The sequence below is a fragment of the Salinispora vitiensis genome, assembly GCF_000378825.1.
GTDB lineage: Bacteria > Actinomycetota > Actinomycetes > Mycobacteriales > Micromonosporaceae > Micromonospora > Micromonospora vitiensis.
Genome location: NZ_KB900388.1, coordinates 3453091 through 3507767, shown reverse-complemented (window position 1 = coordinate 3507767; position 54677 = coordinate 3453091). Strand labels below are relative to the sequence as shown.

At 70.7% G+C, this 54677-nt stretch carries 58 protein-coding genes (2 of these 58 only partly in view); 27 read left to right on the top strand and 31 right to left on the bottom strand.

The window, feature by feature from the left end; all coding sequences use genetic code 11:
• On the top strand, positions 1-364 hold the 3' portion of the coding sequence (locus SALPAC2_RS0116595) for a hypothetical protein (RefSeq protein ID WP_018217762.1). It extends 41 nt beyond the left edge of the window; only the last 364 of its 405 coding nucleotides appear in the window; the start codon falls outside the window, past its left edge; its stop codon occupies positions 362-364.
• Between the two features lie 26 nt (positions 365-390).
• Here SALPAC2_RS0116595 and SALPAC2_RS0116590 read toward each other — a convergent pair whose 3' ends face one another.
• Positions 391-1011, bottom strand: a complete 621-nt coding sequence (locus SALPAC2_RS0116590; RefSeq protein WP_018217761.1) for a TetR/AcrR family transcriptional regulator — start codon at positions 1009-1011, stop codon at positions 391-393.
• A 135-nt stretch (positions 1012-1146) separates the two neighbouring features.
• On the opposite strand from SALPAC2_RS0116590, the gene SALPAC2_RS0116585 reads away from it, so the two are divergent.
• The 3 genes from SALPAC2_RS0116585 (at position 1147) to SALPAC2_RS0116575 (ending at position 3621) form a co-directional block, all read left to right on the top strand.
• A complete protein-coding gene (locus tag SALPAC2_RS0116585) occupies positions 1147-1980 on the top strand; it encodes an alpha/beta fold hydrolase (RefSeq protein ID WP_018217760.1) in 834 nt (277 codons plus the stop codon).
• A gap of 50 nt (positions 1981-2030) precedes the next feature.
• The gene (locus tag SALPAC2_RS0116580; protein WP_018217759.1) at positions 2031-3044 is read left to right on the top strand and encodes an alpha/beta fold hydrolase; all 1014 of its coding nucleotides are present in this window, start codon (positions 2031-2033) and stop codon (positions 3042-3044) included.
• A gap of 88 nt (positions 3045-3132) precedes the next feature.
• On the top strand, positions 3133-3621 hold the full coding sequence (locus SALPAC2_RS0116575) for a methylated-DNA--[protein]-cysteine S-methyltransferase (protein ID WP_018217758.1): 489 nt from the start codon (positions 3133-3135) through the stop codon (positions 3619-3621).
• On the opposite strand, the gene SALPAC2_RS0116570 is transcribed toward SALPAC2_RS0116575, so the two are convergent.
• Together SALPAC2_RS0116570 and SALPAC2_RS0116565 are read right to left on the bottom strand one after the other, a co-directional pair.
• A complete protein-coding gene (locus SALPAC2_RS0116570) occupies positions 3618-3851 on the bottom strand; it encodes a DUF397 domain-containing protein (protein WP_026184804.1) in 234 nt (77 codons plus the stop codon). The two genes, SALPAC2_RS0116575 and SALPAC2_RS0116570, sit on opposite strands and share 4 nt — an antisense overlap.
• A gap of 75 nt (positions 3852-3926) precedes the next feature.
• Positions 3927-5627 (bottom strand): RCC1 domain-containing protein, encoded by a 1701-nt coding sequence (locus tag SALPAC2_RS0116565; RefSeq protein WP_018217756.1) that lies wholly within the window; start codon positions 5625-5627, stop codon positions 3927-3929.
• A 489-nt stretch (positions 5628-6116) separates the two neighbouring features.
• On the opposite strand from SALPAC2_RS0116565, the gene SALPAC2_RS0116560 reads away from it, so the two are divergent.
• On the top strand, positions 6117-6743 hold the full coding sequence (locus SALPAC2_RS0116560; protein WP_018217755.1) for a hypothetical protein: 627 nt from the start codon (positions 6117-6119) through the stop codon (positions 6741-6743).
• A gap of 129 nt (positions 6744-6872) precedes the next feature.
• Here the strand turns inward: SALPAC2_RS0116560 and SALPAC2_RS0116555 are convergent, their stop codons facing one another.
• Together SALPAC2_RS0116555 and SALPAC2_RS0116550 are read right to left on the bottom strand one after the other, a co-directional pair.
• Positions 6873-7952, bottom strand: coding sequence for an inositol-3-phosphate synthase (locus SALPAC2_RS0116555; RefSeq protein WP_018217754.1), 1080 nt, complete (start codon positions 7950-7952; stop codon positions 6873-6875).
• A 23-nt stretch (positions 7953-7975) separates the two neighbouring features.
• The gene (locus SALPAC2_RS0116550; RefSeq protein WP_018217753.1) at positions 7976-8611 is read right to left on the bottom strand and encodes a PadR family transcriptional regulator; all 636 of its coding nucleotides are present in this window, start codon (positions 8609-8611) and stop codon (positions 7976-7978) included.
• A gap of 169 nt (positions 8612-8780) precedes the next feature.
• Here SALPAC2_RS0116550 and SALPAC2_RS0116545 point away from each other — a divergent pair, with 169 nt between their 5' ends.
• Positions 8781-9236 (top strand): DUF5318 domain-containing protein, encoded by a 456-nt coding sequence (locus SALPAC2_RS0116545; RefSeq protein WP_018217752.1) that lies wholly within the window; start codon positions 8781-8783, stop codon positions 9234-9236.
• A 139-nt stretch (positions 9237-9375) separates the two neighbouring features.
• Here SALPAC2_RS0116545 and SALPAC2_RS28000 read toward each other — a convergent pair whose 3' ends face one another.
• Positions 9376-10095, bottom strand: coding sequence for a hypothetical protein (locus SALPAC2_RS28000; protein WP_026184803.1), 720 nt, complete (start codon positions 10093-10095; stop codon positions 9376-9378).
• Here SALPAC2_RS28000 and SALPAC2_RS0116535 point away from each other — a divergent pair.
• Positions 10064-12331, top strand: a complete 2268-nt coding sequence (locus SALPAC2_RS0116535) for a transglycosylase domain-containing protein (protein WP_018217751.1) — start codon at positions 10064-10066, stop codon at positions 12329-12331. The two genes, SALPAC2_RS28000 and SALPAC2_RS0116535, sit on opposite strands and share 32 nt — an antisense overlap.
• A gap of 69 nt (positions 12332-12400) precedes the next feature.
• Complete coding sequence (locus tag SALPAC2_RS0116530) at positions 12401-13876, top strand: glycosyltransferase family 87 protein (RefSeq protein ID WP_018217750.1); 1476 nt, start codon at positions 12401-12403, stop codon at positions 13874-13876.
• A 16-nt stretch (positions 13877-13892) separates the two neighbouring features.
• Here the strand turns inward: SALPAC2_RS0116530 and SALPAC2_RS0116525 are convergent, their stop codons facing one another.
• Positions 13893-16082: a hypothetical protein gene (locus SALPAC2_RS0116525; protein WP_018217749.1), complete on the bottom strand. Its 2190-nt coding sequence runs from the start codon at positions 16080-16082 to the stop codon at positions 13893-13895.
• Entirely contained in the window at positions 16079-16870 is a 792-nt protein-coding gene (locus SALPAC2_RS0116520) for a deoxyribonuclease IV (RefSeq protein WP_018217748.1), read from the bottom strand. The genes SALPAC2_RS0116525 and SALPAC2_RS0116520 overlap by 4 nt, the downstream gene beginning before the upstream one ends.
• Positions 16871-17407: 537 nt before the next feature.
• Here SALPAC2_RS0116520 and rpsF point away from each other — a divergent pair.
• The 5 genes from rpsF to dnaB all read left to right on the top strand — a co-directional run bounded on the left by rpsF (position 17408) and on the right by dnaB (position 20955).
• Positions 17408-17698 (top strand): 30S ribosomal protein S6, encoded by a 291-nt coding sequence (gene rpsF, locus SALPAC2_RS0116515; protein ID WP_025618049.1) that lies wholly within the window; start codon positions 17408-17410, stop codon positions 17696-17698.
• Between the two features lie 90 nt (positions 17699-17788).
• A complete protein-coding gene (locus SALPAC2_RS0116510; RefSeq protein ID WP_018733076.1) occupies positions 17789-18316 on the top strand; it encodes a single-stranded DNA-binding protein in 528 nt (175 codons plus the stop codon).
• Between the two features lie 41 nt (positions 18317-18357).
• The gene (gene rpsR / locus SALPAC2_RS0116505; RefSeq protein ID WP_007073789.1) at positions 18358-18597 is read left to right on the top strand and encodes a 30S ribosomal protein S18; all 240 of its coding nucleotides are present in this window, start codon (positions 18358-18360) and stop codon (positions 18595-18597) included.
• 14 nt (positions 18598-18611) lie between these two features.
• On the top strand, positions 18612-19058 hold the full coding sequence (gene rplI, locus SALPAC2_RS0116500) for a 50S ribosomal protein L9 (protein WP_018217745.1): 447 nt from the start codon (positions 18612-18614) through the stop codon (positions 19056-19058).
• Between the two features lie 490 nt (positions 19059-19548).
• Positions 19549-20955, top strand: coding sequence for a replicative DNA helicase (gene dnaB / locus SALPAC2_RS0116490; RefSeq protein WP_018217744.1), 1407 nt, complete (start codon positions 19549-19551; stop codon positions 20953-20955).
• 167 nt (positions 20956-21122) lie between these two features.
• On the opposite strand, the gene SALPAC2_RS0116485 is transcribed toward dnaB, so the two are convergent.
• The 3 genes from SALPAC2_RS0116485 to SALPAC2_RS0116475 are packed head-to-tail and all read right to left on the bottom strand — an operon-like array spanning position 21123 to position 23464.
• Positions 21123-21500 (bottom strand): TFIIB-type zinc ribbon-containing protein, encoded by a 378-nt coding sequence (locus SALPAC2_RS0116485; RefSeq protein WP_026184801.1) that lies wholly within the window; start codon positions 21498-21500, stop codon positions 21123-21125.
• A gap of 22 nt (positions 21501-21522) precedes the next feature.
• The gene (locus SALPAC2_RS0116480) at positions 21523-22155 is read right to left on the bottom strand and encodes a phosphoribosyltransferase (protein WP_018217742.1); all 633 of its coding nucleotides are present in this window, start codon (positions 22153-22155) and stop codon (positions 21523-21525) included.
• Positions 22139-23464 (bottom strand): glycosyltransferase 87 family protein, encoded by a 1326-nt coding sequence (locus SALPAC2_RS0116475; protein WP_018217741.1) that lies wholly within the window; start codon positions 23462-23464, stop codon positions 22139-22141. The genes SALPAC2_RS0116480 and SALPAC2_RS0116475 overlap by 17 nt, the downstream gene beginning before the upstream one ends.
• A gap of 133 nt (positions 23465-23597) precedes the next feature.
• On the opposite strand from SALPAC2_RS0116475, the gene SALPAC2_RS0116470 reads away from it, so the two are divergent.
• The 6 genes from SALPAC2_RS0116470 to SALPAC2_RS0116445 all read left to right on the top strand — a co-directional run bounded on the left by SALPAC2_RS0116470 (position 23598) and on the right by SALPAC2_RS0116445 (position 27839).
• Positions 23598-23951 (top strand): PadR family transcriptional regulator, encoded by a 354-nt coding sequence (locus SALPAC2_RS0116470; RefSeq protein WP_018217740.1) that lies wholly within the window; start codon positions 23598-23600, stop codon positions 23949-23951.
• Positions 23948-25006, top strand: coding sequence for a hypothetical protein (locus tag SALPAC2_RS0116465; RefSeq protein WP_018217739.1), 1059 nt, complete (start codon positions 23948-23950; stop codon positions 25004-25006). The genes SALPAC2_RS0116470 and SALPAC2_RS0116465 overlap by 4 nt, the downstream gene beginning before the upstream one ends.
• Positions 25007-25144: 138 nt before the next feature.
• Complete coding sequence (gene moaC / locus SALPAC2_RS0116460) at positions 25145-25636, top strand: cyclic pyranopterin monophosphate synthase MoaC (protein ID WP_018217738.1); 492 nt, start codon at positions 25145-25147, stop codon at positions 25634-25636.
• Positions 25633-26106 carry a MogA/MoaB family molybdenum cofactor biosynthesis protein gene (locus SALPAC2_RS0116455; protein ID WP_018727676.1) on the top strand — a complete coding sequence of 158 codons (474 nt, stop codon included), beginning with the start codon at positions 25633-25635 and terminating at the stop codon, positions 26104-26106. Before moaC ends, SALPAC2_RS0116455 begins: the two co-directional genes overlap by 4 nt.
• Before the next feature lie 54 nt (positions 26107-26160).
• Positions 26161-27414, top strand: a complete 1254-nt coding sequence (locus SALPAC2_RS0116450) for a molybdopterin molybdotransferase MoeA (protein WP_026184800.1) — start codon at positions 26161-26163, stop codon at positions 27412-27414.
• Complete coding sequence (locus SALPAC2_RS0116445; protein WP_018217735.1) at positions 27411-27839, top strand: molybdenum cofactor biosynthesis protein MoaE; 429 nt, start codon at positions 27411-27413, stop codon at positions 27837-27839. The genes SALPAC2_RS0116450 and SALPAC2_RS0116445 overlap by 4 nt, the downstream gene beginning before the upstream one ends.
• A gap of 31 nt (positions 27840-27870) precedes the next feature.
• On the opposite strand, the gene SALPAC2_RS0116440 is transcribed toward SALPAC2_RS0116445, so the two are convergent.
• Both SALPAC2_RS0116440 and SALPAC2_RS0116435 read right to left on the bottom strand, forming a co-directional pair.
• Entirely contained in the window at positions 27871-29307 is a 1437-nt protein-coding gene (locus SALPAC2_RS0116440; RefSeq protein ID WP_018217734.1) for a glycosyltransferase 87 family protein, read from the bottom strand.
• Positions 29308-29520: 213 nt separating this feature from the next.
• Complete coding sequence (locus tag SALPAC2_RS0116435; RefSeq protein ID WP_026184799.1) at positions 29521-30066, bottom strand: DoxX family protein; 546 nt, start codon at positions 30064-30066, stop codon at positions 29521-29523.
• A 141-nt stretch (positions 30067-30207) separates the two neighbouring features.
• On the opposite strand from SALPAC2_RS0116435, the gene SALPAC2_RS0116430 reads away from it, so the two are divergent.
• Complete coding sequence (locus SALPAC2_RS0116430) at positions 30208-30744, top strand: GNAT family N-acetyltransferase (protein ID WP_033661841.1); 537 nt, start codon at positions 30208-30210, stop codon at positions 30742-30744.
• A 55-nt stretch (positions 30745-30799) separates the two neighbouring features.
• On the opposite strand, the gene SALPAC2_RS0116425 is transcribed toward SALPAC2_RS0116430, so the two are convergent.
• The 7 genes from SALPAC2_RS0116425 to SALPAC2_RS0116395 form a co-directional block, all read right to left on the bottom strand.
• On the bottom strand, positions 30800-32038 hold the full coding sequence (locus SALPAC2_RS0116425) for an ATP-binding protein (protein WP_018217731.1): 1239 nt from the start codon (positions 32036-32038) through the stop codon (positions 30800-30802).
• Positions 32039-32225: 187 nt separating this feature from the next.
• Positions 32226-32726 carry an LppU/SCO3897 family protein gene (locus SALPAC2_RS0116420; RefSeq protein WP_018217730.1) on the bottom strand — a complete coding sequence of 167 codons (501 nt, stop codon included), beginning with the start codon at positions 32724-32726 and terminating at the stop codon, positions 32226-32228.
• Between the two features lie 83 nt (positions 32727-32809).
• Positions 32810-35998, bottom strand: a complete 3189-nt coding sequence (locus SALPAC2_RS0116415) for a UvrD-helicase domain-containing protein (protein ID WP_018217729.1) — start codon at positions 35996-35998, stop codon at positions 32810-32812.
• Positions 35999-36059: 61 nt separating this feature from the next.
• Positions 36060-37310 carry a metallophosphoesterase gene (locus tag SALPAC2_RS0116410; RefSeq protein ID WP_018217728.1) on the bottom strand — a complete coding sequence of 417 codons (1251 nt, stop codon included), beginning with the start codon at positions 37308-37310 and terminating at the stop codon, positions 36060-36062.
• A gap of 13 nt (positions 37311-37323) precedes the next feature.
• Complete coding sequence (locus SALPAC2_RS0116405; RefSeq protein WP_018217727.1) at positions 37324-37620, bottom strand: MoaD/ThiS family protein; 297 nt, start codon at positions 37618-37620, stop codon at positions 37324-37326.
• 1 nt (position 37621) lies between these two features.
• Positions 37622-38635, bottom strand: coding sequence for a GTP 3',8-cyclase MoaA (gene moaA, locus SALPAC2_RS0116400; protein ID WP_018217726.1), 1014 nt, complete (start codon positions 38633-38635; stop codon positions 37622-37624).
• Position 38636: 1 nt separating this feature from the next.
• The gene (locus tag SALPAC2_RS0116395) at positions 38637-39545 is read right to left on the bottom strand and encodes a fructosamine kinase family protein (RefSeq protein WP_018217725.1); all 909 of its coding nucleotides are present in this window, start codon (positions 39543-39545) and stop codon (positions 38637-38639) included.
• A 151-nt stretch (positions 39546-39696) separates the two neighbouring features.
• On the opposite strand from SALPAC2_RS0116395, the gene SALPAC2_RS0116390 reads away from it, so the two are divergent.
• Genes SALPAC2_RS0116390 through SALPAC2_RS0116380 form a run of 3 tightly spaced genes read left to right on the top strand, consistent with a single transcriptional unit; the run spans position 39697 to position 41821 of the window.
• The gene (locus SALPAC2_RS0116390) at positions 39697-40842 is read left to right on the top strand and encodes a DUF4192 domain-containing protein (protein ID WP_018217724.1); all 1146 of its coding nucleotides are present in this window, start codon (positions 39697-39699) and stop codon (positions 40840-40842) included.
• Positions 40773-41555: a molybdenum cofactor guanylyltransferase gene (gene mobA, locus SALPAC2_RS24980; protein ID WP_018217723.1), complete on the top strand. Its 783-nt coding sequence runs from the start codon at positions 40773-40775 to the stop codon at positions 41553-41555. The genes SALPAC2_RS0116390 and mobA overlap by 70 nt, the downstream gene beginning before the upstream one ends.
• Positions 41552-41821 (top strand): DUF6457 domain-containing protein, encoded by a 270-nt coding sequence (locus SALPAC2_RS0116380; protein WP_018217722.1) that lies wholly within the window; start codon positions 41552-41554, stop codon positions 41819-41821. The genes mobA and SALPAC2_RS0116380 overlap by 4 nt, the downstream gene beginning before the upstream one ends.
• A 78-nt stretch (positions 41822-41899) precedes the next feature.
• Here the strand turns inward: SALPAC2_RS0116380 and SALPAC2_RS0116375 are convergent, their stop codons facing one another.
• Together SALPAC2_RS0116375 and SALPAC2_RS0116370 are read right to left on the bottom strand one after the other, a co-directional pair.
• Positions 41900-43843 carry a beta-propeller domain-containing protein gene (locus SALPAC2_RS0116375; protein WP_018217721.1) on the bottom strand — a complete coding sequence of 648 codons (1944 nt, stop codon included), beginning with the start codon at positions 43841-43843 and terminating at the stop codon, positions 41900-41902.
• A 64-nt stretch (positions 43844-43907) separates the two neighbouring features.
• Entirely contained in the window at positions 43908-44366 is a 459-nt protein-coding gene (locus tag SALPAC2_RS0116370; protein WP_018217720.1) for an Lrp/AsnC family transcriptional regulator, read from the bottom strand.
• Between the two features lie 106 nt (positions 44367-44472).
• On the opposite strand from SALPAC2_RS0116370, the gene ddaH reads away from it, so the two are divergent.
• Positions 44473-45258 (top strand): dimethylargininase, encoded by a 786-nt coding sequence (ddaH, locus tag SALPAC2_RS0116365; protein ID WP_018217719.1) that lies wholly within the window; start codon positions 44473-44475, stop codon positions 45256-45258.
• A gap of 108 nt (positions 45259-45366) precedes the next feature.
• On the opposite strand, the gene SALPAC2_RS0116360 is transcribed toward ddaH, so the two are convergent.
• Together SALPAC2_RS0116360 and SALPAC2_RS0116355 are read right to left on the bottom strand one after the other, a co-directional pair.
• Positions 45367-46560: an ABC transporter substrate-binding protein gene (locus SALPAC2_RS0116360; RefSeq protein ID WP_018217718.1), complete on the bottom strand. Its 1194-nt coding sequence runs from the start codon at positions 46558-46560 to the stop codon at positions 45367-45369.
• 76 nt (positions 46561-46636) lie between these two features.
• A complete protein-coding gene (locus SALPAC2_RS0116355; RefSeq protein WP_018217717.1) occupies positions 46637-47437 on the bottom strand; it encodes an alpha/beta hydrolase family protein in 801 nt (266 codons plus the stop codon).
• 79 nt (positions 47438-47516) lie between these two features.
• On the opposite strand from SALPAC2_RS0116355, the gene SALPAC2_RS0116350 reads away from it, so the two are divergent.
• Positions 47517-48134: a bacterial proteasome activator family protein gene (locus tag SALPAC2_RS0116350; RefSeq protein ID WP_018217716.1), complete on the top strand. Its 618-nt coding sequence runs from the start codon at positions 47517-47519 to the stop codon at positions 48132-48134.
• Positions 48135-48155: 21 nt separating this feature from the next.
• On the opposite strand, the gene SALPAC2_RS0116345 is transcribed toward SALPAC2_RS0116350, so the two are convergent.
• The gene (locus SALPAC2_RS0116345) at positions 48156-48977 is read right to left on the bottom strand and encodes an HAD family hydrolase (protein WP_018217715.1); all 822 of its coding nucleotides are present in this window, start codon (positions 48975-48977) and stop codon (positions 48156-48158) included.
• A 213-nt stretch (positions 48978-49190) separates the two neighbouring features.
• Positions 49191-49949: a hypothetical protein gene (locus SALPAC2_RS0116340; RefSeq protein WP_018217714.1), complete on the bottom strand. Its 759-nt coding sequence runs from the start codon at positions 49947-49949 to the stop codon at positions 49191-49193.
• Positions 49950-50150: 201 nt separating this feature from the next.
• Here SALPAC2_RS0116340 and SALPAC2_RS0116335 point away from each other — a divergent pair, with 201 nt between their 5' ends.
• The gene (locus SALPAC2_RS0116335) at positions 50151-50495 is read left to right on the top strand and encodes a metallopeptidase family protein (protein ID WP_018221955.1); all 345 of its coding nucleotides are present in this window, start codon (positions 50151-50153) and stop codon (positions 50493-50495) included.
• A gap of 76 nt (positions 50496-50571) precedes the next feature.
• Here the strand turns inward: SALPAC2_RS0116335 and pheA are convergent, their stop codons facing one another.
• The 5 genes from pheA to SALPAC2_RS0116310 form a co-directional block, all read right to left on the bottom strand.
• Positions 50572-51522: a prephenate dehydratase gene (gene pheA / locus SALPAC2_RS0116330; RefSeq protein ID WP_018217712.1), complete on the bottom strand. Its 951-nt coding sequence runs from the start codon at positions 51520-51522 to the stop codon at positions 50572-50574.
• Positions 51523-51531: 9 nt separating this feature from the next.
• The gene (locus SALPAC2_RS0116325; RefSeq protein WP_018217711.1) at positions 51532-52017 is read right to left on the bottom strand and encodes a hypothetical protein; all 486 of its coding nucleotides are present in this window, start codon (positions 52015-52017) and stop codon (positions 51532-51534) included.
• A 228-nt stretch (positions 52018-52245) separates the two neighbouring features.
• The gene (locus SALPAC2_RS0116320; protein ID WP_018217710.1) at positions 52246-52629 is read right to left on the bottom strand and encodes an ACT domain-containing protein; all 384 of its coding nucleotides are present in this window, start codon (positions 52627-52629) and stop codon (positions 52246-52248) included.
• Between the two features lie 75 nt (positions 52630-52704).
• Complete coding sequence (locus SALPAC2_RS0116315) at positions 52705-53163, bottom strand: hypothetical protein (protein ID WP_018217709.1); 459 nt, start codon at positions 53161-53163, stop codon at positions 52705-52707.
• 141 nt (positions 53164-53304) lie between these two features.
• Positions 53305-54015, bottom strand: coding sequence for a hypothetical protein (locus SALPAC2_RS0116310; protein ID WP_026184797.1), 711 nt, complete (start codon positions 54013-54015; stop codon positions 53305-53307).
• Between the two features lie 160 nt (positions 54016-54175).
• Here SALPAC2_RS0116310 and SALPAC2_RS24975 point away from each other — a divergent pair, with 160 nt between their 5' ends.
• Positions 54176-54677, top strand: partial view of an arginine deiminase gene (locus SALPAC2_RS24975; RefSeq protein ID WP_018217707.1) — the start only. Its footprint extends 719 nt past the window's final position; 502 of the gene's 1221 nt are visible here — the first part of the coding sequence; its start codon is at positions 54176-54178; the stop codon falls past the right edge of the window.

Below are 54677 nucleotides of genomic sequence, written 5' to 3'. Positions count from 1 at the left end.
CACCGTCGCGACGATCGCGTTCGGCGGACTGGCCCTGCTCCAGCACCTCGCCGGGCGCGTAGCCGGTTACCTGGACAACCCGGTCCGCCGGGGCCTCTGGACCGCCGGGCACGCGCATGCCGGGGTGCTGGTCCTCTTCGCCCTCGTGGCCCTCCCCTACATCGAACAGGCCGACGCGGGCAGCGGCACCCGTACGCTGATCCGGCTGCTCTTCGTCGCCGCCCCGATCCTGATGCCGCTCGGCTTCTTCCTCTCGGTGGTCCGGCCCCGGGACACCAAGCCCAACAAACTCATCTGGCTCACCGTCGCTGGCGGTGCCAGCCTCACCGCCGGCACCCTGCTGCTCGGGGTGAACCTCCTCTGAGCCCGATCAGCGCGCCTCCTGGAAGTTCATCGCGTTGTGGTGGGTTTTGACCGGCTCGCGGCTAGGGCGGTGTCGATGAGGGTGGTGGCGGCGGCGCGGGCGTGGTGGGCGGCGTCGTTGGTGCCGGCGATGGCGGCGGTGGTCTGGGCTCCTTCGGCGAGGATGGCGAGTTGGTGGGCGAGTGCGGCGGGGGCGCCGGTTTCTGTAACCAGTTCGGCCAGGCGCGCCTGGAAACTCGCCTTGTGTTCGCGGATGAGCGCGGCGATGTGGGGTGCGGTGCCGCCGAGCTCGCCGAAGGTGTTGATGAAGACGCAGCCGCGGAAGTCGTCCTCGTCAAACCAGCGGGCCAGCATGTCGTAGACGGCGAGTAGTTGGTCCCGGGGTGTGCCGCTGCCGGTGGCGATGGCGGTTTCGATGAGGCTGTTCCAGATATCGCGCCGGCGGTGCAGGACGGCCTCGACGAGGTTCTCCTTGGAGGGGAACAGCTGGTAGAGGCGTTTCAGAGAGACGCCGGACTCGTTGCGTAGAGCGTCCATGCCTACGGCGTTTATGCCGCGGCTGTAGTAGAGCCGATCGGCGGTGATCAGGATGTGTTCGCGGATCTGCTCGGTCTGGGGGGTGGTCCGGTTTCGGGTGGCGGGGGGCATGGCTTCCTCTTGTCTCGGGTCAGGTGTGGTGACGGTCACGCTGCCCCGAGTGGCGCAGGGGAACGATCGTTCTCTAACGTACTACCCAACGCGAGCGAGAACGAACGTTCTCACCTTCGGTCTGGGAGGCCCGTCATGCCGTACATCACTGTGGGAACCGAGAACCGCACCAACATCGACCTGTACTACGAGGACCACGGTCAGGGACAGCCGGTGGTCCTCATCCACGGCTACCCCCTGGACGGGCACTCGTGGGAGAAGCAGTCCGCGGCCCTACTCAAGGCCGGCTACCGGGTGATCACCTATGACCGGCGGGGCTTCGGTCAGTCCAGCCAGCCCACCGTCGGCTACGACTACGACACCTTCGCCGCCGACCTGAACACCGTGCTGGAGACCCTCGACCTCACCGACGTGGTCCTGGTCGGGTTCTCGATGGGCAGCGGTGAGGTGGCCCGCTACCTGTCGCGCTACGGCTCGGCGCGGGTTGCCAAGGCCGCGTTCCTGGCCTCGCTGCAACCGTTCCTGCTGCAGACCGACGACAACCCCACCGGCGTACCGCAGGAGGTGTTCGACGGCATCCTCGCCGCGGTCACCGCGGACCGCTACGCCTACTTCACCGACTTCTACCGCAACTTCTACAACACCGACGACACCCTCGGCACCCGGCTGTCCGAGGAGGCGCTGCGCAACAGCTGGAACATCGCCGCCGGCGCATCCTGGTACGCCTCCAGCGCCGCCGTGCCGACCTGGGTCACCGACTTCCGCGCCGACCTCCCAAAGATCGACGTACCCAGTCTGATCCTGCACGGCACCGCCGACAACATCCTGCCCATCGACGCCACCGCCCGCGAGTTCCGCAAGCAGCTGCCCGAGGCCGACTACGTCGAGATCGACGGCGCACCCCACGGCCTGCTCTGGACCCACGCCGACGACGTCAACCAGGCCCTCCTGGCCTTCCTCGCCAAGTAAGGCCAACCCAACATCCCGGCCCAAAACAAACTCAGACAAGGAGACCCGACATGGACACCCTCGACACTTCCAGCCGCGCTACCAGCCCCCGCCGTCGCCCCGGGTGGGCCGCGCTCCTGGCCGGTGTGGCCGTGCTCAGTATCGCCGCCGGCGGCACCGCCATCGCCACCAACAGCGGCGGCGAGGCCCAAGCCGACCCCGCCGCCGCCGGCAAACACGCCGAGCGCAACGAAGGATTCGTCACCACCCGCGACGGCGTCGACATCTTCTACCAGGACTGGGGCCCCCGCGACGGACGACCCGTCATCTTCAGCCACGGCTGGCCACTGAACTCCGACAGCTGGGAATCCCAGATGATGCACCTGGCCGACAACGGCTACCGCGTCATCGCCCACGACCGCCGAGGCCACGGCCGCTCCTCCCAAACCTGGGAGGGCAACGACATGAACCACTACGCCGACGACCTCGCCACCGTGATCAAAAAGCTCAAGCTCAAAGACGTCACCCTCGTCGGGTTCTCCACCGGCGGCGGTGAAGTCGCCCGCTACGTCGGCCGACACGGCACCGACCGCGTCGCGCAGGTCGCCCTCGTCGGCGCGGTCACCCCACTGATGCTCCAGACCCCCGACAACCCCAACGGCGTACCCATCGAGGTCTTCGACGGCCTGCGCGAAGGCTCCCTCGCCGACCGCTCCCAGCTCTACCGCGACCTCGCCGAAGGGCCCTTCTTCGGCGCCAACCGCCCCGACGCCGAGGTGTCACAGGGCATGAAGGACAGCTTCTGGCTGCAGAGCATGCAGGCCGGCCACAAGGCCGCCTACGACTCGATCAAAGCCTTCTCCGAAACCGACCTGACCGAGGACCTCAAGCGCTTCGACGTACCCACCCTGATCATCCACGGCGGCGACGACCAGGTCGTACCGATCGAGAACTCCGCCGAGGAAGCCCACGAAATCGTCGCCAACTCCACCCTCAAGGTCTACCCCGGCGGCCCCCACGGCATCACCGACACCCACAAGCAGCAGCTCAACAACGACCTACTCACCTTCGTCAACAGCCGCTAACCCACCGCACCACCCCAACCGGGGGTGGGCCGACCGAACCGGGCCGGCCCACCCCCGGGTTGTCGTACCGGCGAAGGAGAATAGGCGGATGCGCTGGACCGTGCTCGACTCGCCGATCGGCGAGTTCTCCCTGGCCACCGACGGTGAGGCCGTGTGCGGAGCGCACTTCGCGCGGGTCACCGAGGCCGCCGACGAACCCGCCGACGACCTCTCGGCCCGCGCCGTCGCCGAGCTGCGGGCCTACTTCGCCGGGGAGCTGACCGCCTTCACCGTGCCAGTGCGAATCCCCCGGGGCTCGGAGTTCGAGCGGGCGGTGTGGCGGGAGATGACCGCCATTCCCTACGGGGAGACGCTCACCTACGGCGAGGTGGCCCGGCGGCTCGGCGACGCCTCGGCGGCGCGGGCGGTCGGCGTGGCATGCAACCGGAACCCGGTGCCGGTGATCGTGCCCTGCCACCGGATCGTCGGCTCCGGCGGCAAACTGGTCGGCTTCGGTGGCGGGCTCGACCGGAAGGTGAAGCTGTTGGAGTTGGAGGCCGGTGTGGCCCTTCGGCGAAGCTGGTCGGCGGCGGGCTAGCCGGTCAGGGTGCCGGACCGTAGGCCGGTGAGGAAGTCGGTCCAGCTGGTGGCGGAGAAGCCGAGGACCGGGCCGGAGCGGTCCTTGCTGTCGCGTACGGCGACCCGCCTGCTCCCATCGAGCACCGGCCCCGCCTCGACACAGTCGCCACCGCCACCGCCACTGCGGGTGCTGACGTGCCAGGCGACCCTGCTCGGCTCGATCGAGTGGACCCAGGTCTTCGCCGCCATGCTCACTCCAGACGTGCTTCCAGATCAACGAGGAACCGCTGCACGGTAAGGGCTGAGGTACCGACCACGGCTCGCTCAGCGCGGGTGGTGTGTTGGTCGGCGTCTGCGGTCGAGGTGGATCAGGGCGGTGCCGATGAGTAGGAGCAGGGCGGCGGCGCCGACGGTGGTGGGCAGGCTTGGGCCGGTGATGGGGAGGCCGGGGTCGTCGGGCGTGTCGGGGCTGGGGCTGGCGGGCGTGTCGATGGTGATGGTGGTGGCCTCCGACTGACCGCTGGGGCAGGTGTTGGTGCTGGTGTAGTGGGCGGTGAGGGTGTGAGTGCCGGCCGGGAGCCTGGTGGTGTGGGCGGCGGTGTTGGTGCCATCCAGGGGCACGGCGTGGAGGTCACTGCTGCCGTTGCGGAAGGTGATGGTTCCGGTGGGGACGTCGGTGGTGCAGGTGACGGTGGCGGTGAGCGTGACGTCCTGATCCGGTTCCGGGTTCCGCGGTGCGACCTCCAGCGTGGTGGTGGAACTCGGTGGTTCGATGAGGGCCATGCCGTGGTCGTTGCCGGCGGTGATGGTGGCGATGGCGGTGCCGGTCGGCAGGTTGACGTTCACTGGGGTGTTGCTCTGATTGGTGGTGCCGTCGCCCAGCTGGCCGGAGTAATTGCCGCCCCAGGCGAGTGCGGTGCCGGTGGAGGTCATCGCCAGGCTGTGGCCGCCGCCGGCGGTGATAGTGGTGAGCGTGGTGCCGGTCGGCAGGTTGACGTTCACGGGGGTGTTGCTGTTGTCGGTGGTGCCGTCGCCCAGCTGACCGTAGTAGTTGTAGCCCCAGGCGAGGGCGGTGCCGGCGGAGGTCATCGCCAGGCTGTGGATGGCGCTGGCGGTGATGGTGGTGACCGTGGTGTTCGCGGGGAGACTGACGGCAACTGGCACAGTGCGGTCGGTGTTGGTGCCATCGCCGAGCTCGCCGTAGGTGTTACTGCCCCAGGCGAAGGCGGTGCCGGCGGAGGTTGCCGCCAGGCTGTGGACGCCGCCGGCGGCGATGGAGGTGATGCTGGTGCCGGTCGGCAGGTCCACCTCCACCGGGGTGTTCCTGTCGTCGGTGGTGCCGTCGCCCAGCTGGCCGGAGTAGTTACCGCCCCAGGCGAGGGCGGTGCCGGCCGTGGTTATCGCCAGGCTGTGGACGGCGCCGGCGGAGATGGCGGTGATGGTGGTGCCGGTCGGTAGGTCCACCTCCACCGGGGTGTTGCGGTTGGTGGTGGTGCCGTCGCCCAGCTGGCCGAAGAAGTTGTAGCCCCAGGCGAGGGCGGTGCCGGTGGAGGTCAACGCGAGGCTGTGGTTGTGGCCGGCGGCGATGGCGGTGACCGTGGTGTTCGGGGGGAGGTTGACCTCCACCGGGGTGTTGCGGTTGGTGTTGGTGCCGTCGCCCAGCTCGCCGGAGAGGTTTTCGCCCCAGGCGAGGACGGCACCGTCGGAGGTCAACGCGAGGCTGTGACCGTTGCCGGCGGCGATGGCGGTGATCGTGGTGTTGGCCGGTAACTCCGCTTCCACGGGGACGGAGCTGTCGGTGGTGGTGCCGTCGCCGAGCTCGCCCTGGCCGTTTCCTCCCCAGGCGAGCACGGTCTCCGACATCGCGCTGGACGCGGCGGGTTGCTGCTGCGCGAGGGCGGGCCACCCGCCGGTCACCTGCGTCACGGTCACCGCCAGCGCGAGGAAGAGCCAGCCGGCCACGGTGCGTCCCGCTCGGCGCGCGTCGGTGTCCCGGACTACCCACCGGCGAATTTCCGGCATCATTCCTACCTCCGAGCGGACAGTGCTGCGCAAACCAAGCGAACATATCATCGATTACCGATCTCCTGGACCGGTTGAGAAACGCCCAAAAACGCCAGAATCAGACAAATCTCCCGGCCCGAGCGCCGACCGATGGGGGCATGCCGAGAAGGCCGCAACTGAGGTCGGTATCCGGAACTCGGGAAGCGATATGTCCAGTCCATGCCTATTTGGGACGTGACCAAGTCATGGTGGGGGCGGAATCGTGGCGGGCGCCGGGGCGTTACACCATGCGTACGACCGAGGAAGTGCCCCGCCGTAAGCGGGGACGGCCGCCGGGAATGGTGGTGGTCGGCCGGTCGTTATATCTGGACCCGGCGCCGTGCGTGTCCCGACGAGACCCGCGGTCGCCGACCTATCCCTTGGTTCTTTGAGCGCCGGACGGTGCTTGCACCCCGCTCCCGACCCCCTTCGGGTGCGTGTGGGTGTCGACCCCCGAATGGAGCAACACTCATGAACACGATCATGTTGCGTAGTGCACTTGGTATCGCTGGTCTGGCCTTCGGCGTCGGTGTGGTCGCTGGCCCTCAGACCTTCGACACCACCACCGCTTCCACCCCCACCCCGAGCACGTCGGACTCGGCCACCTCGGCGGACCCGGCCACCTCGGCGGCTGCGGTGCCGGCGGAGAAGCCGGACAAGGGCACGCTGATCCCGCACGGTACGCAGGGTGAGCAGTCGCGCATCGACCTGGGTGGCGAGCAGACCGACAACGTGAAGGCCATCATCGGGGCCACGAAGAAGGCCGACATGGACGAGCGGGCCGCCGTGGTGGCGATCGCCACCAGCCTGCAGGAGTCGAAGCTGGAGAACCTGGGACACCTGGGTGCTCGGAACGACCACGACTCGCAGGGCCTGTTCCAGCAGCGCCCGTCCAGCGGTTGGGGCACGGTGGAGCAGATCACCGACCCTGAGTACTCCACCACCGCCTTCCTCAAGGGTTTGAAGCAGGTCGAGGGCTGGCAGGAGCTGCCGTTGACCGAGGCCGCGCAGAAGGTGCAGGTGTCCGCGTACCCGTTCCACTACGCCCAGTGGGAGACCCAGGCCGCTGACCTGGTGGCCGAGCACTGGAGCAGCTGACCCAAACCTATAGACCCAACCCACAAGGGGAAAAGAAACTGTTGGCCGGCACCCGGTTCGGGTGCCGGCCAACAGTTGTCACTGGGGTGGGGCCCAGCCGGTCCCACCCCAGTGCGGTAAGTCAGAACGTCAGCGCGCGATCTCGCCGGCGATGAACTCCTCGACGGCGGCGTGCGCGTCGGAGTCGGCGTACTGCACCGGCGGGGACTTCATGAAGTACGACGACGCCGACAGGATCGGGCCGCCGATCTTCCGGTCCAGGGCGATCTTCGCGGCCCGGACCGCGTCGATGATGACGCCGGCGGAGTTCGGCGAGTCCCACACCTCGAGCTTCAGCTCCGCGTTGAGCGGGGTGTCGCCGAAGGAGCGGCCCTCCAGGCGGATGTAGGCCCACTTGCGGTCGTCCAGCCACGGCACGTGGTCCGACGGGCCGATGTGCACGTCGCTCTTGGCCATCTCGTGCGGCACCTGGGAGGTCACCGACTGGGTCTTCGAGATCTTCTTGGAGACCAGGCGGTTGCGCTCCAGCATGTTCATGAAGTCCATGTTGCCGCCGAAGTTGAGCTGGTACGTGCGCAGCAGCTCAACGCCGCGGTCCTCGAACAGCTTCGCGAGGGCGCGGTGCACGATGGTGGCGCCGACCTGGCTCTTGATGTCGTCGCCGACGATCGGCAGGCCCGCGTCCTCGAACTTCTTCGCCCAGACCGGGTCGGAGGCGATGAAGACGGGCAGGGCGTTGACGAAGGCGCAGCCGGCCTCGATCGCGGCCTGGGCGTAGAACTTGCCGGCCTCCTCGGAGCCCACCGGCAGGTAGGCCACGACCACGTCAACCTTGGCCGCGCGCAGCGTCTCGGCCACGTCCACCGGCTGGATGTCCGACTCCTCGATGATCTCGCGGTAGTACTGGCCGAGACCGTCGAACGTCGGGCCGCGCTGCACGGTCACGCCGGTCGGGGGCACGTCGCACAGCTTGATGGTGTTGTTCTCGCTGGCGACGATCGCCTCGGCGAGGTCCATGCCCACCTTCTTGGCGTCCACATCGAACGCCGCGACGAACTCCACGTCCGAGACGTGGTAGTCGCCGAAGGTGACGTGCATGAGACCCGGGACGCGGTCGTTCGGGTCGGCGTTCCGGTAGTACTCCACGCCCTGTACGAGGGACGAGGCGCAGTTACCCACACCGACGATGGCGACGCGGACGGAGCCCATAGCGTCTGCCTCCTTCTCCTTCATCACGGCCGCTCTTCCCTGGACGCTCCAGGCGGAGGCGGGCTGTTGTCTTCTGGTTGGCCGCCGGCGGCCCCGGTGATCGGGGCGGTCGGGGCACGGCCGGAGCGCTCGTTGGCGATGAGCTCCTCCAGCCAGCGAACCTCACGCTCACAGGCGTCCAGGCCGTGGCGTTGCAGTTCCAGGGTGTACGCGTCGAGCCGTTCGGCAGCGCGACCCAGCACGTCGCGGAGCCCTTCGCGGCGCTCCTCGATCTTGCGGCGGCGACCCTCCAGGATGCGCAGTCGGGTTGCCTGGTCGGTTCGGGCGAAGAACGCGAAGTGCACGCCGAAACCGGTGTCGTCATACGTCTCGGGCCCGGCATGGGCGATGAGTTGGGCGAACCGCTCCTTGCCCTCCGCGGTGATTTTGTAAACCACGCGGCCTCGTCGGCTGGTCAGCGCGGGAACGTCCGAGACGTCGGGTGTCTCGTTGGCCTCGGTGATCCAGCCTGCCGCCTGTAGGCGGCGCAGGGTTGGGTAGAGGCTTCCGTAGCTGATGGCCGCCCGGATGGCACCGAGTTTCGCGGTGAGCTCCTTGCGCAGCTCGTAGCCGTGCATCGGAGCCTCTTGCAGGAGGCCGAGGATGGCTAGTTCGAGCACTGTCATCCTCCTTACCCTGCTCACCTGAGCACTAACCGTGCGATGTATCGGTCCGATACATCGCCACGCTAGCGGATCGCCCTGGGTGGGGCAAACCCGCACCGCCGTGTCCCGATTACCGGCAGTCACTCTGTCGCCGGGTGCGGCGGCACCGCGTACTCTCGTGCTCATGCGTACGCAGCGTCAGGTGGTCGACTACTCGCTCCGGAAGCGGGCGGCGCTGCGGGAGTTCCTGACCAACCGGGTCGGCCCGGATGACCTCTGCGACGCCTCGCCCTACCTGAAGAACGCGGCCCGGTTCCACGGTGAGCCGACCGACGAGCGGTGCCCGATCTGTCGGAGTGAGAACCTGACGCGGGTGCACTACATTTACGGCGACGAGCTCCGGCAGTCCGCCGGTCAGGCCCGGAGGCTGGCGGAGCTGCCCGCGCTGGCGATGACACTGCGTGAGTTTCAGGTCTTCGTGGTAGAAGTGTGCCTTGGCTGTGCCTGGAACCACCTCATCGAGCAGTATTTGCTCGGCCGGGACGGGCTGGTGGAGAACGGGCCGGAGCAGGTCGTAGTGGGCGGGGTGCTCACCACGGACGCTCCCGGCGGGCAACGGAGGCGAGAGGCGCAACGGTGACGTCAGCACGATCGGTCACTTCGGCCCGACGGGCCGCCGCCCAGCTCGATCGACCCGCTGATAGTCCGATTAGCCCGCTTGATTGGCAAATAGGCACCCTTGCGCGACGGGACCGCGTCGTGTCACTGGGTGCCGCAACTCACGGCAAACCGGTGGTGGCGCGGCAGCGCTCCACCGCGACCGGCAGGGTGTGAAGAATGAACTCGTACGGCGACCCCAGCTCCTCGCGTGGGCGGGCCCAGATACCGGGCCAGCACGGCGTCCCCGGGCGGGCCGACGACGCGTACCGCGCCCCCGGTGGTGCGGCGCGCGGCCAGTCGGCCGGACCGGAGGGAACAGCGGGCCGCGCCTCGGTGACACCCCGGGGTGGCGCTTCCAGCGGCCGGGCTTCGGTTGGTGGCTCGGCTTCCGTCCCCACCCAGGGTGCCGCCGGCTCGGCCTCAGTTGGCCGGGCAGGTCGCGCTTCGGTGCCGACCCCGGCGGGACCGGGCCGTGCTGCGGTGCCGAGCCCGGCCGGACCGGGCCGTGCCTCGGTGCCGGCCGCGCCGGGCCGCGCCTCCGTGCCGGTATCCCCCGCGCCGGGTGGCTCCGCCGGGCGCGCGAGCGTCGGTGCCGCGAGCGGGTCGGCCTCCGTCGGGTCGGCCTCCGCGGGGCGGGCCCGAGCCGGTGCCGCGGTGGCCGGAGGCCGGGCCTCGGTGGCGCGGGCCGGCGTCGCGTCGGCCGCCGGTGGTCCCGGCGGCCCGGGCGGCCCCGGTGGATCGGGCCGATCCCGCAATGGTGGCCGTGACCCGAACGCCGCGCGGGCGAAGAAGCGGAAGCGGACCAACATGTTGATCGCCTCGTTCGCGGTCTTCATCATGTTCGCCGGGCTGGGCGTCGTCGGCTTCACCTACTTCTCCACCAACGTCGTCCTGCCCGACCAGATTCCCCTTCCGCAGTCGACAACGGTCTACACGAGTGACGGCAAGGGCCTGGTCGCGAAGCTCGGTAACGAGAACCGGACGCTGATCACCGTCAGCCAGATGCCGAAGCACGTGCGGGACGCGGTCGCCGCGGCCGAGGACCGGAACTTCTACCGGCACTCGGGCGTCGACTACAAGGGCATTGCCCGGGCCGCCTGGAACAACTTCACCGGCGGTAGCCGGCAGGGCGCGTCCACGATCACGCAGCAGTACGCGCGTAACGCCTACGCGAGCCTTGAGGACGACACCTACGCCCGCAAGGTTCGGGAAGCGATCTTCGCCTCCAAGCTGAACGACGATTTCAGCAAGGACGAGATCATGGAGAACTATCTCAACGTGATCTACTTCGGCCGCGGCGCGTACGGGGTCGAGGCCGCGGCGCAGACCTTCTTCGGCAAGCCCGCCAGCGAGTTGACCGTCGGCGAGGGCGCGGTGCTGGCCGGGCTCATCAAGCAGCCGGAGAAGACCGCCACCCACAACGGGTACGACCCGGCGGTCAGCCCGGAGGACGCGAAGGCGCGCTGGGACTACGTCCTCGACGGGATGGTGGCCGAGGGGTGGCTCAACGCGGCGGAGCGTCCGACCGAGCTTCCGGAGGTGAAGCCGGTGGCCGAGGGGGGCAACGGCTTCGGTGTGGGCACCCCCCGCGGCAACGTCATCAACTACGTGCGGGCGGAGATGGAGCAGTGGGGACTCTGCACCAACACGGGGGCGGGGGACGAGGGCACGCCCACCTGTATGGATGCGCTGCGCGAGGGCGGTTACAAGATCACCACAACGATCGACGACGAGATGCAGACCGCGATGGAGAACGCGGCCCGGGCGGAGGCGAAGGACTCGCCCCTCAACGGCGAGCCAGATAACCTGCAGGCCGCCGGAGTCGCCGTGGAACCCGAGACCGGCCGGGTGCTCGCCTACTACGGTGGGGAGAGTGGCGCCGATATCGACTGGGCCGGCAAGAACACCAGCAAGGACGGCACGCTCTATGGCGGCCATCCGCCCGCCTCGTCCTTCAAGATCTACACCCTAGCGGCCGCCATCGAGGCCGGCATCTCCGTCAACTCACGGTGGGACGCCGAGCCCTTCACCCCCGAGGGCTACGACAATGAGATCGGGAACGCGGGTCGAACCGTCGACTGTGAGAACAATTCCTGCACTCTCGACTATTCGACGGTCGAGTCGTACAACGTTCCGTTCTTCCACGTGGCGGAGCAGATCGGCTCGGACAAGGTGATCAGCATGGCCCGGCAGGCGGGTGTCACCACCATGTGGGACAACGGCGACCCGGCCAAGCCGTACAACCTGCTGGCGGAGAAGCCGGAGGACCTGGCGCCAGACTATTTCGACCGGGTGGTGGGCTTTGGCCAGTACCCGATCACCGTCCTCGACCACGCCAACGGTCTCGCGACGCTGGCGAACGACGGCATCTTCCACCAGGCGCACTTCGTGCTCAAGGTCGAGCAGAAGGACAAGGACACCGGCGAGTGGAAGGTCGTCCGCGGGACCGGCGAGAAGCTGGACGGGCAGCAACGGATCCGCAAAGAGGTCACCGATGAGGTGACCGCTGTCCTGAAGCAAATCCCGGTGAGGAACAAGGACGCCCTCTCCGGAGGGCGGGAGGCGGCCGGGAAGACCGGCACCTGGGAATTGGACGGGACCGACTACAACTCGAACGCCTGGATGGTCGGCTACGACGACAACCTGGCGACCGCGATCTGGATCGGTAGCAACAAATCCGCCAGTAGTACGGTCAAGTACAACATTGGTGCGATCAAAAACAAGAATGGCAGTAACATCGGCGGCAGCACCATGCCGGCGGATGTGTGGAAAAAATTCATGAACGAGGCGCTGAAAGACGAGCCCAAGTCGGACCTGCCGAATATCACCGGAGTCGGGGACGACCAGGCCGGTAACGGTGCGTTGCCGCCCCCGCCGGAGCCGGACTGTGGGCCGTTTGGCCTGTTCTGCAACGACAACGACAACGGCGACGACGACAACAACGGCGGTGGCGACAACAACGGCGGTGGCGACAACAACGGCGGTGGCGACAACAACGGCGGTGGTGACAACGGCGGGGATATCGGATTCCCGCCGCCGCCGAACGGAGGCCCCGAACGACCTGGGCGGGACTAGCTGGGCTGGCCAGCGTCAAGGCCATCCAGGTGCACGACGGCAACACCGATCTAGTGCAGGATGCACGTCATGAAGACGCAGACGACGGGTGGTATGGACAACGCCGCCGCACCAGACCACCCGTCCCGCTCCGACGGCTTCGTTCGTGGCGTCTCCGGCCTGATCGGTGGCCCGTTGGGCGACCACGCCACCGCCTTGGACCGGCCGGTCGGCGGGGAGCGTCGGTTCTGGACCGCGGTCCGGATCGTCCTGGCCCTGGTCTGCCTGACGATGGCCCTGCACTGGGTGCAGAAGTCGCCCTGCCAGGACGGCGCCTGGGCGAACAACGTCCAGTACACCCGCTTCTGCTACACCGACGTGCTCGCCCTCTACTACGCCGAAGGGCTCAACGAGGGCAAGGTCCCCTACCTGGACCACCCGGTGGAGTATCCGGTGCTCACTGGGTACTTCATGGGTGCCCTCGGCCTGCCGGTGCACGCGCTCGGCAGCACGGACCCCGGCCTGAACCAGGCCATGTGGTTCTACAACCTGAACGCGCTGGTGCTCGGGGCACTGGCGGTGGCCACCGTCGCGGTGATCCTGGCGCTACGGCGTCGACGACCCTGGGACGCGGCACTCTTCGCGCTCGCCCCCGCGCTGCTGCTCACCGCCACCGTCAACTGGGACTTTCTCGCCATCGGACTGGCCGCCTTCGGCCTCTTCGCCTGGGCACGCCGCAATCCCGCGTTGGCCGGCCTGCTACTCGGCCTAGGCGGGGCCGCGAAGCTCTGGCCGCTCTTCCTCTTCTGGCCGATCCTGCTGCTGGCCATCCGGAGTAGCCGGCTGCGGGCCGCGCTCACCGCGATCGTCACGGGCGCGGTGGCGCTGGTCCTGGTGAACCTCCCCGCCGCGCTGGCCAACCCCACCAACTGGGGACGTTTTCTGGAGCTCAACACGGAGCGGCCGATCGACTGGGGCACCCTCTGGTACATCGGCCGCTACCTCGACGGCAGGATCGGCGAGCCCGGCGCCGGCCCCTTCGAGTGGCTGAGCAACAACATTCCGGTGCTGAACAACCTGGCGTACGCGCTGTTCTTCCTGGCCTGCATCGGCATCGCCGTGCTGGCCCTGCGGGCCCCGCGCCGCCCGCGCCTCGCCCAGCTCGCCTTCCTCGTGGTCGCCGCCTTCCTGATTTTCAGCAAGGTCTGGTCGCAGCAGTTCGTGCTCTGGCTGCTGCCCCTCGTTGTGCTCGCCCGCCCCAAGTGGGGTGCCTTCCTGGCCTGGCAGCTCGCCGAGGTTGGCTACTTCTTGGCCTTCTACGGCGAGCTGCTGGGCACCTCCACCGGCACGCCGGTCTTTCCCGAGGGCGTCTTCGTGCTGGCCGCCGCGTTCCGGCTGACCACCGTCGCCGTGCTCTGCGTGCTGGTCATCCAGGAGATTCTCCGGCCGGAGCAGGACGCGGTACGGGCCAGCTACCCCGACGACCCGGACGGCGGGGTCATCGACGGCGCACCGGACGCCCCCTGGGTGGCCAGACAGCGAGCGCCCGCGCCGGTGGCGATCTGACCGGCGCGGGATCCGGTCACAGGCGGTAGACGACCACGTCGCCGATCTCCTCCCGGGTGATGCCGAGCAGGTCAACCGGCGCGTCGATGGTGAATTCCCAGGGCGTGCCGGCCACCTGATCCCGAGGGATCAGGACGTTGCGAACGCCCAGGGTGCGCAGGTAGTCGACGCTGGCCTGGTCGGGGAACGTGATCGTCGCCTGACGCACCTCCTCGACCAGGGTCGGTGAGAAGCCACTCCCCCCGTTGACGATGTCCTGGAAGTGGGTGGTTGACCAGAGCATGATCGGCTGGTCCCGATTCTGGTCGCTCGGCAGCACCAACAGCGGGCCGTCCACCGTGCGCATCGCCGCGGGCTGCGCCGGGACGACCGGGTGCGGGGTAAGGTTCAGCCCCTCGACGGTCACCAACAGCAGTGGCAGCAGCGTGGCCAACCGCAGCCACGGGCTCGGCCAGGACGGGATCCGCGCGGCGGAGATCTTCCGGACCCGGCCGGCGAAGGCGCTTACCGCGCCCGCCGCGAGGAGCCCGAGTAGCAGGGTCGTCCAGAGCATCAGCCGACCCGGCGTACGGAGGCCGTTCCACCCGGGTAGGTACTCGAAGAGCGGCACGTAGGTGTACTGCCCGTCGAACAGTTCGGTGCCCATCGCCAGCACCATGCTGACCACGACCCCCGCCAGCAGTAGGAGCCGGTGCCGGACCCGCCACACCGAGAAGAAGAGGCCGCCCAGGGCGAGCGCGTAGAGCACGTACCCGGGCAGCAGGGTCATCTCCGGTTGCCAGGGCAGCGTCGACCGAGCCCCCTCGTGCAGGTCACCCCAGATTCGTGACTCGGCCGGTGCGGTGAGGAAACCTGTCGCGGGTGGGGAGAACCAGGCGAGGTCGGCGACGGTCCGCTCCGCCTGCGGATGCAGCTCGACGACGGTGAAGTAGGGGAGGGCGAGCAACGCGCCAACCGCAGCGAAGATCAGCCCGCCGACCACGTTGGCGGCGAACAGCCGTCGACCGAAGGGGCGTCGCACCGGGCGGACGACCCAGCGTCGCAGGAACCAGGTCACCGCGGCGACCAGCCCGGTCCCGGCGAGGACGTACGCGAACGGCAGCCCGATGCCGAAGCCGAGGCTGAGCTGCCAGGCGGCGACCAGCCAGCCGGCGTACACCCAGCCGACCCGTCGCTTCTCCGGTCGGTAGCCGTGCCGCAGCGACCAGCCGTGCCCCCGAGCGAGCATCGCCAGCGCCAGCGGGATACCACCGTTGGAGATCACGTTCAGGTGCCCGGCGTGGGCCAGCAACCACGGCGCGTACGTGTAGGTCACTCCGGCGACCGCGGCGCCGATCCGGCCGGACCCCAGCTGCCGGGCCAGCACGTACGCCCCGAACGTGGCGAGGGCGTGGGCCAGCACGAACATGATGTTGTATCGGAGCAGGGCGGCTTCGGGGCCAGTGCCGATCATCCCGGCGGGGGCGTACCCGAGCAGGGTGTCGGAGAAGACGAAGCTCCACCGTTCCGGGAAGAACGCGTTGGAGTGCAACAGCCGGCCCGGGTCGGTCAACAGCGCGTGCCCGGACCAGGCCATCTGCCATGCCTGCAGGCTCGGGTCCCAGTAGTCCTGGGGCAGGGTGTAGCGCGGGTAGCGCAGTGTCGGCCAGGTCATCGCGACGGCTAGGGCCAGCGAGCCGAGCGCTGCGAGCATCCACTCGTGGGTCAGGAACCGGCCAACGGCGCGGGTTGCCCGGCCGATGCGGGTTGGAACCGGTGTCGGAGCGGGGCCGAAGGACGCGAACGGGTCCCGTTTCTCCTGGTCGTCCTTGTCGCCCTTGGCATCCTCTTTTGCCGTGCTCTCGGCGGTGCCGTCAGCAGGAGTCGCGGTGCCCTCCGAAGAGGACGTGTCGCTGCGCCCGTCGGCGCTGCCGCCAGCAGTGGTGTCCGCGGTGGTGCTCTTGGTGGCGGTGGCGGTGGCGGTGTCACCCGCGGTGGTGCTCTTGGTGGCGGTGGCGGTGGCGGTGTCACCCGCGGTGGTGCTCTCGGCGGTGGCGGTGCCGGTGGTCTTGGCGGTGGCGGCGGTCGTGGAGCCGTCCTTGGGTGATCCGGCGTTACCCGGGCCGGTTTCGAGCTTGTCCATGATGGTCTTGGGCTTTCGATCACCGGCGGTGCTGGCCGCCTTGGGATTCGGTGGCGGTGTGCCGCCGGAGCGTCCGATGGTCATCCGGTCGACCCCGGCACGCCGAGCTGCTCCCGGAGGAAGGCGATGTCGGCCGCCTGGCCATCCGCCCCGCCGGGTGTCTCGACCACCACCGGGGCGCCCGCCGCCCGGATCACCGCCACCACCTGTTCCGGGTCGATCGTGCCGCCGGTCAGGTTGTCGTGTCGGTCCTGGCCCGAGTTGAAGGCGCCCTTGGAGTTGTTGGCGTGGATCAGGTCGATCCGGCCGGTGATCGCCTTGATCCGGTCGACCAGCCCGAGTAACTCCTCACCCCCCGCGTACGCGTGGCAGGTGTCCAGGCAGAAGCCCACCTCGTGATCGCCGATCGTGTCCCAGAGCCGGGCGAGCTCGTCCAGCCGGCGGGCGCAGGCGTTTGTCCCGCCAGCGGTGTTCTCGATCAGCACCGGCACGCCGAAGCCGCCGGATTCCGCCGCGTACGCGAAGGCCTTGCGCCAGTTGTCGAAACCGGTGGTGAGGTCGTCGCCGGCGTTGACGTGGCCCCCGTGCACGATCAGGCCACGGGCTCCGACAGCGGCGGCGGCTCGGGCGTGCGCGAGCAGGAGTTTCCGGCTGGGGATCCGGATCCGGTTGTTCAACGTGGCCAGGTTGATCACGTACGGCGCGTGCACGTAGAGGTCCACCTCGGCGCTGCGTAGCCGGTCGGCGTCTGCCCGCGGCTTCGGCGTTTTCCAACCCTGCGGGTCGGAGAGGAAGAACTGCGCGGTGTCGGCGGCTCGTGCGCTCGCCTCCGCCAGTGGGTCGGACGAATCGACGTGGGCTCCGATACGCATGCTGGGGAGCCTACGTCGAGTTGACCGACCGACGGCGACCGCAGTGCGGCGAGGCGCGTAAGCGGCGTGGTCAGAGGTGCGTCACCGCAGTGATCAGCGATCGTTGAACGAGGTGGGATGGACGGTTCTGTCAGCTTGGACTAGTAGATTGTCTGAGATTTACCGAATTCTCCGACAAGTCCCGCACATTAGGGGCTATGGTCGGGAAACAACATGATGAAGCCCCGCGGGGTGTCGCCGGTCCAACCTCATCGGTGTGGTCGTTCCTCCCCAGGTCCCACCCAAGGAATGCGGACACGGCACCCCGCGGTCCCTGGTTCACGGGGGGCTCGCCTCGACATCGACGTCCTGGTCGGGCCCCCCGTGAACCATGTTCGGGGGCACTTACACCACCCCGGGCATGATCGTCCGGGCCGGGTATCCTGGTTCGGTTGTCCACGTCCGGCCGGGTCCCCCCGGGTCCGGGTGGGCCACGACGCACGACCTCCTGCCACGGAAGGACCGTGGCCGTCCTAGCCCATAGGAGGTGAGCACGTCTTGCGTCATTACGAGATCATGGTGATCCTCGACTCCAGCCTTGAGGAGCGCACCGTCGCCCCGTCGCTCGACACGTACCTGAACGTGATTCGGACCGCGGGTGGCTCGGTCGAGAAGACCGATGTGTGGGGCCGCCGGCGCCTCGCGTACGAGATCAACAAGAAGACCGAGGGGATCTACGCCGTCATCGACCTGCAGGCGACGCCAGCAGCGGTGGCCGAGCTGGACCGTCAGCTGCGGCTCAACGAGTCGGTGCTGCGTACCAAGGTTATTCGGCCGGAAGTGCGCTGAGGCGCACCCCGACCCCCAACCCCGACACCCCCGGATCAGCCTCGTCGGCATTGTCGGACGGCTCTGTCAGCCTGTACGGCGAGACGATGAGTGCGCGAGGAGATGGTCATGGCAGGAGAAACCATCATCACGGTCATCGGCAATCTGACCGATGACCCCGAGTTGCGATTCACCCCCTCCGGTGCGGCGGTCGCCAAGTTCCGGGTCGCCTCGACGCCCCGGTTCTTCGACAAGTCGTCCAGCGAGTGGAAGGACGGCGAGCCGTTGTTCCTCTCGTGCACCGTGTGGCGGCAGGCCGCCGAACACGTCGCGGAGTCGCTGCAGCGCGGCACCCGCGTGATCGTGTCCGGTCGGCTGCGGCAGCGGTCGTACGAGACCCGCGAGGGTGAGAAGCGCACGGTCATCGAGCTGGAGGTCGACGAGATCGGCCCGTCGCTGCGCTACGCCACGGCGAAGGTGCAGAAGATGTCCCGCTCGGGCGGTGGTGGTTTTGGCGGCGGTGGTGGCCAGGGCGGCGGAGGCAACTTCGACGACCCGTGGGCCTCGGCCGCTCCTGCTCCCGCGCCCTCGCGCGGCGGGTCCGGTGGTGGCAACTTCGACGAGGAGCCTCCGTTCTGATGGCGCCGAGCGCCCGCAATCGCAAACCAGGAGCAAGGTCAATGGCCAAGGCTGCGGCCCTTCGCAAGCCGAAGAAGAAGGTGAACCCGCTTGATAAGGACGGGATCACCTATATCGATTACAAGGACACTGCGCTGCTGCGCAAGTTCATCTCCGACCGGGGCAAGATCCGTGCCCGGCGAGTGACTGGCGTGACCTCGCAGCAGCAGCGGCAGATCGCTCGTGCGGTCAAGAACGCCCGCGAGATGGCGCTCTTGCCGTACACGGCGACGGCTCGCTGAGAGGAGGCGCCGACATGAAGATCATCCTGACCCAGGAGGTATCCGGCCTCGGTGCCCCAGGGGACATCGTGGAGGTCAAGAACGGCTACGGCCGTAACTACCTGCTGCCGCAGGGCTTCGCGATCGCCTGGACCAAGGGCGCGGAGAAGCAGGTCACGCTGATCAAGCGGGCCCGGTCGGCCCGCGAGATTCGTGACCTCGGCCACGCCAACGAGGTCAAGGGCCAGCTCGAAGGGCTGAAGGTAGCCCTGAAGGCCCGCGCCGGCGAGGGCGGTCGGCTCTTCGGTTCGGTCACCGCGGCCGAGATCGTCGCGGCCGTCAAGGCCGCTGGCGGCCCGACGCTGGACCGTCGCCGGCTTGAGCTGCCCGCGCACATCAAGTCGCTCGGCTCCTACCCGGTGCGGATCAAGCTGCACCCCGAGGTGACCGCCGCGTTCGACCTGAGCGTCGTTCAGGGCTGACACCCGCACCACCGATCGGGCCCGCGCCGTACTCGGCGCGGGCCCGATCTGTATCCCGCACCACCGATCGGGCCCGCGCCGTACTCGGCGCGGGCCCGATCTGTATCCCGTACCGGCTCGATCGGTATCGCGCCGTGGGCCGGTCGGCATCCGCCTCGGGTCGATCTGGCGCCGGTGTTCGACCCGGCGGCTGACCGATTTCTTTTTATCCACAGGGTGTGGAAGCTGTTTTTCCAGCTCAGAACGGTGTTGAGAGAGACCCTTCCACAGTTATCCACAGGCTGTGCACAAGCTGCACACATGCCTGCCCCCTGCTATCCACAGGTTGTCCCGAGACTCGTCCACCGCTGCTGTTGAGGCGTCCTCCTCGTCTTCCGTATGGTTGCCAACCGACCCGCCGCACGATGGCCCCCGATCGCCCTGCGGGTCGAGCAGGCCGTGACTCCGCGGTGGAGCCAGGTCGATGAGCTGACGGTGTGAAGGGGGAGCCGTGTCGGTCGCCGACGAGATGCCAGCCGAACCGCGTGCTGGCGGGCCGACGACGGTGCCGGTGCAGCGGGACGGCCAGTTCGAGAAGACCCCACCGCAGGACATCGCCGCCGAGCAGTGTGTGCTGGGCGGGATGCTCCTCTCCAAGGACGCGATCGCCGACGTGGTCGAGATTCTCAAGAGCAACGACTTCTACCGGCCCGTCCACGCCACCGTCTTCGACACGATTCTCGAGATTTACGGCCGGGGCGAGCCCGCCGACTCGATCACGGTCGCGGCGGCCCTGGCCGACTCCGGCGACCTAGTCCGGATCGGGGGCGCACCGTACCTGCACACCCTGATCGCCAGCGTGCCCACCGCGGCCAACGCCGCCTACTACGCCCGGATCGTCAGCGAGCGGGCCGTGCTCCGGCGGCTGGTCGAGGCCGGCACCCGGATCGTGCAGCTCGGCTTCGGCACCGCCGCCAGCGGCAGCCGGGACGTGGATGACGTCGTTGACCTCGCCCAGCAGGCCGTCTACGACGTCACCGAGCGGCGGGTCAGCGAGGACTTCGCCATCCTCGCCGACATGCTCCAGCCCACGCTCGACGAGATCGAGGCGGTTGGCGCCCAGCACGGCATGATGACCGGCGTTCCCACCGGCTTCACCGACCTCGACCGCCTTCTCAACGGGCTGCAGGCGGGCCAGCTCATCATCGTCGCCGGGCGGCCCGGCCTGGGAAAGTCCACGGCGAGCATGGACTTCGCGCGGAACGCCGCGATTCGCGCTAACCAGGCTGCGGCGATCTTCTCGCTGGAAATGAGCAAGGTCGAGATCGTGATGCGACTGCTCTCGGCCGAGGCCCGGGTACCCCTGCACGTGCTGCGCAGCGGTCAGCTCTCCGACGACGACTGGACGAAGCTCGCCCGCTGCATGGGCGAGATCAGTGAGGCGCCGCTCTTCGTGGACGACACGCCGAGCATGAACCTGATGGAGATCCGGGCCAAGGCGCGACGTCTCAAACAGCGACACGACCTGAAGCTCATCGTCGTCGACTACCTCCAGCTGATGACCTCGCCGAAGCGTACGGAGAGCCGGCAGCAGGAGGTCGCCGACCTGTCCCGTGGCCTCAAGCTCCTCGCGAAGGAGGTCGAGTGCCCGGTCATCGCGGTCAGCCAGCTGAACCGTGGCCCAGAGCAGCGGACCGACAAACGGCCCCAGCTCTCCGACCTGCGGGAATCCGGCTCCATCGAGCAGGACGCCGACGTCGTCATCCTGCTGCACCGCGACGACTACTACGACAAGGAGTCGCCGCGGGCCGGGGAGGCGGACTTCGTCGTGGCCAAGCACCGGAACGGGCCGACCGACACGGTGACGGTGGCCGCGCAGCTCCACCTGTCGCGCTTCGTGGACATGGCGATCGTGTGAGTGGACCGGGCGATCGGGTGCGCCCAGGCGGTTGACCGCGCGGTGTCCCGAATGACCGCCCAGCGCCTGGAAGGGCCGCGCAGCGCCCCGCAGGACCGCGCGGTGTCCGGAAGGATCCCGGCCCGCGCAGCCGCGGTGGGGTCCTTCCGGACGCGCCGTACCGGCGTTCAGCCGAGCAGGTCGCCCAGGAAGCCCTTGTGCCGCTTCCGCCGGTAGTGCCCGTGGTAACCGTAGTGCTGACCGTGGCCGCCGTAGGCCGGGGCCGGAGCCGGGGGGTAGCCGTGCGCGGGCGGTGGTGGGGGCGGCACGGTGCCGTAGCCGGGCTGCTGCGGCGGCGGGGGCGGCGGGTAGCCGCCGGGCTGGCTGGGCTGGGCGGGTGGCGGAGCGGCCTGCTGCCGGTTCCAGTTAGCCTCCGCCTCGAACAGCTTCTCCAACTCGCCGCGGTCGAGGAAGATCCCCCGGCACTCTCCGCACTGATCGATGACGACGCCACTGCGCTCGTACTGGCGCATCTCGCCGTGACACTTGGGACAGGTGAGGCTCATCCACCGACCGTACCTGGTTGACCTAGGCGGTTGCGGTCAACGTGGCGGTGACTTCGTCGTCGGAGACCTCGTGGAAGTCGTCGTAGTAGGCGCTGACCGCGGTGAATTCGGCCGGGTGCCGCGGACAGACAACCTGGTCGGCCTCGGCCGAGAGCAACTCGTACGCCTCCTGCGAGCCGACCGGGGCAGCCGCCACCACCCGTCGGGCACCGAGGTGGCGGGCGACCTGGACCGCGGCGCGGGCGGTGGCGCCGGTGGCGAGGCCGTCGTCCACGATCAGGGCGGTGCGGTCGGTGAGGTCCAGCGGCGGACGGTCGGCCCGGTAGAGCCGCTCCCGGCGATCCAGTTCGGCCCGCTCCTGACGGTCGACCTCGGCGATCTCCGTTGGGCTCAGCCGGCCGGCGATCCGTTCGTTGAGCACCTGGGCCCCGCCGGGACCGATCGCGCCGAACGCGACCTCGGGCGCACCGGGAAGGCCGAGCTTGCGGACGGTGATCACATCGAGTGGGGCCTCGAGTCGGCGGGCGATCACCTCGGCCACCGGCACTCCGCCGCGGACCAGGGCAAGCACGATGACATCGGGTTCACCGACGAGCGCGGTGAGCCGATCGGCGAGCGCCCGACCCGCGTCGCCGCGGTCACGAAAGGTGGTCACCTCTCAGGTGTACGCCCGGATGGCCGGTTCCGGGGCGGGTTGCTGGATTCCGACCGGCGAGTGCGGGGGTCCAGATCAGGAAGGCCAGCGGGTAGAGCAGGTAGCCGAACCGGCTGGCGGGCATGAGCAGGAGCGCGACGAGGAGCCCGTACCCGCAGATGAGCGACGCGGCGGCGGCCGTACGCGGGGGGCGGCGGGTGAGCCGCAGGGCGAAGGCCAGCCCGACGGCGAGCAGCAGCCCGCCGGTGAGTAGCCGCCCGGCGGGCAGCCCGGTGGAGATCAGGTGGCCCGGGAGCGGGGACTGGGCCGGGCTGGTGACCAGGCCTTGGCCGAGCGGGAAGCGGAGCACGTTCTCGACCAACGCGTCGGGGTCGATCAGCAGGACGGGCAGCAGGGCGATGACCGGCAGCCCCAGGGCGCCGGTGAGGACCCGCCGGCCGGACCGTCGGGTGGCACCCCAGATGGCCAAGACCACCGCGACCGGCCAGGCGAAGAGTTTCAGGGCGGCGGCCAACCCCACGGCCGCTCCGGCCCGGCCCGGTTTACCCGCGGCGGCGAGGGTGAGTGCGAGCAGGCAGAGTGCGAGAACGGGCAGGTCGTCGCCGCCGGTGGCGAGGGTGAGCGCGCTGAACGGCAGGATCGCGGCGGCCTGTACGCCACGCAGGATGCCGTCGCCGGGCCGGTGCGCCTCGCGGGCGCCGGACCGCCAGAGTGTGCGCCCGGCGAGTGCGAGGATGGCGACGGTGGCGAGCGCGAACCACACCCGGGCGTCGGTCAACGCGGTGTCGACGATGGCGCGGGGCACCCCGAACAGGGCCATTGCCGGTTGGTACGGGGTGTAGCCGAACAGCTGCTCGCTGATGGGCAGGGCGGCGATCGCCTCGCGGCTGAGGTAGGGGGTACCGGTCTCGATCAGCCGCCGCCCGGAGTCCTCGATGACGATGACCTCCTCCTGCGCCCGGTCGGGACGCCCGAAGGCCCGTTCGGTGCTCTGCCAGAGCACCGGCAGCAGCACGGTGGTGGTGGCGGCGAGCCCGGCGACCGCCCAGCGGGTGGCGAGCCCGGTCAGCGGGGAGCCGGGGCGGCGCCGCCAGATCAGCAGCTGGGCGGTGGCGGCGACGGCAGCGACGAGGTAGCCGGCGGTGGCGACGCTGCCCCACGCGCGGTGCGGGGCGAGGGTGGAGGTCAGGGTGGTGACTGCGGCGAATCCGGCCGAAACGGCGTAGAGGGCCAGGTCGACGGCGAGGCCACCGGCGGCGTTGTCGACGGCGGGCCACCCGCGGCGTACGCCCGGAACGGCGCTGGTCACGCGGTCAGTTTTGCAGATCGGCGGCGCCGGGTCAGGCGGGCTGGGAACGACCGCGGGCGGTAGCCGGCCGGAGCTTTTTACAACTCACATTGACGGTATATACCGTCGACCGTAGTCTGGCGGTATGACACCGATGCAGGAGCCGACATTTCTGATCCTCACCGCGTTGGCGACGGGGCCCAAACACGGCTACGGGGTGACCCAGGAGGTCGCCGATATCTCCGAGGGGACGGTGAAGCTGCGGGCCGGCACCCTCTACGGAGCCCTCGACCGCCTGGTGGAGCAGGAACTCATCGCGGTCGATCGCCAGGAGGTCGTTGACGGGCGGCTACGTCGCTACTACCGACTCACCGACGCGGGGGCCGGCCGGCTCGCCGAGCGGGCCCGGCGCCTGCGCAAGCACGCGGAGGTGGCGGAGACCCGGCTCCAGGCGCGACCGAACCTGGCCCTCGGACTCATGGCTGGCCCGCTCGGGGCTCCCGCGTGACCGCCCCGGGGGAGGTCGCGCGGGAGTTGCCGGCGCAGGTCCAGCTGGAACGCTGGTACCGGCGGCTGCTGTGGGCGTATCCGGTCGGTTATCGCCGTAGCCACGGCGAGGAGATCCTCACGATGCTGCTGGACTCCGCTGAGCCGGGCCGTAGGGTGCCTGCCCGCGCCGACGTGGTGGATGTGCTGCGCGGGGCGGTGCGGCAGTGGTTCCGACTGCCGATCGGCCGCACGGCGGTGCTGTCGGCCGTGTTGTCGGCCGTGGTCCTCGGAGCCGTGGGAGCGGGCGTGGGTTCCTGGCTGGCTTGGCAGACGGGTGCGGCGCTGCCGTCGGACACCGAAGCCCTGCAGACGGCGGAAACCGTAGCGGGTGTGCCCATGAACGCGCCGGACGTGACCCGCATAGCTGATCGGGGGGAACCTCACCCCCGGGTGTACGTCTTCGCCCTGGAACAAGCGCTGCCGAACTGGACTTTGGCGGCCGCGCAGGCGCGACTTCGGGCCGACGGCTGGACACTTGGAACCGTCCGGGAGTCCACCAACCAGGCGGTGAGGGGCCGACCGGCAAGCCCCGTCTATTCGGTCCAGGCCACCCGGGGTAATCTGGAACTTGAAGCAGTCGGGGATACCTTCCGCTCGGGCGGCACCGGCACAATCGTGCACGTGGGCATCCACCCGGTCCGGCCCGACTGGGAACCAGCGGCGATCCTGGTGGGTGGGCTTGCCGGCGCGGTCATCGGCTGGCTCCTCACCGGCTTCGCCAGCTACCGCCTCCGAGGCCGCACGCTGCCGCGCCGGCTTACCGTGCTCGCGCTCGGCGTCACCGCGCTGGGGTTCGCCGCCGATCCCACCATCGGCCTGTACGAGACGTTGGCCGGCTACGCCTTCGGCGACCCGGAACCCGTCCGGCCGAGCTACCCAGCCTACTACTGGGTGGCGGCCCGACCTGCCACCGAACGTATCGGCGGAGCGCTGGCCATCGGACTCATGATCCTTGTCCTGGCCGCCACGGGCCGCCGCCGGTCCGAGGAACGGCCCACCGCAACGGCGGCCTGACCGTACTCCAGCGGTCCGTCCCTGTCCGCGAGCGGAGGATCGAGTGCACGTAGCCGGGCCTGACCAGCCGGTGCGGCGTGGGTGATCGCACCCAACCGGCGGCTCGGGCCCGGCGCAGCGGTGGCTAGACTCGCCGTCGTGACGGATTCCGCGCAGCTCACCCACGTTGACGCGGCCGGCGCCGCCCGCATGGTTGACGTCTCCGCCAAGGCGGTGACCGGGCGGCTGGCCGTCGCCGCCGGTCGGCTCCGGACCACTCGCGAGGTCGTCGACCTCCTGCGCCGCGATGGGCTACCCAAGGGGGATGCGCTCGCCGTCGGCCGGCTCGCCGGGATCATGGGTGCGAAGCGGACCCCGGACCTGATTCCGCTCTGCCACCCGATCGCCCTGCACGGGGTCGCCGTTGACCTGACCCTCACCGACGACACCGTCGAGATCACCGCGACCGCCCGGACGGCCGACCGCACCGGCGTCGAGATGGAGGCGCTCACCGCCGTCGCGGTCGCCGGCCTGGCCCTCATCGACATGGTCAAGGCGGTCGACCCAGCGGCCACGGTGGACGCGGTCCGGGTCCTGCGCAAGGAGGGCGGGGCGACCGGTGAGTGGGTCCGCCCCGAGGACCGGCCGTGATCCGGGCGCGGGTGGTCGTCGCCTCCAACCGGGCCTCCGCCGGTGTCTACCGGGACACCAGCGGCCCGCTGCTCGCCGCCGGCCTGCGGGAGTTGGGCTGCGCGGTGGACGAGCCGGTCATCGTGGTCCCGGACGGTGACCCGGTCGGCGCGGCGCTGAGCGCCGCCGCCGCCGAGGGGGTGGATGTCGTGCTGACCAGTGGCGGCACCGGCATCAACCCGACGGACCGCACCCCGGAGGTGACCCGGGCGCTGCTCGACCACGAGATCCCGGGCATCGCGGAGGCCATCCGGGCGTACAGCCGGGACCGCGTGCCCACCGCGGTGCTGTCCCGGGGAGTCGCCGGTGTGCTGGGCCGGACGCTGGTGGTGAACCTCCCCGGCTCGACCGGGGGCGCCCGCGACGGGCTGGCCGTGCTCGGACCGATCCTCGCCCACGCTGTTGACCAGCTCCGTGGCGGGGACCACTGATCGGTTCGCGAACCAACGGGCACGTGGCTGCCCCGATACTCTCGTCGGGTGAGCATGGAAGCCGCAGCCGTCGACCCCGTCGCTCCGCCGCCCCCACCCGCGGGCTGGGAGGAGGCGCGTACCCGGGTGTACGCGGTCGGTCGAGCTGCCGCGCTGCCGGTGGTGAGTCGGCCGCTCGTTGACCTCGACGGGCACACCCTGGCCGAGCCGTTGGCCACCCGGACCCCGCTACCGGCGTTTCGCACGACCAGCGTGGACGGCTGGGCGGTGCGAGGCGCCGGCCCGTGGCGGATCGTGGGTCGGGTCCTAGCCGGCGGGGTCCCGGCGCCGCTGACCGAGGACGGCACCACCGTCGAGATCGCCACCGGTGCGATGGTTCCCGACGGCGCCGCCGCCGTGCTGCGGGTGGAGGAGTCGAGCCGTACCCCGGACGGGTTGGTGGCCGGCACCCCGCGTCCGTCGCCCGAGTGGCGGCTGCCGGGGGAGGAGGCCGCCGCCGGTGAGGAGCTGTGCCCGGCCGGCACGCCCGTGGACCCGGCGGTGATCGGGTTGGCCGCCTCCTGCGGACACGACACCCTGCGCGTACGGCGGCAGCCCCGCGCGGCGTTGCTGGTCTTCGGGGATGAACTGTTGACGGCCGGACCGCCCGGGGCGGGGCGGGTCCGGGACGCACTCGGTCCCGCCGTGCCGGCGTGGCTGCGCCGGTACGGGTGTGCGGTGCGCCCCACCGACGTGGTCGGGCCGGTGGCGGACACCCTCTCGGCGCACGTGGCGGCACTCAGCGATGCGCTCACCCACGCCGACCTGGTCTGTACGACCGGCGGCACCATGCACGGCCCGGTGGACCACCTGCACCCCGCCCTCGAGGCGTTGGGGGCGGAGTACGTGGTCAACACCGTCGCCGTCCGGCCCGGCTTCCCGATGCTGCTGGCCCGGGTGGTCGGCACCGACGGCCGGGTGCGCTTCGTCGCCGGGCTGCCCGGTAACCCACAGTCGGCGATTATCGCCCTGGCGTCGCTGGTCGCACCGTTGCTGGCCGGCCTCGCCGGCCGGCCGATGCCGGAGTTGCCGCAGGCGGTGCTCGCCGAACCGATCCCGGGGCGGGGCGCCTTCACCCACCTGGCGCTGGTCCGGCTGGATCGAGTCACCGGCACCGCCCATCCGCTCCGGCACGTCGGCTCGGCGATGCTGCGCGGCCTGGCCGGAGCCGACGGGTTCGCGGTGATCCACCCCGGCGCGTCCGGCGAGCCGGGCGACCGGGTGTCGGTCGTGCCGCTGCCGTTGCTGCCCGGGGAGCGCGGGTCGTGACCGCCCCGACCGTGGCGTTCGGCGAGGTGACCGAGCGACCGCTGGATCTGGCCGCACACGAGGGCGCGGTGGCGGACCGGGCCGCGGGCGCGGTGGTGTCCTTCCAGGGCGTCGTCCGGGACCATGACCACGGCCGGGCGGTGGTCGCGCTGACCTACGAGGGGCACCCGAGCGCCGAGCGGGTGCTGCGCGAGGTCGCTGCCGAGATCGCCGACGACCCCGAGGTGTACGCGGTCGCCGTCTCGCACCGGGTCGGTCCGCTGGAGATCGGCGACGCGGCGCTGGTGGCGGCGGTCAGCACCGCACACCGAGCCGCCGCCTTCGCCGCCTGTGCCCGATTGGTTGACGAGGTGAAGGCGCGGCTGCCGATCTGGAAGCGGCAGGTGTTCGCGGACGGCACCGAGGAGTGGGTGAACTGCCCCTGACGCCGTCCGCGTGGGACCGCGGGGCGGTCGGTCAGCGGCGGCTGGCCAGCGGGACGACCGACCGGCCCGGACGCTCGCCGTAGAAGGCCGGTTCGGCACCGGGGCGCCAGGGCAGCGCGGTGACCAGCACGATCAGTGCCAGGGCCAGCGAATTTTCCATCAGGGCGCCGAAGAGACCGTCCTGATAGTGCGACACCTCGGGCAGCTGGTGCTCGTACGGCCAGATCGGCGAGACGAGGAAGAGGAGATAGAGGGCCACGGCGGCGACCGCGTGCCGGAGCCCGGTCAGCGTCGGGTACCAGATCGGGGGGCGCAGACCGTTCACTCCGGGTAGGTCCTCCACACCGGCCCGGGCAGCCAGCGCCCGGCTGGCGTCCCGGCGGCGGACGGCGGCGTCGGCGAGCACGATGATCGCGGGGATCACCCAGACGAGGTGGTGGGTCCAGGAGATCGGGCTGATCACACTGGTGGTGAGCCCGACCAGGGTGAATGCCGTCAGCTCGTCGCCGTCTGCCCGGGCGTTGGCGGCCCGGGACAGACCGAGCGCGAGCAGCAGGATCGCGAACGTGAACCAGAGCAGCCCCGGGGTCTCGATCGAGTCGTGGAGGCGGGCGAGCAGGCCGGCGAGCGACTGGTTGGGGGTCATGTCGGCGGCACCGACCCGCTCGGTCTGCCAGAGCACCCCACCGAAGTAGGCCCGGGACTCGGGGCCGACGATGGCGAACGACCCGATCGTCACGGTCAGCACCGTGCCCACGGCGGTGGTCGCCACCCGCCACTGGCGGGTGATCATGAGGTAGGCGATGAAGAGCGCGGGGGTCAGCTTCACCGCGGTGGCGAGGCCGATCCCGACGCCCGCCCAGGCGCCGCTGTAGAAGAAGCGCAGCAGCGGCCCGTCGGAGGGCGCGACGTGGGTGCCTCGACGGGATCGCCAGCGCAGACCGACCAGGTCGGCCATGACCAGTGCGAACAGCAGCAGATTGACCTGCCCGTAGCCGAGGGTCTCCCGGGACGGCTCGAGGGCGGTGGCGAGCACCGTCGCGAGCGCCACCGCGTACCACAGGGGATAGTTGAGCCGGTCGGCGATCGGGCGGAGTAACGCGGTGAGGACCACGGCCAGCGCGGCGACGCTCGCCACCGCGTTCACCAACCCGGCCAGCCCGACCGGAAGATGCGCCATCGGGAGCATGGCGAGCCCGGCGAAGGGCGGGTAGGTGAACCCGAGGGTCGTGTCGGGCGCGATGAACTCGTACAGCTCGTGGCCGTTCGCCCACCACACCGCCGCACCGTGGTAGATCTTCATGTCGAAGAAGTTGTACGGTCGCCCGAACGCGCCGACAGCGAGCCAGGCGGCGTACGCGACGACGGCCACGATTCCGATCCGGATGACGGTCCTACGGTCGAGCCCCCGCAGGACACGGCGAACCGGGGCGAGGCGGCGTGCCCGCCGACGGAGAGTCGTCGGCATTGAGTGGCCACCCCCGTACCAATATCGTCCTAGCCGTCCTGGTCCGGTACGGAGCCTAGAACGGTCCCTCACGTTTTTGCCTCCTGCGTGCTATGACCGTGTCCGATCCCACACTGGTTTTTGACATTTCCACCGGGGTTAACACCGGGCGGTCGGTACGCCGGATTCGCTGTTTGCTCCGACGGAGTGCGACGGGAGGAGGATCGACGCAGGTCAGCCAGGGAAGCGTCGAGCCGTCGCTGCCGATCGTACGGCGGTCCGAGCCTGTCGGCGGGCGGTACGAACAGCTCGCGTCGCCCAACGCTGGGAGTAGCCGAGCCGCTGACCGGCCCGCCAGCGTAGTCCCGGTTTCCCGGCGGTGTCCGCGGCGGCCAGCAAGAGCCCACCGAATAGGCCAAGGTTTTTCAGGAAATGGAGTTGGTTGTTTACCCGCTGCTCCGGATCCGTGTCAGTCCAGAACGGATGCCCGGCGATAGTACCGGGTACCAGAGTGCCGGCCAGAACCAAGGCAGCCGGTCGGGTGAGCCGTCCGGTGGCGAGCAGTAGGCCGGCCCCGAACTGTACCGCTCCATTGGCGCGGATCAGGGTCTCGGTATCGGTGGGGACGCCGGGAATAGCTCGTCGCAGCAGGGGCGCGACTTGGTTGGCCATCGGCGTGGCGGCGGGGGCGAGCCGACCCGGGGCGGCGAGGCTGCGGGCCCCCTCGACCACGAGGATGCCACTCAGCATTACTCGGGCGAGGGAGCGCACGGGTGTCATGGGTCAGTCATACCCTGTCGGATCCGCCGCCACCCCGGCAACTGACCGATCTGGATCGGTTGACGCGGCCTGCCACGCCGAATCGCCGGACTGTCCCGGACCGTCCGGCGCGGGCGGGGTAACGTCCCCGGCGTGACCACCATGCGACTACGGCCCGAGGAGCCGGCAGATGCCGGTGCGGTGCGGCGGGTCCTCGCCAGCGCGTTCGCCCGTCCCGACGTAACCACCCCGCCGGAGGTCGGCCTCGTCGACGAGCTGCGCGGCAGCGCGGAGTGGCTGCCGGCGCTGGCCATGGTGGCCGAGTACGGGGGTGAGGTCGTCGGCTACGCGCTGCTCACCCGGGTGCGGGTTCGCTCCGACCGTGACGAGGTGGCCGCGCTCGCCCTCGGGCCGGTGGCGGTCGCCCCGCACCGGCAGCGCATCGGGCTGGGCAGCGCGGTGGTGCAGGCGGCCTTGGACGCCGCCGCCGAGCTGGGTGAGCGCCTCGTGGTGGTCTTGGGTGATCCGGCCTTCTACCGGCGGTTCGGGTTCGGTCGGGCCGACCGGCTCGGCCTCACCAGCCCCTGGTCCGGGCTCGGTGAGCCCTGGCAGGCCCGGGTGTTGCCGTCGGTCGGCGGCGGCACCGGACCGCCCGCTCCCGGCGAGGTGATCTTTCCGCCGCCGTGGTTGAAGGTGTGAGCCGACCGAGCTGAGCCGGCTGACCGACCGAGCTGAGCCGGCTGACCCGACCGGGCTACGCCGGCTGGGTGCGGAGGTAGCGGCCGAAGTGGGGCACCGTGAACGCCACCGTGCCGCGTTCGCCGGAGTAGATGAGACCCTTTTTGATCAGCGCATCCCGAGCTGGGGAGAGGCTTGCGGGCTTGCGCCCCAGCGCGCGGGCGATCTCGGCGGTCGGCACGGCCGCGTCCATGTCATCCGGGGCGCCAACGTCCGTACCGTCAACCAGGGAGAGGGTCGCCATCGCCCGCATGTACTCGCGTTCGGCCGGAGTGGCTCGCTCGAACCGGGAGCCGAAGAAGCCCACCGCCAGCTCGGCCTCGGCGTCCGGCGCCGCCACCCGGACATCGGCGGCGGTGATCGGTGAGCGGGGAGCGTGGTCCCAGGTCGTCTTCCCGTACGCCTGGACGAAGTAGGGGTAGCCGCCGGACTTCTCGTAGAGCAGGTCGAGCGCCTTCTGCTCGTACTCGATCTCCTCGCGCGCGGCGGGCGCGCAGAGCGCCTGGTCGGCGGCGATCCGGTCCAGACGATCGATGCGCTGGTAGCGAAAGAGCCGTTCGGAGTATGACTTCGCCGCGCTGAGCACCGCCGGAAGGTGCGGCAGGCCGGCACCGACCACGATCAGCGGCGCGCCGAGTTGGGACAGCTCATGGCAGGCGGCGCAGAGCGCGGAGACCTCTTCCGGGGCGAGGTCCTGCATCTCGTCGATGAAGACGGCGATGCCGGTGCCGACGTCGGCGGCCACCGCGGCGGCGTCGGTCAGCAGCTCCACCAAGTCGATCTCGATGTCGCCGGAGTCGGCCCGCCCGCTCGCGGCGGGGACGTCGATGCCGGGTTGCCACCGGTCCCGTAGCCGGGGGGAGGTCCCGCCCCGACCGCTCGGGGCGGACCGTTGCGCGAAGGCCTTCAGGACGCCGAGGAAGGCGTCGATCCGGTCTGGAGCGCGGTGTCGGGGGGCCAGCTCGCGTACGGCCATGTGGAGGGCGGCCGAGATCGGGCGGCGCAGCGACTGGTCCGGCCGGATTTCGATCTTGCCGCTGCCCCAGAGTCGGTTGATGGCCTGCGACCGGAGCGTGTTGAGCAGCACCGTCTTGCCCACCCCGCGTAGCCCGGTGAGCATCAGGCTGCGCTCGGGACGGCCGCGCGCGATTCGCTCCAGCACGATGTCGAAGACGTCCAGCTCCCGCCCGCGCCCGGCCAACTCGGGCGGGCGTTGCCCGGCGCCCGGAGCGTAGGGATTGCGGATCGGATCCACGCATCGGAGACTATCGGGCTGTCTAGCAGCGGGGCTAGACCTCGGTAGATGGAGCTACCGGCGTGTCGTGTATCCCGGTGTCGAGTCACATCTAGGGCTGTCTAGTCTTCACGCTAGATAGCCCTAGATGTGGAAATACGTGCTTGGTTCGGTGTCTCGTTGGTTATCGTCCGCCGAGCGGCGGTGCTCAGCGTTGCTTCAGGCAGAGCACGAAGTCAAGAGTGTCCAGGTCACTGTCGAAAAAGAACCAGTTGGTGTAGTCGCCGACGGAGGCGCATTTCGTCGCGGCGTCCTTCTCGCCCGTCGTCGGGCCGTCCACGCGGCGCAGCACCTCGTACGTCTGCGGGCCGCACTCGGTGATCAGCAGCTCGGGTTTGCCGCCGGCCGGCCCGTTGTTGCGGACGCACTGGCCGACCTCGACGAAGCGGGGGTTGGCTGAGGAGTCCGGAGCCGCCACACCGGGCCCCACCGACGTGGCGGGTCCGGCCGAGGAGACCGAGGCCGTGACGGTGGGGGTCGGGTCGGACGCCGCCGGCGCCTCGTCGCCCCCGGCGCGGAACCAGAGGGCACCCGCCGCGGCCCCGAGGGTCAGGAAGACCACGATGCCGAGTACCGCGACCAGCGGTTTCCGGCGCCGAGCGGGAAACGGCTCGGTGCCGTGGCTGGCCGGTGATTCGTAGTCCGGCATGCGCGTCCTCCAGCGGGAGTGTGAGCGGCTGGACACTCGGGGTGTCGCCGCCTTCGCCACCGTAGTGGGTAGCGGCCGCGATTTCAGACCAGGCGGAGCTGGCGGTCCTTGGGGCGGCGGGATTCCGGTTCCCCGAGGCGTTCGAAAAGCCCCGGATCTATTACGGACAAGAACGGTGAGGGTCGACAGTCGTACTCGGTGCCGTGCCGGAAGCGCCGGGCGGCGTGGCTGAGGTAAAGCCGATCCTGCGCGCGGGTCAACCCAACGAAGAAGAGCCGGCGCTCCTCGGCGACCGCGTCGTCGTCCGGCTCGCTACCGGGCCAGCGCAGCGGCAACAGCCCGTCCTCGGCGCCGACCAGGAAGACCACCGGGAACTCCAGCCCCTTGGCGGCATGCAGAGTGAGCAGGGTGACCGCCTGCGCGCGTGGGTCGAGCGCGTCCACCTCCGCCCCCGTCGCCAGCTGGGACAGGAACAGGTCCAGGTCATCGCCGCAGCGCCGGGCCAGTGGGGCGAGCAGGTCGACCGCCACCCGTACGTCGGTCGGCCCGGCGGTGCCCGAGCCGTCGAGGGTGGGGGTGGCGAACCGTTGCGCGACCACCTGCCCGGCGAGCCGAACCCGGGCCGGCAGGCCGCCGTCAACGCCGCCGGTGTGCCGCAACTCCCGGGCGATCTCGGCGACGCCGGGGCGGTCGCGGAGCCGGTCATGAGAGCGCTTCTGCACCGGGATGTTCGCCCGGGACAGCGCGTCCACGATCGGCGCGGCCTGCGCGTCGGTGCGGTAGAGCACCGCGATGTCGGAGAATGAGAGGGTGGTCGTGCCGCCGTCGATCCGCCCCGAGTCCAGCGAGCGGTGCGACAGCCCGCCGACCAACTCGTCCACCGTACGGGCGACGAAGGTGGCCTCGTCGGCGACGGAGGTGGCCGCGTACCGGCCGAGCAGTGGGGCCTCCGGGTCGAGTCGGGCCGGGTCCAGCCGGCGGCCCCGGACCAGCGACGTGGGGGCGATCGCCTGTACCGCGGCGGCCAGGATCGGTGCCGACGAACGGTAGTTGCGGTTCAGCCGGACCAGCCGGGCATCGGTGAAGTCCTGCGAGAAGCGCAGGAAGTAGCGGACATCGGCGCCCCGGAAGGAGTAGATCGCCTGATCCGGGTCACCGATCGCGCAGAGGTTCCCGTCGGCGGGGCTGAGCAACCGGAGGAGCTCGTACTGCACCTCGTCAACGTCCTGGTACTCGTCAACGAAGATCCACTGCCATCGTTCGCGACAGGCGTCGGCCAACCGCCGGTCGGCTCGCAGCAGGGTCAGCGGCAGGGTGAGCAGCTCGTCGAGGTCGACCAGGTCCTGCTTGCGGAGCAGCGCCAGGTAGGTGTTGTCGTCGTCGCCGGCTTCGGCCCGGGCAGCGGCACGGTCCGCGTCGTCGGCGATCCGGAAGTTCGCCGGCAGGCCGGCGGCCGCATGGTTCTCCCGCAGGAGCTGCAGGCCGACGGAGTGGAACGTGCCGACGGTGACGTCCTCGGCGACCGGACCGAGCAGCCCGTCCAGTCGGTGCCGTAGCTCCTCGGCGGCCCGCCGGGTGAAGGTGATCGCCAGGCAGCGCTCCGGGAAGACGTTCAGCTCCGCGCAGAGGTACGCGATCCGGTGCGTCAGCGTACGGGTCTTGCCGGTGCCCGGACCAGCCACGATCAGCAGTGGCCCACCCGGCGCGGACGCCGCCACTCGCTGCATCGCGTCCAACCGGTCGAGTAGACCGGTGCCGACCTCCTCCATCCCGGACAGCATCGGCTCGAAGGGCTCGTGCGGCGAGGGGGGCGGCGCGATCGGTGGCGAGGGTGGGTTGGCCCGCCTCGGCTCCGGCTTCGTCGCCGGGCGACGGGCCTTCGGCTTCGGGGCCGGTTCCGCGGGACGGCGCGGCGCCGGCACGGCGGGTACGTCGAAGAGCGTCTCCTGCGCCGCCGTGCCCCCGCCGGGGCGGAGTTCGGTCGGGTCGAAGAGGGTGATGACGCCGTACTCGCCATCGAAGCCCGACACCCGGCGGACCTCACCCCGACGAAGCCGGCGGATGCCCTCGGCGAGGAGCTCGCCGCCGACCCGGTCGATCTCCGCGAGCGGCGTCCGGGTGAGGATCTCCAGCTCCGGGCCGAGCGCGGCGATCAGGTCGTTGAGCTTGCCCGCGACCCTCTTGGATCGCGCCCCCACCATGTTGATCTCACCGAGGAGTTCGGCCAGTGGCACCAGGTGGGTGACGTCCCGGGCGTGCGCCGGCCGGTGCCCCGCGGGACGGTCGGCCAACTCCTCCACCCGGTTGAGGACCCCGACGGTCAGCGGCTTGCCGCACTCCGGGCAGCGGCCGCCCGCCGCCCGGGTCTGCTCCGGCGCCCAGTTGACCCCGCAGAGCCGGTGGCCGTCCGCGTGGTATTTCCCCTCTTCCGGGAAGAACTCGATCGTCCCGGCCAGGCCGTCGCCGGTCCGCAGCGCCTCCCGGATGGCGAAATAGTCGCGGGCGGAGCTGAAGACCGTCGCCTCTCGGGCCAGCGCGGGCGGCGAGTGGGCGTCGGAGTTCGACACCAGCTGATAGCGGTCGAGGCTGCCGACCCGCCAGTTCATCTCCGGGTCGGAGGAGAGGCCGGTCTCCACCGCGAAGATGTGCTCGGCCAGGTCGGCGTAGCAGTCGGCGATCGCGTCGAAGCCGGACTTGGAGCCGAGGGCGGAGAACCACGGCGTCCAGATGTGCGCCGGTACGAGGTAGCCGTCCGGGCTCGCCGTGAGGGTGATCTCCAGCAGGTCGCGGGAGTCCAGACCGAGGATCGGCCGGCCGTCCGAGCCGAGGTTGCCGATCCGCCCGAGCGCCGTGTTGAACCGGGCCACCGCCGCCAGGTCCGGTAGGTAGACCAAGTGGTGCACCTTGCGCGTCCGGTCGTCGCGTTTGTAGATCGTGGAGATCTCGACGCTGAGCATGAACCGCGCCGGGGTGTGTTCCGCCCCGTCGGCGAGGCGTGGCGGTAGCTGGCGCGCGACCTCCCGCTCGGCCTCCGGAGCGAGCCGGTACAGGCCCGGCTCCGCCGGCTGCAGGGTCTCCCGGAGGTGGTCATACCAGGCGGGGTGGGTGAAGTCGCCGGTGCCGAGGACGGCGACGCCCTTGCGTCGAGCCCACCAGGCGAGGTTCGGCAGGGTGAGATCACGGCTGCACGCCCGCGAGTACTTCGAGTGGATGTGCAGGTCCGCGACGAAGGACGGGAGGCCACCGGGGGGTGCGGCGTTGATCGGAGGCACGAGGCATCCTGCCACAGAGCCCCCGTCCTACGCGCGCCGCCACGCGCTCACGTGAGCTGCACTATTCCGAACGCAGCTCGACGAGGGTGACCTGTGGCTCGACGCCGACCCGGACCGGGGGCCCCCAGAAGCCGGCGCCGTTGGTCACGTACACCTGGGTGCCGTTGACCTCGCCGAGGCCGGAGACCACCGGCTGCTCGAGTCCCACCAGATAGTTGAAGGGCATCATCTGCCCACCGTGAGTGTGCCCGGAGAGCTGCAGGTCGACACCGTGTTTGGCCGCCTCGAAGGCCGCGACCGGCTGGTGGGCGAGGAGTACCACCGGCCGCTTCGGGTCCCGATCGCCGAGGGCGGCGGCGTAGTCCGGCGGGCCGGCCACCCCGGTGCCGGCCGCATCGGCGTCGTTGACCCCGGCCAGGTCGAGTGCCCCGCCCCGGGCGGTGATCTCCACCCGCTGGTTTTGCAGGACCCGCAGGCCCAGGCGGTCCACCTCCTGCACCCACTCCTCGACCCCGGCGTAGTACTCGTGGTTACCGGTGACGAAGTAGCTGCCGTGTCGGGATCGCAGGTCACGTAGCGGTGCCGCCGCCTCGCCCAGCTCGGCGACGGAGCCGTCCACCAGATCGCCGACGACCGCGACGAGGTCGGCGTCCAGCCGGTTGATGGTGGCCACGATCCGTTCCGTGTGCGCCCGCCCGAGCAGCGGACCGAGGTGGATGTCGGAGACGGTGGCGATGCGGAGGCCGTCCATGCTCCGGGGCAACCGGGCCAGGTGGACCTGTACCCGGTCCAGCTGGGGTGGGCCGAGGGCGGTGCGCATGCCGTAGCCGGTCACGCCGGTGGCGGTGAGCCCGGCGAAGATCGCCGCCCCGCGCGCGAGGAGTAACCGGCGGGACGGATCGTGGTCCGGCTGCTCGCCGACGGGCGGGGCGGTGGCCGGCGGCTCCGCCGACCCGCCGGCCACCACCAGGGCGGGTTCTGGTGCCGGGGCGGTGGGCGTGGCGGCGGCCCTCCGGCGGCGCAGCACCAGCCGGGCGACCGCCATCGGTAGCTCCAGGGCCACCAGCAGGACCAGCAGGTAGAACAGGATCGCGAGCCAGAGGTAGCCCGGCCAGGCGAGCCAGTGCACCCCGACCCGGGTGCCGGCCATCGTGGCCGGGACGAGCACCGCGAGCACCAGCATGGTGACACTGCCGATGCGTCGCGGGAGCCCCGGTCGGGTGGTGTCGCGTACCAGCCGCTTCCAGAGGTAGAGGTGGACCAGGCCGGCGAGGAGGGCCATTGCGGCGACGAACCCCAGTACCGCGAACAAGGATGTGCCTCCCTCAGCCACCCGCGAAGGGGGGCAGAACGTCGATTGTGGCGCCCGCGGGCAGCGGTGCCCGCCGATCGTGCCAGTTCACCCCGTCAACCAGGAAACTGGCGACGCCCAGTACCGCGCTGAGCCGCTCGCCGTGCCGGTCGGCGATGTCGGTCAGGACCGCGTCCAGCGACCGGCCGGCGGACAGGTGCTCCTCAGCGCATCCGGCCGCCGCCCGGGCCCCGGCGAAGTAGCGGATCGTGAGGGTGGCGGTCGTCCGGTCGGGTCGGGCGTCGGTCCCCGGACCCCGCAGGTCGGACATGTCAGCCTCCTATCGCGGACATCGAGCGGTCGGGTTGTAGGAACCCCGGGTCGTCGATGCCGTGGCCAGCCCGTTTACCCCACATCGCGGCCTGCCAGCGGCGGGCGAGCTCGTCGTCGTCGGCCCCGGCGCGAAGCGCTCCGCGCAGGTCGGACTCGGTGGTGGCGAAGAGGCAGTCCCGGACCTGACCATCGGTGGTGAGCCGGGTGCGGTCGCACTCTCCGCAGAAGGGGCGGGTGACGCTGGCGATCACGCCGACCCGGGCTGGGCCGCCGTTGACCAGCCAGGTCTCGGCCGGTGCCGCGCCCCGGTGGGCGGGGTCCGGCACCAGGGTGTGTTCGGCCCGGAGCAGGGCGAGGATCTCGTCGGCGGTGACCATGGTTGACCGGTCCCAGCCGTGCTGGGCATCCAGCGGCATCTGCTCGATGAAGCGCAGCTCGTAGTGGTTGTCGAGGGCGAAGCGCAGCAGCGCGGGCGCCTCGTCCTCGTTGATGCCGCGGATCAGGACTGTATTGATCTTCACCGGGGTCAGCCCGGCCTGGGCCGCACCGGTCAACCCGGCCAACACGGCAGCCAGTCGGTCCCGTCGGGTCAGCCGGACAAACCGCTCCCGGTCGAGGGTGTCCAGCGAGACGTTCACCCGGTCCAGGCCGGCGGTACGCAGGGCCGGCGCCAGCCGGTCCAACCCGATGCCGTTGGTGGTCAGCGAGATGCGCGGCCGGGGGGCCAGCGCCGCGACCGCCGCGACGATGCCGACCAGGCCGGGCCGGATCAGCGGCTCACCACCGGTGAACCGCACCTCGGTGACCCCGAGCCGCTGCACCGCGATCCGGATCAACCGGACCACCTCGTCGTCGTCGAGGAGCTGCGGCCCGGCGAGCCAGGGCAGCCCTTCGGCCGGCATGCAGTAGGTGCAACGCAGGTTGCACTTGTCGGTCAGGGAGACGCGCAGGCTTCGGGCGACGCGGCCATGCCGGTCAGCGAGGACGCCAGCGGTCGGTCGGGCGGCGTTCACCTCACGACGGTAGCGCGCCGGAGCCGAGTAGGGCGTTCCGGGCGGTGCGTCCTACCGCTTCGCGGTAGGACGCACCGAAGAGTGCGGTGTGCACCAGCAGCAGGTGAAGCTGGTGCAGGGGGATCCGCTCCGGCCAGCCGTCGGCCAGCGGCCACGCCTCGTCGTAGGCGGCGCGGATCCGGTCCAGGTGTGGTGCGCCACCGAAGAGCGCGAGCTGCGCGAGGTCGGTCTCCCGGTGGCCACCGTGCGCTGCCGGATCGACCAGCCAGGCCCGGTCGTCGCGGCCCCAGAGCAGGTTGCCCGGCCAGAGGTCGCCGTGCAGCCGGGCCGGCGGTTCGTCGCCGCCGAGGGTGGCGGCCCGGTCGACGACCTGCTCGACCAGCTTTCGCTCCGTCGGGCCGAGCGCGCCGTTGTCGACCGACATCCGCAGGTACGGCAGGAGCCGGCGTTCGACGAACCACCGCGACCACGGGCCGTCGTCCGGGGTGTTGTCCGCCGGTAGCGTGCCGATGAAGCCCGGCCAGTCGGCGCCGAAGGCCGGGGCGCCGGCCCGGTGCAGGGCCGCCAGTTCCCGGCCGAACCGCTCGGCCACCCCCGGGTCGGGCTCGCCGGGCTCGACCCACTCCAGCGCCAGCAGGTTGGGCAGCGCCACGATCACCTCCGGTACGGCGACCGCGTCCGCCTCCCGTAGCCAGCGCAGCCCGGCCGCTTCGCTGGCGAAGAAGTGCCCCGGCTGGTCGCCGGTGGCCGTCTCGGGCCAGGTCTTCGCGAAGATCGAATGCCCGTCGTCGAGGGTGAGCCGGGCGGTGGTGCAGCTACTGCCGCCAGCGACCGGCGTCTCCCGGATCCGCTGGTGGGTCCGGAAGGTCGGCAGGTGCTCCGGGTGGGCCCGCAGGTACGCCAGATCCATGGGTCGGACGGTAGTGGGTCGGGGCGGGCCGAGGGCGGCAGAGGCCGAGAAGTCGCCATGACCAGCGCAACTACCCAACGTAGCTGTGGATAGACCGCGTGTCGTCCACAGGGGGCGGACGGCAGTCGGGGGCGGCGTACAGGCTGCCGGAATGGCCTCGACTGACCTCCCCCGGTTCTCCGTACGCTCCGGCGCGGACCTGATCGCCGCCGTGCCCTACCTGCTCGGGTTTCATCCGGCGGACAGCGTGGTCGTGGTGGGGATGCGTGGTCCACGGGTCACCTTCGCCGCGCGGGCAGACCTCGCGGGCCTGGCCGACTCCGCCGCCGCGACGGGCTCCACTGGCGCGGTGGGCGGCGCTGCCACTCCAGGCGGGCCTGCCACTCCGGGTGGCCCTGCCGCGGCGGCCCGGCATCTGGCGGCAGTGGTCGCACAGCAGCACACCGACCGCGCGACGGTGCTCGGCTACGGGCCCGCCGCCAAGGTCACCCCCGCGGTTGACGCCGTCCGGCAGGCCCTGGCCGAGGCCGGGGTCGCGGTGCTCGACGCGCTCCGAGTCACCGATGGCCGCTACTGGTCGTACCTCTGCCCGGAGCCGGAGTGTTGTCCGCCCGACGGCACCACGTACGACTCGAGCACGAGTCAGGTGGCCGCCGCCGCGGTCCTCGCCGGTCAGGTCGCGCTGCCTGACCGGGCGGCGCTCGTCGCCCAGGTGGCGTCGGTCGAGGGCGACGAGCGAGCTCGACTGCGGCGGGCCGCGCAGCGGGCGGGGCGGCGCTTCGCCGATCTGGTAGCCCGGGCACCCGGGGCCGACCGGTCCGGCGGGCTGGCGGTCGACCGGTCGGCTGGGCGGTCGGTGCGGGCGGCGGGGAGCATCGCGATCCGGGCCGCTCAGCGTCGGCACCGACGGGGCGGACGACTCGACGACGACGAGGTGGCCTGGCTGAGTTGGCTGCTGACCGACCAGACGGTGCGAGACCTGGCCTGGGAGCGAACCGACGGGCGGGACGCCGACATCGCGCTCTGGGTCGACCTCCTCCGCCGAGCCGAGCCGGAGCTGATCGCCGCCCCGGGTTCGCTGCTGGCCTTCGCGGCCTGGCGGGCCGGGGAGGGGGCGCTGGCGGCGGTGGCGTTGGAACGGGTACTCGCCCTGCATCCCGACTATTCGCTCGCACTGCTGGTGGACGACCTGCTTCGGCGTGGGGTGCCCCCGACCCGGCTGTCCGGGTGGCCAGCCATCGCGTTGCCCGGCGTGGTTCGTCCCCGCCCCCGGCGGGGCGGGCGGGGTGCCCGCTGACCGGCCGGCCGGGTCTCGGCCGTGGCGGGTCGCTGTTCGCGCAGGTGGGCACGGGGTCAACCGGGCTCGGCCGGTACCGTAGCCGGGTGCGTAGGTACGCGGCGGTGGTGCTGGCCGGGGGCGCGGCCCGACGGATGGACGGCGTGGACAAGCCAGCCCGGCCGGTCGGTGGTCGCCCGATGCGGGACCGGGTGCTGGCCGCGGTCGCCGACGCCGCACCGCGAATCCTGGTGGGCCCGGCGGCCGGCGCGCCGGCCGACGTGGTGATTACCCGAGAGTCGCCGCCGGGCGGGGGGCCGGTTGCCGCTGCCGCGGCCGGGCTGGCCCGGCTACCCGCCGATGTGGACCTCCTCGCCCTCCTCGCCGCCGACCTGCCGCTGCTCACGCGGGATGCGGTCCGGGAACTGCTGGGCCAGCTCGACGACGAGCGGGACGGGGGGCAACCGGCGGCAGGTCCCGGCGGGATTGACGGGGTGTGTTTTACCGACGACACCGGGCGGCGGCAGCCGCTCTGCGGGGTGTGGCGGGTCGCCCCACTGCGGGCCGCGTTCACCCGGCTGGTCACCCAGCGCCCCCTGGCTGGGGCGTCCCTGCGGGCTCTGCTGCATGGGCTGGCCGTACGCGAGGTGCCGTGGCGTGGGGATGGCCCCCCGCCATGGTTCGACTGTGACACCGACGAGGATCTACGCCGGGCAGAGGAGTGGGTGCGATGACTTCGATGGACGACTGGGTGACGGCGGTCTGCGCCGAGCTCGGCCTCGACCCGGCTCGGGTGCCGGTGCCAGCGGTGCTTGACCTGACGCGGGACGTGGCGCATCAGGTGTTGCGACCCGGCGCGCCGGTCGCCGCCTACCTGGTGGGGGTCGCGGTGGGCGGGGGCGCGGAGCCGGCCGCCGCCGCGGCCCGGATCCACCAGCTGGTCGCCAACTGGCCCGTCGAGCTGGGTTCCGAGGGCTCCGGCGACACGCTCGGCCGATGACGGTGGTGGGCCCGGCAACCCAAGGGGCCGGGTCCCACCACCGGAGCGGGGCTGAACAGCTGCGGGGTAGTCCGGCCGTCAGCTGTTGGGAAGCCAGGCCACGCTCTGACCGGTTGTCGGGTCGGAGGCCCGCAGGCCCGCGTCCGACACCGTCCAGAGGGTGTCGCCGACGAGTAGCGAACGGGTGATGTGCCCACCCGCCGGGTGGGTCACCTCGCCCTGGTCGGTGAGGGTGTCCCCGGCGACCCGCAACAGACGCAGGCCGGCGTTGACCGGGACAGCGAGTAGCCCGGTGCTCGGGTCGTACCGGAAGGCATGCGGGTCGTGCTCGGCGGCGGACCAGGCGTCCGGGCGGTGCCAGCGATCCAACTGGAGTGGCTGGGCCGGGTCCCGGACATCGAAGAGCGAGACCTGGACCCCCTGGGTGCGTCCGTCGAGGTCGGCTTCCTGCCCGATACCGAGCAGCCGGCCGTCCGCGACCGGGTGTAGGTACGCCGAGTAGCCGGTGATCTTCAGCTCGCCGGTGATCCGGGGGGCCGCGTGGTCGCTCAGGTCGAGCGCGTAGAGCGGGTCGGTCCGCCGGAACGTCACCACGTACGCGGTGTCGCCGAGGTAGCGCACCGAATAGATCCGCTCCCCCGGGCCCAGACCGGTCACCGCACCGGTCCGGGTCAGCACGCCGCCCTGCCGACGTAGCACGTGCACGCCGGACTCCGAGCTGCGCTCGTCCTGGCTCGTGATGGCGTTCTGGTCTGTGGTGGTGTCCTGGTCCGGGGTGGCGAGCGGGCCCGTGGTGGTGGTGGCGACGCGTAGGTGGCCCTGCCACTGGGACAGGGCGTACTGGTTGATCAGCTGGCCGGGCACCGTGCCGGCGGCGACGTACCGGGGACGGCCGGTGGTGGTGTCGAACTGGTAGATGTCGGTGACCGACGTGCCGACCTGGTCGGGCCACCGACCCGGAGTGGACGATGCCGCCAGCTGTCGCTGGCCCGCCAGGTAGAGGCTGTCGCCGGTGCTGTAGACGGTGTCCGCACCGGCGGCCACGCCGACCGGATCGCCGTCGGTGAGCCGGTCGGCGGTGAGGTCGAAGCTGAGCACGGTCAGCACGGTGGAGCCGGTTCCGGTCTGCGGGCGGCTCAGTCGGTCGCAGCCAACCCGGCCGCTCCCGTGCTCCGCTCCAGCTGTCCACTCGTAGGCCGGTAGCCACGCCTCGATACCCGCGGCGGTCACCGCGGCCTGGTAGGCCGCCTTTCGGGCCGCCTCGTCGGTGCTGGCGGGCAGCTCCGGGAAGGTCAGCTCCGGGTGGGACTGGACCACCACCCGGGCCGTGCTCCCGGTCTGTCGGGCGTCCAGGGTGCGACCGTGGATTTCGTACGTGCTGAGCACCCGGGGTGGGCCGCTCAGGTCGACTAGGTGGAGCTGGGTCGCGGCGGGCGGGCTCGATCCGGGTGACGCGGTGGCACTGTCCTCGTGACCGGGGCGGAGCGCGGGGAGGACCACCATCGCCTGCGTGAGGACCATCGCGTGCTCGCCGAACAGGAGCAGGTCCTGCCGGCCCCAGTGGCGCTGCTCGGAACCATCGTTGAGGTCCAGCCGCCCGGTGAACCGGTTGGTGGCGGGGTCGACGACCCGGAGCACGCCCTGGCTGATGGTGACGATCCGCTTCCCGTCGGTCTTGACCAGGTCCGGCTCGTCAACGCCGGGCTCGTACGCATTGGTTTGCGAGTGTTCCCCGGCCGGCGTCGACTCGGCCGTCTTGCTGGCGGCGTACGCCGATGCCGACCCGGCCCGTTGTTGGGGCGCGCCGCCGACGAGCCCCCACGGGCCGACCTCGGCTGCCGTCGCGGCGCGCAGCTCGGCCAGCGCATCGGCGCAGGAGTCGAAGGAGACCAGCTGTAGTGGTGACTCGGGTCCGGCCGGTGGCGTCTTCGGCGCCGGTGACCGGGTCGCGGCGACGCTACCTGCGAGCAGGAGAAGCGCGAGCAACGTACCCGCGAGGAGAGTGGGGCGGCGCGATGTCATGCCCCTTCGACGCCGCCGGCCGGCCCGCGGTTCCCAGGATGGCTGGGAGCAGCAGCGACGGTGATCAGTCGGGGGGTGGGCCGACGCCGGGGGACTCGACGAGCCGGGAGAGCACGATGGTGCTGCGGGTGGAGGTCACAAAGGACTCCGCTCGCAGGCGTTCCAATGCGGCCTCGAGATGGGCGATGTCGGCGGCGCGCAGGTGGACGAGGGCATCCGCCTCGCCCGAGACGGTGTAGGCCCCGACGACCTCGGGGTGTCGACGGGCGGCGACACCGATCTGCGGTGGCGTGGTTCGACCGGCGCAGAACAGTTCGACGAAGGCCTCGGTGGTCCAGCCGACCGCGGCCGGGTCAACGATGGCGGTAAATCCGCGGATGACTCCGGTCGCGCGTAGCCGATCGACGCGCCGTTTCACGGCCGGGGCGGAGAGGGAAACCCGTTGTCCGATATCGGCGTACGACGCACGGGCGTCGGCGACCAGCAGTGCAATGATTCGCTGATCTACTGCGTCAATCTGCAATGTTCTGCCTCCGGGAAGCAATATTTGTGGCTGTTACCGTCGTTCGACGATACCTACCTTGGTAATCGTGAACCAGCAGCGAGTGCCGCGAAAGCGGACATATCTCATGTGCTCGCCGAAGCACTTCGCGGTTGAGTACGCGATCAACCCGTGGATGGACGTCACCACCCCGGTTGACGTGGAGTTGGCGGTCAAGCAGTGGGACCGGCTGCGCGAGACGCTGGTCGGGCTCGGCCACGACGTGCACCTACTCACCCCCGCGCCGGGGCTACCCGACATGGTCTACGCGGCCAACGGCGCGCTCGTCGTCGATGGCACCGTGTACGGCGCGCGGTTCAAGCATGCGCAGCGCAGCGCCGAGGCCGCGGCCCACCGCGCCTTCTACCAGTCACACGGTTGGCACTTCATCGCCCCGACCGCCACCAACGAGGGCGAGGGTGACTTCGCGTACCTGCCGGCGGCGCACGGTGGGCTCGTCCTGGCCGGCTACGGCTTCCGGACCGAACCCGCCGCCCACGCCGAGGCGCAGGAGGCGCTGGGTCGACCGGTGGTCTCGGTGCGGTTGGTCGACCCTCGCTTCTACCACCTGGACGTGGCGTTGGCCTCGATCGATGACAGCAACATCGCCTACTATCCGGGTGCCTTCTCCACCACCAGCCAGAAGGTTCTGGCGCAGCTCTTTCCCGCGGCCGTGGTCGCCGATGACGCCGACGCCCTCGCGTTCGGTCTGAACCTGGTCAGCGACGGACGCAACGTCGTTCTGAACAGCGAGGCGACCGGCCTCGCCGACAAGCTGGCAGCCGCCGGCTACCAGCCGGTGCCGGTGCCGCTGGCCGAGTTACGTAAGGGCGGTGGCAGCGTGAAGTGTTGCATCGCTGAACTGCGCCCCTAGCGCTCGGTGCCGAGCGGCGCAGCGCCGGCAGGTGGCGCCGGGGGGCGGGTCCGCGCCGCCCCCCGGTCGGCCGAGCGTGGCCCGGGGGGCGATTCGCGCCGCCCCCGGTCAGCCGAGCGTGGCCAGCTCGGTCAAGAGCACGTTGGAGAGGAGCGGGCCGTCGAACTGGACCTCCCGGAGGTACCACCGCTGCTGCGGGGTACGCGACTGGTTGAACTGCCACACGCCGCGGGGGCTGTCAATTCGGCCGATCCTGCCGAGCGCGAGGTTCACCTCCGACGGGGTGGGTGACTCGCCAGCACGCCGGATCGCCTGGTTGAGGACGTGCGCCGCATCGTAGGACGCCGTCGCGTACGCCGTCGGGGAGGTGCCGTGCTTCTTGCGGTACGCGGAGGCGAAGAGCCGGTTGGCCGCGTTGTTGATGTCGGGCGAGTAGTTCAGGGTGGTCTGGATGCCGAGAATATCCGTCTCGTTCTTGAAGCTCGTTAGGACGTTGCCCTCGGTCAGGAAGCCCGGGGCGTAGATCGGGCCGGTGTAATCCTCCGCGCGGAGCTGTTTGATGAACTCCACGGCAGCGGCGCCGGCGAAGAAGCAGAAGACGCCGTCCGGATCGCGCGCGAGCGCCGTGGCGATATCCCGCTGGTAGGCGTTCTTGCCCGGGACGCCGGAGATGTCCTCCGTCCAGGTAACGGGAGCTGCGATCCGGGGGTCGGACTGCCCGAATTCCTCCTGGAAGCCCTGGAGTACGTCCTTGCTGGCTGGGGACTCCGGCATGATGATCGCCAGCCGTGCCGATGAGTCGAGCGCCTCCTTCAGGTAGCGGCCGAGGGCCCGACCGGCCTCGTCCAGCACGTACGACGTGCGCCAGATGTAGACGACGCTCTGCAGACTGCTGGGGGAGGCGTTGGAACCGACCAGCGGCACCTGGGCCTGCTCCACGGTGTCCCGGATGCCGAGCATGACGGTCGGGCTGACCACCCCGGTGAGGGCCAGCACTCCCTGGTTGAGCAACTTCTCCACCGCGGCCTGGCCGGACTTCGCGTCGCTGCCCTCATCGACGGCGACCAGCTCGGTCGGGTGCCCGCCGAGCTGCTCCTCGTTGAGATCCAGGAAGAGTTGGAAGCCGTTGGCCACTTCGACTCCGATATCGGTGAGGTCACCGTTCTGCGGAATGAGCATGCCGATCTTGATGGGGCTCAGCGGAGCGTCGGACGCACTGCGGCCGGCGCATCCTGCCCCGAGTCCGGCCGTGCCCAGCGCTGCCAACAGCTGTAGGGCGCGCCTGCGGTTCACCTGTGTCACCGGTCCCTCTCCAGAATCTTGGCCGGGCGTATCCGGCCCATCCGGCGTTTTACCCCGCTCGGCCACGCTGCGTCAACTAGCTACTAGATTTGGTGAGGGAACGTAATGCGAGGACGACTTGGGGCCAAGCCACTGATTCTGGGTCGATTAGGCCGAAATGTTCGCACTCGGGCAGCTCCAGCAGCTGAACGTTGCCGCCAGCGGCGTGCCCGGCGGTAACGAATTCTCGGCTCATCGTTACCGGCACCTGTTCGTCGAGGGTGCCATGCACAACTACTGTCCGTGAACTAGTTGGTGGCAGTGAACCCGGATCACAGGCCGCGTAGCGGTCCGGTACCTCGGCCGGGCCGCCGCCGAGCAGTGCGGCCACCGCACCCTTGTCCAGGTCCAGCCGGTAGGCCTCGGCCAGGTTCGCCACCGGGGCCAGGGCGAGGATTCCGCCGACCAGGGCGGGCCGGGTGGCGGCGGCGTAGAGCGCCAGCTGTCCACCGGCCGAGTGACCGATGAGGATCGGCGGGTCGGCCGCCACCGCACCGGGGAACGCCTCGGCCGTCAGCCGGGGCAGCTTGGACACCCCGGCCAGGACGTCGGTCATGGTTGTCGGCCAGCCACCGCCGGGCTGCCCGGTCCGGCGGTACTCGACCTGCGCCACCGGGTAGCCGAGCCGGGCCAGCGCGGTCGCCAGCGGCGCGGTGTGCCGGCGGTCGTACTCAGCTCGCCAGAAGCCGCCGTGCACGACGATCACCAGCCGCTCGGGCGGCCCGGCACCGGTTGGCCGGCGCAGATCCGCGATCTGATCCGGATGGGGGCCGTAGGCGACGGTGGCGTCCGGGGCTGGCGCGGGACGGGTGAGCACGGCACGCGGGTCGCTGGACATGCCGGTGACGGTAGCGGGTTGTCCCGATCGGCGCTGATCGTTGCTCCCGGAGGGCGCCGCCGGCGGCGGCTGGGGAAAGATGGGTGCCATGACCGAAGCGCAGTCCGCGGGACAGAACGACGTGCAGGACCAGGTTGACGAGCAGGGCCAGGACGATGCTGCCCGGTCCGGCACCGTGGTGGTGGTGGGACCGGACGGCCGTCCGGTGGGCACGGTGCAGACCGACGACAGCCAGGAGGATCCGGCCCGACTGGTCGAGCAGCCGGCCAAGGTGATGCGGATTGGCAGCATGATCAAGCAGCTGTTGGAGGAGGTCAAGGCTGCTCCGCTCGACGACGCCAGCCGGCACCGGATGCGGGAGATCCACGAGCGGTCCATCGTCGAGCTCAAGGAGGGGCTCGCCCCTGAGCTGCGGGAGGAACTGGAGCGTCTCGCCCTGCCCTTCACCGAGGAGAAGGCGCCCAGCGAGAGCGAGTTGCGGATCGCCCACGCGCAGCTCGTTGGCTGGCTGGAAGGGCTCTTCCACGGCATCCAGGCCGCCTTGGTCGCCCAACAGATGGCGGCCCGGGTGCAGCTGGAGCAGATGCGCTCCGGCCGGCAGGCCCTCCCCAGCGGGCCGGGTGGAATCGCGCCCGGCATGCCCGGGATGGGGCAGCCGGCGGGCGGTGAGGGGCACAGCACCGGTCAGTACCTCTGATCGGTGCGGCCCGGGCCGCTGTCAGCGGGTCAGTAGCCGGTCAAGGTAGACGGCGACTCCGTCGTCGTCGTTTCGGAGGGTGGCTTCGTCGGCGGCGGCGTGTACCGCCGGGTGCGCGTTCGCCACCGCCACCCGGGCCCACCCCGCCCAGGAGAACATCGGCAGGTCGTTCGGCTGGTCGCCGAAGACCAGCACCTCCGCCGGGTCCACGCCGAGCCGTTCGGCGACCACCTGGAGCCCGGTCGCCTTGTCCACACCGGGCGGGCAGATCTCGATGAAGCCCAGGCCAGCCTGGGTGAGCGCGGCGGCGTGCGGTGGGATGATCCGCTGGGCCGCCGTCAACAGCTCGTCAGTGTGGTGGTCGGCGGTCCGGGCGAAAGCCTTGATCACGTTTCCGGCGAGGCACTCGGCGCGGCTGCGCGCCTCGAACAGCTCCGGGTAGGGCCAACTCGCGTGGTAGTCCCCCCAAAGCGGTGCGTTGGGTTCGTCGGACGACTCCACCATGACGGTCAGTGGGCCGACCGCTGTCTCCAGCTCGGTCAGCAACTCCGCCAGCACCGCACCGGAGAGCCACTCGTCGCGGAGCACCAACGGCCCGTCCGGGTCGCTCTGGTCCACCACCCGGCCGCCGTTGGCCATCACCAGGAAGTCGGCGGCGCGGATGTCGTTGCGGGTCAGCTCGGTCAGCCGCGGTCCGCGACCGGTCGCGCCGACCATCGGAATGCCGGCGGCGCGCATCCGGTCGAGCACCCCGTGCGTGTACGCGGAGACGGTGTTGTCGCTGCGGACGAGCGTCCCGTCCAGATCGGTGGCGATCAACTTCGGTAATCCCGGGCGGACCATGGCTCCTCCTTCGCCCGCCGCCGTCGCGGCCAGTCGTCACAGTTGTGTGACCCGGCGTTACGGCGGGCAGCAACCGTACCTCGCGGAGGCGGCCCCAACCATGGCCAACCGGCGAATCCGGTGCCAATGGGTGGCGGGGCGGCAGGCCGGCAGGGCCGGGACCAGCGGTCGGGTAGGCCCGTGGCGCTGGTGGTACCCGGTGGCGCAGCTCGATCAATCCGGGCGGACGAACGGGGCCGTCGGGCGGACGGTGAGGTCGGCGGGGGGCGGCAGGTCGTCCGCTGCGGTGCGGCGGGGAGCACGCGGTCGTCGGGCCGACGCTGCCGCACCGTCCTCCAGCGCTGCCGCACCGTCCTCCAGCGCTGCCGCACCGTCCTCCGGTGTTGCCGCACCGGGCCCCGGCTCGGGCCTGCCGGCGGCCGGGGCGAGCAGCACGGCAGCCCCGAGCAGTGCGCAGGTCAGTAGGGCGGCGACCATCCCCCGCCCGTATTCGATGGAAGCCGCCTGGCCGGGGAAGTAGTCGGCGCTTCCGTCCTGGTTGTCGATCGTGGTCATCCCGGCGACCAGCACCGCGAGCAGAGCAGCCGCCAGGGCCAGACCGGCGATGCGGGCGTTTGACCGGCCGGCTCCGGTGCCGTACAGGGCGAGGGCGACCGCCACCGCCAGACCCAGGATGCCGACCAGGTAGACGAGGCCGAGACCACCCGTCCGGTCAACCGTCTCCCGGATCTGGAACGCGCCACCGTCAGGATTGAGAGGGGGCAGGTGCCGCACCAACCACGTCTGCGTCAACGAGGCCAGCCCGGCGACGGCCCCGAGCCCGGCGAGAACGAGTGGCAGGCGTCGGTTACGCAGGAGCTGGGTGCCGGAGCGCCGGCGGCCCGATGGTCGAGGAGCGTCCCCGCCCCACTGCCCGCCGACGATGCCGTCGGAGCGGTCTTCCTGCCGGGGGATGGGCTGCTTCGGATCCATCGGAGGCCTTTCCTATCGATGAGATTGATCCGCAGCATGGCACAACCAGCCAGCGGCGGGCCGGACCGAATCGCCTCTCCCCCGCCGGCTGTCCGCCTTCTCCGCCGGCTGTCCGCCTTCTCCGCCGCGCTGTCCGCCTCCCCCCGCCAGGGCGGGGCCTCCCGGCAGAACCGCGGGTACCGGCAGAATGGGGCGGTGGCCATGGAGATGAACCGGGAGCGGTTCGAGGAGTTGGTCGGCGACGCGCTCGACGAGGTGCCCGAGGAGTTGCTCAGTCTGATGAGCAACGTGGTCATCCTGGTCGAGGACACCCCACCCCCCGGCGAGGAGCTACTCGGCCTGTACGAGGGGCACGCCCTGACCGACCGCGGCTGGGACTACTCGGGCGTGCTGCCCGACCGCATCCTGATCTACCGCAACCCGATTCTGCGCATCTGCGACACCGAGGAGGACGTGGTGGAGGAGGTGGCGGTCACGGTCGTGCACGAGATCGCCCACCACTTCGGCATCGACGACGAGCGCCTGCACGAGTTGGGCTGGGGTTGAGCCGTCGGGACGCTAGGAAGAGGGTCGGTCACGGCCCGGCACCGGACGGGGCGGCCAGGAAATCGTGCGACCGGTCTCAGCTGAGATCCCCGCTACGCAGCCGGGCCAGCCAGGCGGCGGCGTCGACATAGTCGGCGTCAACGGGCCCCGCCGGGGCGGGCCGTTCACCTCCGCCGCCGGTCCAGCGGTGCCGAGGGTACGACCCGAGGAAGCGCACCCGGGCGCAGACCCGACGTAGTCCCTGTAGTGCTTCGCCGAGCCGGGCATCGGCCAGATGACCGGTGCAGTCCAGGAAGAACACGTACCGGCCGAGTGCCTCGCCGGTCGGCCGGGACTCGATCCGGGTCAGGTTCACTCCCCGCACGGCCAGCTCCATCAGCACGGAGAGCAGCGCGCCCACCCGGTCGTGGGCGATGTAGACGGCCAGCGACGTCACGTCGTCCCCGGTGGGCGGCGGGGGCGGCCCCGGCCGCGAGAAGAGCGCGAATCGGGTCACCGCGTCCGGGTGGTCGGCGATCTTGTCGGCCAGTACCGCGAGCCGGTGTCGGGCCGCGCCGATCGGAGCGCAGATCGCCGCGTCGAAGTCGCCAGTGGCGGCCCCGACCGCCGCTGCACCGTTGGAGAGCACGTCAACCACCGTCGCGTCGGGTAGGTGAGCGTGCAGCCATGCCCGGCACTGGGTGGACGCCTGGGGATGGGCGGCCACGCTGCGCACCGAACCGAGGTGTCCGCCGGCGCGGGTGGCGAGCACGAACTGCACCGGCAGGATCACCTCCCGGGTGATCACCAACGGCTCGCCCTCGGCCAACTCGTCCAGCGTCACCCCGACCGCGCCGCCGATGGAGTTCTCCAGCGGCACCAGCGCCGCATCCGCGGCACCGACACGTACGCTCTCCAGCGCCTCGCCGACGCTGCGGGCAGGCGTACGGTTGGCCCGCTCGGCGGCGGGGACGGTCCGCAGCGCCTGCTCGGCGAAGGTGCCCTCGGGCCCGAGGTAGACAAAGCGGGTCGGCGGTGTTCCCGGCATGGCGACAGCCTACGTACCCGAGCTGGCGTCGCAGGCCAGGGTCCGGATGCCGGTCGGGGAGGTGACGCGTACCTCCGCTGTGCAGACATCGGTGCCGGCGGTGACCAGGCGTGGTGCGGTGCCGGAACCCCGGCTGACGACCTGGAGCGGTTCGTAGCCGGTGACGGTGAGGACGGTGTAATGCCAGTCGTCGGCGCAGAGCGGCCCGGTCAGCACCCGTACCTGGGCGTCGGCGGGGAGCAGGTCCTGCCCGCGTACCAGGGTGGCCACCTGCTGGCTGGACGGGCCGGCGGGGCACCGGACGGCGACCGGCGTGCTGCTGGCCGTCGGGGTGGACGCCCCGGTCGGCGCCGGTGCCGCAGTGGTGGGCGCGGCGTCGGTCGGGCTGGGCGAAGTGGACCGGGCTGACTGGCTCGGCTGGACGTCCCGCAGCTCGGGCGGGGTGCCGCAGCCCGAGGTGAGCAGGACCGCCAGGAGCGCCACCAGCCCGACCACGGGCGCGGCCCGGGTCTTTGACTGGCCACGCCGGGCCGGTGGTCCGGTCCGGGACCGGTGGGTGGGCGGAGCGGAAGCAGCGGGGCGGGGTCCGGACGGCACGGACGATCCTCAAATCGACGTGAATAAGTGCAGGTGGATGGGAGACCCATCGTAGGAGGGTCCGCTGGTCCGGTGAAGCCTCAACCGGGTCTCTTCTCGACGGGGGTCAACGCAACACAGCCCCGGCTAGGTACGGACCCGGTGCCCGGCTCGGTCGAGCGCGGTGACGGCCTGATCGAGGCGGACCGCCGGGACCAGCAGGTAGTCGGTGTCGTGGGTGGAGAAGGCGACCACGGAGACGCGGGCCTCGGCCAGCGGGTCGATGAGAGCGGCCAAGCCGGTGGAGAGTGCGAGGTCAGAGGGGCCGACCAGGCGGAGGCAGCGCCAGGTGGTCTCGGTCTGTGCCGGTGCGCGCGCTGCGGGACAGATCACCGACACGCCGTCGGTGGTCCAGCTCACCGTGACCACGTCATCGTCGCTCAGCCCGCCCGACAGGCCGGGCGGCAGGGCAGAGCCGGCCGCCAGACGGCAGACAGCGTAATCACCCGGCAGCAGAGCGATATCCAGCATGAGGGCACCATACGGCCTCGGGCGGCTCCTACCCAGCACACCGCACGCGGCGCATGCCACATGCAGTGCTCCGGGTTAGACCTCGGAGAGGAATGTGAGCGAGCCCACGACCGCACCGGCACGGTGAACCGGGGTGGAGATGGCGTCAACGGTGGCGTCCGGTGCGCCCGGCGACACCCCTTTGATCCGGAGCAGCCCGCGGGTCAGACGGCCGGAGGTGATGGCGAGGAGCGGTGGGATCTTGTCGAGTTCCGGCTCGGTCAGCTCGCCCCGGTTGGCGGTGAAGTCGAGTAGCCGCAGGCTGCCGTCGAGTAGTGGATGCCCGATCACGTCCAGACAGTCATCGAGAAAAAGCAGGTGAGACCCGGCGGCGGAAACGGCGAGCACCCGAGTGTCGGCAGCGATGAGCAGGCAGGGCTCGTCTGCCTGGGAGACGGCTACCGACCAGGAGGTGACGTTGTCGTACTCCTGCTCTGGCGGTGCCACTACCGTCGGCACGCGGATGTCTGAGAGCGAGAGTTCGACGTGGGCCACCGCACCTCCTACGTAAACCGAGACGGTCTGTCCACGCTAGCGTGACCCAACGCATTTTCGCTGACCTCGCCGGCAACCGTCAGCTCACTGTTGGTGATGTGGACCGTGACCCATCGACGGTACCGTCGGTGCCCCGGCTTGTCAGCTGCCGTCGCCATACCACCGGTAGTCGGCCGCCGGGCGGTGGCTGCCGTTGCGCCAGGTGCCCGGGTGCTGCGCGACCCGGGACAGCTTGGCCGCGGTTTCCGGGCTGATGCGGTTCCCGGCGGCGACGAGGAGCCGGTCCAGTTCCCGGTGGGTGGCCATCAGACAGTCCTCTGGGAGGCCGTACACGCTGATGACGCCGGAGCCGACGAATGTCAGCACCGGCGTCACCGGGATTGGTAGCCCGACCGCGTTGCTGAGGGCCCTGCTCGCCCGCTTGGCATCCTTGCGGGCCTCCGTCACGTAGGCCGGGCGCTTGCCGTTGATCTGCACGACCTCGCCGGCCACCAGCACCCGGGTTCGGCCATGATCAACGATCGTGACCGCGTAGAGCCCGCTCGGGCCGATCACGAGGAAGCCGGCGCGTTCGTCCTCGGCGGCGTCACGGAGCAGATCGAGCGAGTCGGTACGCGGCCATTCGATCACGTGCCAGGCCGGACCGAGCTGGTCGAGTCGACCCAGAGCCCGTGCGCCGGCTGCCTCCAGCCGTCGTGCTCCCCGCTCGGCCCGTCGACGGCGGGCCCACTCGAGGGGGGAGGAGCGGGGTGGGGCGAGCGCCCGCGGGTTATCCACCCGGGGGTGTGGCACCGCCATGGGCGGCAACGCCTGGGCGGAGGTTGCGCCTCGGCGAGCAGGGTAGACAGTCATCGCGACCTCCGGCAAAAGGTCCCTCGAAGTTATGTCCCCGCTACCCTACGTCGCTACTACCCGGAGGGGGCAAGTTGGAGCGCCGGAGTGAGTGCGGATGAATGCCGTGTTCATCCATCGTTGTTTTGCCGGATACCGAGAACTCAGGCTCTAGGCTGCGATGGTGAGCCACTACGTGGACAGTGAGGTTGGCCACCTGGGTACGGTCCTGCTGCACCGGCCCGGGCCCGAGCTTGCCCGGCTCACCCCCCGCAACAGTGGTTCGCTGCTCTTCGACGCCATCCCCTGGGTCAGCCGCGCGCAAGAGGAGCACGACGCGTTCGCCGCCGCGCTACGCGAGCGCGGCGTGGAGGTGCTGCACCTGGCAGAGCTGCTCACCGAGACCCTCGCCAGCGACGACGCGCGGGCCGAGCTGACCGAGCAGGTGCTGCGCTCGCCCCGGCTCGGCGACCAGCTACGCGCCCGGGTCGCCGCCCACCTCGCCTACCTCGACCCGGCCACGTTGGCCGGTGTCCTCATCGCCGGTCTGGCCCACGAGGAACTGCGGATCAGCCGGGAGCGCCCCGGGGGCCTGGTCTACCAGCTGATGGACCGGCACGACTTCGTCATCGACCCGCTGCCAAACCTGCTCTTCACCCGCGACTCCTCGGTCTGGATCGGCG

Bases quoted from the DNA above. Each gene is read 5' to 3' on its own strand.
- SALPAC2_RS0116530 (WP_018217750.1), top strand. From the start codon at position 12,401: ATGAAGACGCAGACGACGGGTGGTATGGACAACGCCGCCGCACCAGAC.
- SALPAC2_RS0116350 (WP_018217716.1), top strand. From the start codon at position 47,517: ATGGGTGCCATGACCGAAGCGCAGTCCGCGGGACAGAACGACGTGCAG.
- SALPAC2_RS0116485 (WP_026184801.1), bottom strand. From the start codon at position 21,500: ATGAGCCTCACCTGTCCCAAGTGTCACGGCGAGATGCGCCAGTACGAG.
- SALPAC2_RS0116590 (WP_018217761.1), bottom strand. From the start codon at position 1,011: ATGCCCCCCGCCACCCGAAACCGGACCACCCCCCAGACCGAGCAGATC.
- SALPAC2_RS0116430 (WP_033661841.1), top strand. From the start codon at position 30,208: ATGCGACTACGGCCCGAGGAGCCGGCAGATGCCGGTGCGGTGCGGCGG.
- SALPAC2_RS0116380 (WP_018217722.1), top strand. From the start codon at position 41,552: ATGACTTCGATGGACGACTGGGTGACGGCGGTCTGCGCCGAGCTCGGC.
- SALPAC2_RS0116435 (WP_026184799.1), bottom strand. From the start codon at position 30,066: ATGACACCCGTGCGCTCCCTCGCCCGAGTAATGCTGAGTGGCATCCTC.
- SALPAC2_RS0116310 (WP_026184797.1), bottom strand. From the start codon at position 54,015: ATGACTGTCTACCCTGCTCGCCGAGGCGCAACCTCCGCCCAGGCGTTG.
- SALPAC2_RS0116570 (WP_026184804.1), bottom strand. From the start codon at position 3,851: ATGGCGGCGAAGACCTGGGTCCACTCGATCGAGCCGAGCAGGGTCGCC.
- SALPAC2_RS0116575 (WP_018217758.1), top strand. From the start codon at position 3,133: ATGCGCTGGACCGTGCTCGACTCGCCGATCGGCGAGTTCTCCCTGGCC.
- SALPAC2_RS0116580 (WP_018217759.1), top strand. From the start codon at position 2,031: ATGGACACCCTCGACACTTCCAGCCGCGCTACCAGCCCCCGCCGTCGC.
- SALPAC2_RS0116450 (WP_026184800.1), top strand. From the start codon at position 26,161: ATGGAAGCCGCAGCCGTCGACCCCGTCGCTCCGCCGCCCCCACCCGCG.
- SALPAC2_RS0116560 (WP_018217755.1), top strand. From the start codon at position 6,117: ATGAACACGATCATGTTGCGTAGTGCACTTGGTATCGCTGGTCTGGCC.
- SALPAC2_RS0116355 (WP_018217717.1), bottom strand. From the start codon at position 47,437: ATGTCCAGCGACCCGCGTGCCGTGCTCACCCGTCCCGCGCCAGCCCCG.
- SALPAC2_RS0116395 (WP_018217725.1), bottom strand. From the start codon at position 39,545: ATGGATCTGGCGTACCTGCGGGCCCACCCGGAGCACCTGCCGACCTTC.
- SALPAC2_RS0116390 (WP_018217724.1), top strand. From the start codon at position 39,697: ATGGCCTCGACTGACCTCCCCCGGTTCTCCGTACGCTCCGGCGCGGAC.
- SALPAC2_RS0116585 (WP_018217760.1), top strand. From the start codon at position 1,147: ATGCCGTACATCACTGTGGGAACCGAGAACCGCACCAACATCGACCTG.
- SALPAC2_RS0116320 (WP_018217710.1), bottom strand. From the start codon at position 52,629: ATGCTGGATATCGCTCTGCTGCCGGGTGATTACGCTGTCTGCCGTCTG.
- ddaH (WP_018217719.1), top strand. From the start codon at position 44,473: ATGTGCTCGCCGAAGCACTTCGCGGTTGAGTACGCGATCAACCCGTGG.
- SALPAC2_RS0116405 (WP_018217727.1), bottom strand. From the start codon at position 37,620: ATGTCCGACCTGCGGGGTCCGGGGACCGACGCCCGACCCGACCGGACG.
- SALPAC2_RS0116420 (WP_018217730.1), bottom strand. From the start codon at position 32,726: ATGCCGGACTACGAATCACCGGCCAGCCACGGCACCGAGCCGTTTCCC.
- SALPAC2_RS0116520 (WP_018217748.1), bottom strand. From the start codon at position 16,870: ATGCGTATCGGAGCCCACGTCGATTCGTCCGACCCACTGGCGGAGGCG.
- SALPAC2_RS0116555 (WP_018217754.1), bottom strand. From the start codon at position 7,952: ATGGGCTCCGTCCGCGTCGCCATCGTCGGTGTGGGTAACTGCGCCTCG.
- SALPAC2_RS0116535 (WP_018217751.1), top strand. From the start codon at position 10,064: ATGTTGATCGCCTCGTTCGCGGTCTTCATCATGTTCGCCGGGCTGGGC.
- SALPAC2_RS0116440 (WP_018217734.1), bottom strand. From the start codon at position 29,307: ATGCCGACGACTCTCCGTCGGCGGGCACGCCGCCTCGCCCCGGTTCGC.
- SALPAC2_RS0116375 (WP_018217721.1), bottom strand. From the start codon at position 43,843: ATGACATCGCGCCGCCCCACTCTCCTCGCGGGTACGTTGCTCGCGCTT.
- SALPAC2_RS0116565 (WP_018217756.1), bottom strand. From the start codon at position 5,627: ATGATGCCGGAAATTCGCCGGTGGGTAGTCCGGGACACCGACGCGCGC.
- SALPAC2_RS0116335 (WP_018221955.1), top strand. From the start codon at position 50,151: ATGGAGATGAACCGGGAGCGGTTCGAGGAGTTGGTCGGCGACGCGCTC.
- SALPAC2_RS0116345 (WP_018217715.1), bottom strand. From the start codon at position 48,977: ATGGTCCGCCCGGGATTACCGAAGTTGATCGCCACCGATCTGGACGGG.
- rplI (WP_018217745.1), top strand. From the start codon at position 18,612: ATGAAGATCATCCTGACCCAGGAGGTATCCGGCCTCGGTGCCCCAGGG.
- SALPAC2_RS28000 (WP_026184803.1), bottom strand. From the start codon at position 10,095: ATGATGAAGACCGCGAACGAGGCGATCAACATGTTGGTCCGCTTCCGC.
- SALPAC2_RS0116340 (WP_018217714.1), bottom strand. From the start codon at position 49,949: ATGGATCCGAAGCAGCCCATCCCCCGGCAGGAAGACCGCTCCGACGGC.
- SALPAC2_RS0116545 (WP_018217752.1), top strand. From the start codon at position 8,781: ATGCGTACGCAGCGTCAGGTGGTCGACTACTCGCTCCGGAAGCGGGCG.
- rpsR (WP_007073789.1), top strand. From the start codon at position 18,358: ATGGCCAAGGCTGCGGCCCTTCGCAAGCCGAAGAAGAAGGTGAACCCG.
- SALPAC2_RS0116470 (WP_018217740.1), top strand. From the start codon at position 23,598: ATGCAGGAGCCGACATTTCTGATCCTCACCGCGTTGGCGACGGGGCCC.
- SALPAC2_RS0116525 (WP_018217749.1), bottom strand. From the start codon at position 16,082: ATGACCATCGGACGCTCCGGCGGCACACCGCCACCGAATCCCAAGGCG.
- pheA (WP_018217712.1), bottom strand. From the start codon at position 51,522: ATGCCGGGAACACCGCCGACCCGCTTTGTCTACCTCGGGCCCGAGGGC.